This window comes from Sphingobacterium alimentarium (assembly GCF_004342685.1).
Classification (GTDB): domain Bacteria; phylum Bacteroidota; class Bacteroidia; order Sphingobacteriales; family Sphingobacteriaceae; genus Sphingobacterium; species Sphingobacterium alimentarium.
In genome coordinates this window covers 1-51402 of record NZ_SMBZ01000024.1, presented here as the reverse complement: position 1 = coordinate 51402, position 51402 = coordinate 1, and the positions used below count along the sequence as shown (strand labels likewise).

The following is a 51402-nucleotide window of genomic DNA, read 5'->3' as shown; positions in this document are numbered from 1 at the left end:
ATTTTTTGTATTTATTCAAAACCTGTTTATCCCACTCTATCGTTGCAGATTAAATTGGATAATCAGATCAAAAATAGCTTTTTAAGGCTTAACTAATTAATCGATGATGAAATAAAATAGCAAGAGTCGGAAATCAAAAAAGCTAATCTCCAGATTAGCTTTTTTTGATAGTTAAAAGGCGCGTTCTTCTAAATGTTTTGGAAGATCCACATAGTCTATTCCTTTAGCCCACCAGTCTGGAGCTGGTTTGCCTTTTAGATAGTGGTCGAAGTATTCCATCATACGCACGGCGTAATCTTTTCTGTTTACTTCCTTCATTAATCCGTGATTTTCACCATTGTAGGTCAACATCACCACAGGTTTGTTCAGACGACGTAAACTATTGTAATACTCTACACCTTGTGTATAATCCACAGCTCCGTCTTTATCATTGTGCATAATGATCAACGGTGTGTTGACTTTCTTGATGTGGTAAATCGGTGAATTGCGCACGTAGGCATCCCAATTGTCCCAATATCCTGTTGTCAGACGGCCTTGGCTGGATTCAAAAATACTTTGGTTGGAGGAGCCTGTATTCCAATAAATCAATGAATACATCGAAATCATATTGGTAAGCGGAGCTCCTGCTACAGCAGCTTTGAAAATATTCGTTTGCGTAATTAGGAAGGATGTCTGATAACCACCCCACGAATGTCCGTGGATAGCAACATTCTTCTCATCTACAATTCCAGTATTGATAGCGGCTTGTACAGCTGGTACCACACAGGCTACTGCCGACATACCCGGATCATTCAATTTATACTTGATATCGGGCATCAATACGGCATAGCCATTATTGGTGTACATAGCTCTATTGAAACCTCCGCCTGGGAAGGAAGGTTGCGCATAATTATTCTTCTCTTGGGTCAATCTTTCGTAGATATACGTAATCGTGGGATAAGATTGGCCCTCTACATAATTGGCTGGAAGGTAAAGCGTGGCTTCCAACGTGTCTCCATGTGCCGAAACATAGGAAATCAGTTTGGATCCAGACGACAAGACGCTTGCCTTCTCATTGGCAATATTGTTTGTCAACTGCTTTTCGGACTTCAACAATTTATCGGATGCCACAAAAAAATCAGGAGCCACATTGGATCGTTCTAGCGTGTAGAAGAAATTGTTGCTGTTTTTAGGTTTGCGGAGTCCACTCATATTGATGTCATCAAGTTTGAGTACTTGCAATTTGTTGGCATTCTCAGGCAAGATTGCTACACCTTTTTGTTTTGTTCCATGGTTATAAATTGATAAATATTGATCTTTTTTTAAGTCCACAAATTCATCTTCTTGATAGATGTTGTTGAATGCTGTGGTAATCAATTTTTTCGATTTCCAATTATCTGTTAATGTAGTTGCTGACTTACCATCCACCGATACTTTCCATAAGTCAAAATTATCTCGTAACAACACAAATTTGTTGTCCGCCGTAAAGCCGAAATTGCCAATTCCTTGCTTTTCAACATTATGATCTGCCATCATATCCACAAAAGAACTTTGAATGTTCTGAGTGACATTGGTAGTGGCTAATGTTTTCGTGTTAAGAATGAAATAATGTCCATCATTATATAACAGCAACATGTCCGAATTGGGTGAGAAGCGGATTCCACGTCCGGCATTCAAGTACAATTTTTTGAATGCAAGTTGCTTTTTACCCGTCTTGATATCAATGATGTACAAATCACCGTAGCTTTGCCCATTGAGATTGGATTCATATTCATAAGGCTTAAAGTCATATCCATAGCCTATCAGTTGATTCGGTGAAAGCGAAATAGACTTAACGGCACTGTCCGCTAGCGACACAAATTTATTTTCATCCACATGCCATGCACTCATGGTCGTGTAGTTTTTGTCAAATTGCAAGCGCGATTTTTGTGCGGATTGCAGGCGTACATCCTGCCAGTTCCAGATGATCATATCCGGTTTTTCGAGGTCCTTCTTATTCACATCTGGCTTTTTATGACCTGCAGTCGGTTTGGCTGTTGCAGCAATTTGCGTGCTGTCGGTCTTAGAGGCAATAGAATCTTTTTCAGAAGCTTTTTTAGCATCTGCCTTAGCTATATCGTCTATTTTCTTTTCTGTGGTTTTCGGCTCTTCCGCTTTTTCTAATTTGGCGACACCGAAAAATATCGTTTTTAAGTCTTTGCTCCAGTAGGCATTAGAGTTTTCGCTGATGCCATACCCAGCAGTGATCTGATTTTCATCCAATCCGCTATAGGTAAATACGTCGGCAAGATGTGCTTTTATATTTTTTACCCCTAACAGCGTATAAACCGGGCTTTTGTACTTTTTATCTTTTTTGGATTTCAACAATGCAAATGCTGTCCCTTCTTTGTTCCACGCAATTTTTGAAAAATTAGCCTCATCATTATGCAAGGCATTCGATATGCCGGTATTCAAATCCATCAAGAAAATGCCGTTACCATTTTTACCATTGGCATCAATAGTATAAGCTAAATATTGCCCTGATTTATTGAAGCTGTAATCACTTACATTTCCCAGGTTGTATTTTTTCTTGGTAATGAGGTTGTATAGCAATAAATCTGAACCTTTGGGACTATCATCCGAACTAGGTGCTCCCGGCATGCTAGGTCCAGTTGGTCTTGGATTTTCAAAGCGTATTGCCACCCATTTGCTGTCCTCATTGGAGAAACTATAGCTTTGTACTTTATCAAAAGTCACCGATGCTGTATCCTTCAGTGCTACTATTCTCAATTTTTTGCTGGAAGGCTTACGTGATTTTTCGTTCGCCTTGATTTCAGTATATTTTTGATTTTCAAAAAAACTGAAGTATTGCGCATTGTGGTTAAAGAAAATAGGAGTAGAAGCGCCGCCAATCTGGTAATCAAACTTGGTCGTGTCTTGCACTTTTTTCAATGTGAGCGTCAAATCACCCGATGTAGGTCCAGAAACATAAGCAAGCCAATTTCCATCCGGTGAAGGCGTTGCCTCATTCAAGCGCATATATTTCCAGTTGGGAACATCCTGCCACGAAAGTGGTTTTGAAACCTCTTGGGCAAAAGGTGTTAACCATGCCAGTTGACACGCGAAAAAAAGAATCGATTTTTTAGTCATTCATTCAATAGGTTAAATATTAGTATAAATATATTTATAATCTTCTAATAGTTGATTACTGTATTAAAGATGTTATGATGAATCTTAAAATAAAAATCCTCCATTCGGTGTAGGAATGGAGGATTTTATAGCATTTTGAATCTAACTATTCATTTCTTGCCTATTATCTGGAGATTCAGGTTCTTCAGTTGTAGCAACTGTATCAGTCTCTTCTTTATTTCTTTTAAATTTTTTGAACAAAAATCCGAAAAATCCGATTACCGCGACGGCTATAACTTTCCATAGTTTGACAAGGATGGCTATAAGTCCAGTTTTTGCTAATACCTTTCCTGCGACTAGACCACCTACTGTCAAAGACGCTATTCTGTCCCCATCTACGTAATCATTGTACGCGTAACCTTCGTCAAAAGAAATACTGGACAAAACATTGTTCACATTCTCATTTACTTCTGGGAGATCATGCATCGAAGCAATAGCATTTACTAAATAAATACCATTTCTGCCCAAAATGCGTAGGTTGTAATTTAAAGTGTTGAGCGAATCTCCTTCGAAATGGAATTCTTTAGCCCAATGTAATACTTTCTTGGTGGGGTCATAGAAAGGCTTTGATGCCCAGCCTACCAATTCGATGCTGGAATACCCTTCAGCCTTGCGAGATTGGTTCTCTTCGACCAGATCTTGTTTGCTGGACTGCAAGAGTTCTTCGTAATTGATACTGCCCGCATCACCGTCTTCGACATAGCCCATGTCGTCATAGCTAATCGTGAAAGCCCATGAATTATCATCCAACACTCTTTTTTTTTATTGGAAAAAGCATTCCCAATATGGTATTGTCTTCTGGATTACCCCATAGTGTTGCTAATACATAATTCGATTGCTCTTTGTTGAGGTAATGAAAGCCTTTAGGAACCACCAATGTGCCGTTTCCTTCGGGAAGTTTGATAATTCCTGTTTCAAATTTTAAAGATTCCTCGACCTGCTGAACCATATACTCGGTAGAGTCTATTTCTTGGGCCTTGAGAGTGGTATGGAGACAAAAAATAAAGGATAAAACTAATACTATTTGTTCATAATTTGGTTAATTGAGTTAATATAATTTCAAATGTATTATTATTTTAAATAGGGTGAAAAATATTTTTGTGTTAGTTTGGTATCTCACACGATGAGATATGTATATTAAAGCTTAGTGATGACGCCACACGGCAGCTTGTTGTAAAAAGGAATATTAAGTTTATAAAAAGTTATATCTAAAATAATGGTATTTTTGTGAATCAAAACGACTTTTGAATGAAAATTTGGCAGAAAAATATTGATGTTGATTCTTTTGTTGAATCTTTTACTGTAGGCAAAGACCGTGAAATGGATATGCATTTGGCAGGAGCGGATGTGTTGGGCTCACTTGCACACACGCGGATGTTGAATAGCATTGGTCTGATGACGGATGAAGATTTGACGGCAGTTCAACAAGAACTTAAAAATATATATAAAGAAATACAGGAAGGGCAATTCGAGATTGAGGATAGTGTAGAAGATGTGCACTCTCAAGTCGAAATGATGTTGACCAAACGCATTGGCGAAGCCGGCAAAAAGATTCACTCTGGACGCTCCCGCAATGACCAGGTTTTGGTGGATTTAAAATTGTATTTCCGTTCAGAAATACATAGCATTTTCAACAATACGGAGGTGTTATTCAATCAGCTTATCAAACTTAGTGAACAGTACAAACAGGTTTTGATGCCAGGCTACACGCACTTGCAGATTGCTATGCCATCGTCTTTTGGACTGTGGTTTGGTGCTTATGCAGAGAGTTTGGTGGATGATTTACACTTATTGAAGGCGGCTTGGGCCGTGTGCAATAAAAATCCATTAGGGTCCGCAGCGGGCTACGGCTCTTCTTTTCCGTTGAATCGTACAATGACCACGGATTTGTTGGGCTTCGAAGACTTAAATTACAATGTGGTCTATGCGCAAATGGGGCGCGGCAAGACAGAACGTGTACTGGCACAAGCCATGAGTTCGATATCGGCAACATTAGCCAAATTTGCGATGGACGTTACTTTGTTTATCAATCAGAATTTTGGATTTATCTCTTTTCCGGCGCACCTGACTACGGGCTCGAGTATCATGCCGCACAAAAAGAATCCTGATGTATTTGAGTTGATTCGTTCGCGCTGCAATAAGATTCAGGCGTTGCCAACCGAAATCGCCATGATGACGACAAATTTACCTGTTGGCTATCACCGCGATTTGCAGCTGTTGAAAGAGAATTTATTCCCAGCATTCCAATCGTTGAATGATTGTTTGGAAATCGCGACATTCATGTTAGAGAATATTGAGATTAAGAACAATATTTTGGATGATCCGAAATACGATTATCTATTCTCCGTAGAAGTCGTAAATAATGAAGTGTTAGCAGGTATTCCATTCCGTGAGGCCTATAAAAACATAGGCTTAGCAATCGAAGAGGGTACATTTCAACCGTCTAAAGAGGTAAATCATACGCACGAAGGAAGTATAGGGAATCTTTGCAATGACCAAATTCAACGTATGTTTTCTGATGTAAAAGCCGATTTTGGCTTTGAAAAAGTTGAAAAAGCGTTAGCTGACTTGTTGAAGTAATAGTATAATATTTCATTTTTTTACAACAAAAGGTTTATTCTTGTGTCTGAATAAACCTTTTGTTTTTATTTTTTATGAGAAATATTATTTATCTAGTCAATTTACTATTGGTTGTCGTTACGCATTCTTTAATAGCTCAAGAAGCTAAAATGGAAGTTAAAGCTGAACGAAATAGTGATAATTCAGTTACATTAAATTTCACTAAAAATGATCCTGGCACGATGACCGTTCAGACCAATTTTAAATCTTTGGAAAATTCATCATTAAATGGGGCGTCGTTTCAAGCTAAAGGATATGCAGGCCAATTAATGACACTTCGTCCAACTAATAAAGATCAGAGAATTTCATATTCGTATTCATATCGTTATATCAGAGGTAAATTAAAGCCGAAAGTTGCATTTGAGTTTATATATGGATTTCCCCATCATGAAGGCACAGAGGCTAGAGTTAGCGAAGCTAGTTATTTGAAAGCCAAATATTTCGGCAATACAGAACCTGAGGATTGGAAAAGTTATTATATACATACAAAAGATGAAGCAGCAGTTCTTTCTATTAGAAAAGGCCTTGTAGTCGAAGTAATAGATGGAAATGAAGATTTTACAGAAGGTATTACATTTAAATCAAACAACAATAAAATTATAATTGAACATGAGGATGGAACCTTATCTACCTATGGTGCGTTGAAAAATGGAAGTATAAAAGTGAAGGTAGGTGATGTCGTATTTCCCAAAGTTGAATTGGCTCTGAACAGCAATAGAGGAAATAATCAATATTCTTTTGCTTTGAGTATTATGTATCTAAAGGCAGCAGATTTATTTATGAATGAAGGTAAAAATATCTCAAATGACAAAAGTTTATATGGATTTGTGACACCTATATTTAGCGTCAGTTTAGGACAACAAGTTTTAGATAATAGCAAAATTTATCAAGCGGCTTGGAGTGAGGATTTGATAGTAAAAGAAATGAACAAAAAAGAGTTGAAACAGTATAAGAATGACTAAGAGTTTGTTAGTATGAATATTATTGCCTAATATTGAGTTAAACTTAAGCTAATAAGTAAAATATAGCACGGGGTGCCCTCTTTGGAGAGCTGAGATTATACCCGAAACCTGATTTGGATAATGCCAACGTAGGGATGCAGGATACGATATATTTATTGTACTCCATTCAGTTGGTCTTATCCATACGAAAGGAGTATTTTTTTTATTCAATATATCGTATGGAGTTAATAAGACAAAATGTACAAGAGCTGATTCCTCAGCGTAAAGCCAATTGGCAAGGTCGACCCGAGTGGTTTTTTAACCGTGAACATACCGATACCTATGAGCAATGGTATGAGGGTCGATACAAAAGAGCCGAGATCTGGCAAAAGAAAATCATAGCCGAATTAGTAGCCAAAGAACCTCGGATTAAGGAGTTGTTGGAGTTTGGATGTGGCACCGGACGCTTTACGCGTTGGTGGAAGGATATTGGTATAGAAGCCTCGGGAGGAGATATATCGCCACTGATGTTATCGCAGGCGAAAGAACTCTTTTCTGGAGATCTAGCCATGGCAGACTCCCATTTCATGCCCTTCAAAGACAAAACTTTCGATGCGGTGGCGTTTATTACCACTTTTGAATATTATCGGGATCCGGTCCGCGTTATTCAAGAAGCATCGCGGGTATCACGCCACGGAATAGTGATGGGTATGATGAATCGCAACTCGCCTAAATTCTTCAGAAGAAGGATTCAACAAGCTTTTGGCAAAAATCCTTTTTATGTCACCGCCCATTTCTATACCCCACAAAATCTAATTCAAGTCATTGACAAAGCACTGGTTGGTCGCAATTATACTATCCATTGGTCCTGTACAGGCTTGCCCAAATGGTTTCCTGTGCAGCAATGGTCTATTCCGGTCGGCGATTTCTTTGGGTTATTTGTACAATTTGAGGATTAGCTATGAGCAAAGTCAATCAGAATCTGGTGGACAGTGTATTAGCACAGTCCGTCGGATATGCCAGCGATAAGGTTCTGCAAGGTCCAGCCTATGGTGTGGACTGCGCGGTGATTTCTATTACTGAAAAAATTGGAATGGTCGTGTCTAGCGATCCTCTTTCCATTATTCCGTGGATAGGAATGAAAGCCTCGGCATATATTTCCTTGCACCTTGCAGCGAATGATATAGCCACATCTGGATTAGCGCCTCAGTACGGACAATTCACCTTAAACTTGCCGCAGTACATGGATGAAGAGGGGCTACAGCAATACTGGGAGCATATTCATCAGTTCGCTGCGCAGGCGAAAATCAACATCACTGGGGGACATACGAGCTTTGATGCGCACAATAATTCGACGTTGGCAGGTGGGGTAACTTTATTTGCTGTAGGGGACATAGAGCATATCATGACTTCTACGCAGGCCGAAGAAGGGGATGTGTTGCTCATGACAAAAACAGCGGGATTGACAGCGATATCCATTCTGGCCATGGTTTTTCCCAACTACTTATGCACTCATCTAGGTGATGAAGTCGTACAGGAGGCAGCTTCCAGTTTTTGGAATATTTCGGTTCTTCCCGAATCTCAAGTAGTTCGCGAACTCCATATGGATTCCAAAACAGTTAACGCCATGCATGATGTGACAGAGGGAGGTGTAATGGGGGCTGTGTATGAATTTGCTACGGCTTCTCGCAAAGGCATTCGTTTGGATACAGACAAGATTCCCGTTTCTCCTGTGCATGCTGATGTGGCTCATATTTTTGGATTGGACCCGCAGCGTATCATTGGCGCCGGAAGCATGCTTATTGCTTGCAAGAAGGAAGGCAAAGAAATGTTAATAAACGAACTACAGCGCCGAGGTATTTCATGTACGGAAATTGGAATGTTTTTATCCGAAAGCGAAGGGAGATTTTTCACAAAAGGAGATGAAATGTATCCGCTAAATGCGCCTGCGCAGGATGCCTATTGGTCTGTATTTGCTAAATCTATGGAAAATGGCTTATCGTAAAATAAACTTCGACACAGAAAGAAAAGGAGTATACATCATTCTGGACATGCGCACCTTTACTGCCCCAGATCTTCGTAAATTGGAGCATCTACTGTCCAATCAAGTGATCGCTATACAGCTATGGGATTCGAATAAACTGCCGAATCACAATATTTTGGAATCTATTATTGAGATTGTGCATCAGCACCATATTCCCATTCTCATAAACAACAAGTATGAATTGATGCGGGACTACGACATTGATGGCGTACATTTTGATCATATCCCTTCCAATTGGGAGGTTTTGAAGTCACAATTAAAGCACAAAATCATAGGAGTGACATGCACCAATGATATGGATGTCGTACAATGGGCAACCGATCAACAGATTGATTATCTATCTTTTTGTTCGATGTTTCCATCCGAAAATAATACACGCTGTGTATTGGTAGATAGAGCTTTGATTAAAAATGTTCAACAGCATTATACTATTCCTTTTTTTCTAGCAGGAGGCATTAAGCCACAGCATATTAATCTTTTGGAAGAAATTAACTATGCAGGAATTGCCATCGTTTCGGGGTTAATGAGCGCAGAGAATCCAAAAGAGGTCATTAACGCATATTACCAAGCATTAAATAAGAATCCATGAAAATAAGTACCATACAAAATAAATTATGTTGTCCATTTGATAAAGCGGACTTAAAACTTGAGATCATCGAACAAACGGTCGAGCAAGACATAAGCATAGGGAGCCTAACTTGCACAGCATGCAAACGTTTTTATCCTATTATATCGGGTATTCCCATTATGAATCCGGACGAATTCCGGGATTCTGAAATAGAGAAAATATATTATGAAAGTTTGAGTCGCTTGGGTCATCCGAAGCAGATTGAAAATTTTAGATTAATAGAGTAGTAGAGAGCTTCCACATCGGAAGCTCTTTAATTTTAAAATATTCGTCGGATTATCCTTGTTATTTTTATCTTACGCTAGTATTACCCTTATAAATCTAACCGTATGGATAATAGAAGGTCATTTATCAAGAAAGCAGGAATATTGGCGGGCTCTTTTGGACTCTTTACGCATTTGCCAAAATCCATTGAAGCCGCTTTAAACATTAATCCCCTTGAAGGCTCAACATTCTTGGATGCCGAACATGTGGTCCTTTTGATGCAAGAAAACCGCTCTTTTGATCATTCTTTCGGGACATTACGTGGTGTGCGCGGATTTAATGATAGATGTGCTATTCAATTGTCAAATGGTAATCCTGTATGGTTGCAGTCTTATGCAAACGGTCATACCTACGCACCATTTCGGTTAGATATCAAAAATTCTAAAGCCGCTTGGACACAAGATTTACCGCATTCTTGGGAAAATCAAATTGGTGCCTGGAACGCTGGAAAATTTGATAAGTGGTTGGATTGGAAGCGATCTGGACGGAAAGAATATCGTGATTTGCCGCTCACTTTGGGCTATTATACGCGTGAAGATATTCCGTTTTATTATGCTTTTGCAGATGCTTTCACGATTTGCGATCAACATTTTTGCTCTTCCATAACGGGTACGACAACCAACAGACATTATTTTTGGACGGGTAAATGTACGGAAGATCTACATAGCAAACCTTTGACGCGCAATTCGGATACCTATTACAATAATATGGCGAAGTGGAAAACCTTCCCCGAGCGTTTACAAGAAAATGGGATAAGTTGGAAGGTATACCAGAATGAAATCAGTTTGCAGAATGAAGGATCTGGAAATGGGGAGTCGTTGTTAGGGAATTTTACGGATAATAATCTGGAATGGTTTTCTCAATACAATGTCCGCTTTAAGAAAAGCCATATTGATTTTTATACCCGTAGAATTGAAGAATTGCCTGGAGAAATCGACGAGTTGCATAAGCAATTGGCTACTTACCCGAATGCACAAAAGGTGCAGAATACGCTGACGCAAAAGAAAAATCAATTGGAGAGCTTCAAGCGTGAAGTCGAACAGTATTCTCTAGGGAATTTTGAAAAGCTGTCGGACTTCGAGAAGGAACTGCATAGCCGAGCTTTTCAAACCAACGAAGGTGATACACATTACCACGAAACAGAAAAAGTAGATTTCGAAGGAGCCACCATTGAAGTACCTAAAGGTGATATTTTGCATCAATTTCGTCAGGATGTAACAAATGGTCAATTGCCGACAGTCAGCTGGTTAGTTGCGCCACAGTATTTTTCGGATCATCCGAGTGCACCGATGTATGGCGCTTGGTATGTGTCGGAAATATTGAATATTCTGACCCAGAATCCTGAAGTGTGGAAGAAAACGATTTTTATCTTGAATTATGATGAAAATGATGGTTATTTCGATCATGTTCCGCCATTCGTGGCTCCTAAGCCGGGAGACAAAGATTCGGGTTTAGTTTCGTCAAAATTGGAAGAAAGTTTGCAAACAGAATTTTTAACGAAAGAGCAGGAACTTGCTTCGGGTGTAAGAGAAGAAAACGCAACCGAAGGTCCTGTAGGATTAGGTTATCGCGTGCCATTGATTATTGCATCGCCTTGGACTAAAGGGGGATGGGTGAATTCGGAAGTCTGCGATATTACCTCTACGATCCAGTTTTTGGAAGTTTTCTTGAACAAAAAATATAAGAAACAGATTGTAGAAACGAATATTTCACTTTGGAGAAGAGCAATAACTGGAGATTTGACTTCGGTGTTCCGAACATATAATCCAAATGAAAAGGGTGGATTGCCCGACTTTTTGGATATGAAGCAGCAAATAGCAAGTTTAGATCAAGCGAAGGATAAGCCACTTCCAGATGGCTATTTGGCATTCAACGAAGATGAAATAAGTCGAATCCGAAGTGGAGCATCCCATCCCGCTTTACCCAAGCAGGAGAAAGGCACAAAGCCATCTAGCGCCTTATGCTATGAGCTGTATGTACATGAGCATCATGCCAAAAATCACTTGCAAATGACCTTCGAAGCATCTAACAAGAAGTTTGGACAAAGGGCTCTTGCTGGTGCTTTCAATGTGTATGATTTGCTCGAAACAAATAGATTTAGCAAGTCATTTGCGGTAGCGGCAGGAGACAAATTGAATTATACTTGGCGCAAAACAGATAATGGAGCTTATGATGTTGCGGTACATGGACCAAATGGATTTTACCGTAAATTACAATCAAAGGCTTTGTCTGAAGCTTTGCAAGTACAGGTTTCGTATTCCGATAAAGGCGATTTAGTGTTGCATATCGAGAATATTTCGAAAAATTCGCAAGCTGTCAAAGTATCAAATGCCTACACAAAATCCACAGAAAATCTCACAATCAAACCGAAGAAATCCGTACGATTGGAGATGGATACACAGAAATTTGGTCGGTGGTACGATATTAGTTTACATGCTGATAATTGGCACAGACAATACGCAGGACGTATTGAAAATGGACAACACAGTATTTCAGATCCTTTGATGGGATAGTGTAATTAAAGGCTTCGAGTTATTCGAAGCCTTTGTTGTATTCTTTTAATGCCTTTACTAATTTGTTTTTCTTCACTAATTCTAAAGCTTTCGGGCTATCAACTACCATATTTTCTAAGTTTTCTTTTGTTAAACGGACTATATCTCCGTCAATTCCTTTGTTAATATGGGTTATAGGAGTAGATTTTATATAATCAGAGGTGATAGTATATGTGTTTATTTTTGCTGAATCTACTATAAAAACCCATACATGCTCCAAGGGTATACCCTTGAATATTTTTTGTGTGTAATTTGAGTGATAAATAGATTTGGTTTCATTTGGATTAAGAATTTTCTTTTTACCATCCGATTTCCATTCAAGGAATGAAATAGAATCTCTATAATGTATTTTGGCATTTGCTTCCAACACATCACCATTTTAAGTTCAATGATAAAATCATGTTTAAAAGCACTTATATCTTTTTCCTTATAGACCATCCAGGGATTTATGTGTGGTCTGTGATATGGGATTGTTTGGGGGCCATTGGGTGTATTAATACGCGTTTGCGAATAACATAAAGTAATACTCAAATTTAAAATTAGGACAAATAATAGCCTTTTCATGAAATTAACTTGTGTTTAGTATCTTTTGTGTAAATATATTAAACTTAGGTTAAATTAATGTGAGTTCGGTTTAAGAAACATTGGCTATGCCCTCTTTCTGGGCAAGTAGATACTTTTTATCTCAAAAAGTATCCAAAAAATCGTCGCTTAAAAATTTTGCACAATGTCAATCCATTCCTACAAATGCAAAATTTTGATAGGCGACATAATTAGCAAATCATGGGTTTTGATTTTATTGTGATAAAATGTGATTTAGTAATCTTCCAGAAGTTATTTCGATTCACGAGAATTCAGTTCATTGACTACTTCTTTTTCTAGCGCGTCTCTATTTTTTGCATTCTTGATAAAGAAATAAGCGAGAATTAAAGCTATGATGGAACCTAATCCAAAGCCAGTGACAATTCCGCTATAAGCAAATATCCCAACGGCAAAACCAATAAGAACTGCGTTTATAATTTTCTCTGATTTTAGGCTTTTTAATTTTTTGTAAAGATCAGCTGTGTGTAATTCAGTAATGTTAGTTAGTTTCATGTTTATTTTTGGTTATGAAAGCAATTTAAAAATTTTTTACACACTTTCAAACTCTTTTGGATATTGCACGGTACCGCTAATATGCTGTAATGCATTTGGAACAAGTTCTATTGCCATAAAAACTTCCGAAGCAACTTCAAAAGGCGCTTTAATATTCCATTTTACTGCAGGTTGGAAACCAAATTTTGGGTAGTAATTTTCGTGACCTAAGACAATAACAGAAGTGAAACCCAATTCCTTTGCTCGTTGTAATCCTTCTCTGATTAATGCGCCACCAATACCTTGCTTTTGATAATCTTCAAGCACTGCCATTGGCGCTAAAGCCAAGGATTCGTATGATGTAGCATTATTAACAATCTTGATTTTGGTAAATAAAATATGCCCAACGATTTGATTGTCGAGCTCGGCTACTAAAGATAACTCCGGAACAAACGCGTCCGAATTTCGTAAAGAATCCACCAATTTGGCTTCAGCTTCTTGGGCAAAAGCTTGTTTATTAATGTTGTAAACAGCTTCGGAATCTTGGTGTTGTTCTTGACGGATGGATGGGAGGCATGATTAGATTTTAATATGAATAAAGCATTTTTAACTTTTTAAGAATAATTTTAAGGGATCCATGTTTTCTTCAAAAAATGTAATTTATTAAATTATCATAAAGAAATTCACCAGCGAAATTTGGTATTCCCACTTCTAGTTTCTCTTGCGAACTTAAAGGAGGAGCGTTAACAGATTTTCTAACATAAATTACTTCTCCATTAATAACCTTTATAAGAGCAATTCCATGCTTTTCTGCATATTCTTGAGCTCCAGTCTGAAAATCAGATGTTGAGAATATAATTCCTTTTTGACAACCTGTGGATTTTAGCTTTGCATCTAATAGTTGCACAACTTCTCTTTTAATAGGGTGAGCGTGCTTTTTGCATTCAATAAGAATTTTGATAGAAATGTTTAAAATTTCTAGCTCACAATAAACATCAATTTGGTAATCACCATCATATGCATTAAGAATAATATTATGATGAATATTAATATCATTTATATTTCCACATTTTTCTAAATATTCTTTGACCCACAATTCAAATTCTAAGGGGGGGTGATATTAAGGCTTTTGTACATTTGGTAAGTTTTTGGTTAATAAAATCCCTTCTTCCAAAAGTATCGGGGAAATGCCTTTGGAAGAAGCGTATGTGTATTTTTATTTTGCTCTTTCGTATACTTCGAAAGTATAATCAAAAGCGTGCTTTTCGTCTTTTTCGTGCTTTTCAGCGCTTACTAAGTTCCATTCGTGATCCAGTAATTCTGGAAAATACGCATCGCCATTGATTGTCGTATGTACACGCGTCAATAACACTTTATCCGCAAGTGGTAAGGTTTGTTTGTAGATTTCCGCACCACCGATAATAAAGATTTCACGTTCATCACGGCAATAGTTTTGCACTTCTTGCACGCTATTCGCTACATCGACTTCTTCGTGCGTGTAATTCATATCACGCGTCAAGATGATGTTACGACGCTCTGGAAGTGGTTTGCCGATAGATTCAAAAGTCTTGCGACCCATCACCACCGAATGTTCTAGCGTATTTTTCTTAAAGTATTTAAAATCATTAGGCAAATGCCAAGGCATTTTGTTGTCTTTGCCAATGGCATTATTTTCTGCCGCAGCTACGATTAACGTTATTTTAGTATCACTCATTTTATCTAATTTTCAAATCTCCAAATTACCTCATTCCCAATTTTCTACACCGCTACAGGAGCTTTGATATGTGGCTCATACTCGTAACCTACTAATTCGAAATCTTCGAATTTGAAGTCGAAAATATCTTTTACTTCCGGATTGATTTTCATTGTTGGAAGTGGTTTAGGCGTACGTGACAATTGCAATTCTGTTTGTTCGAAGTGATTGCTATAGATATGCGCATCACCAAAAGTATGTACAAATTCTCCTGCTTCCATATCACATACTTGCGCCACCATCATCGTCAATAGGGCATATGAAGCAATATTGAAAGGCACACCTAAGAAAATATCGGCGCTGCGTTGGTACAGTTGACAAGACAATTGAGGCTTAAGAATACCTTTTTCGGGATGTGCTGGCGACACATAGAATTGGAAGAAAGCGTGACAAGGAGGCAAAGCCATGTTTTCAATTTCTGCCACATTCCAAGCCGATACGATAATGCGACGCGAATCAGGTGATTTTTTCAACTGATTGATCACTTGCGTGATTTGGTCGATATGACGACCATCTGGCGTTGGCCATGAGCGCCATTGTGAACCATAAACTGGTCCCAAGTTGCCATTCTCGTCTGCCCATTCATCCCAAATGCTGACACCATTATCTTTCAGGTATTTAATGTTTGTTTCACCTTTCAAAAACCAGATTAATTCGTGTATAATCGAACGTAAATGCAGTTTTTTGGTCGTAATAATCGGAAAACCTTCTTGCAGATTGAAACGCATTTGATATCCAAAAACACTACGTGTACCAGTACCTGTTCTATCCGTTTTGTCCACACCTGTGGTGTATACGTGTTTTAGTAAATCTAAATATTGTTTCATTTTTGAATCTGTTTAAAGGTATTTATGTTACGAAGTTAAGATATTTTTTGAACTAACTGAATGATGATTTACCATCGAATTTTTCCACATCTAAATCAAGATTGTCTACAAAGTGTTGAATAATAATACGCTCAATTTCCTTCTCATTATAGGATGCTGAATTTCGAACAAGATGATAGTTGTGTTGAACCAATTGCTTTATGATGTCAGAGACTGTTTTTAGGTCTAGATTTGATGCAAATTTAAAAGCGAATATAAAACCTGTTATAGAAAGAATTAGACCATATGAGCCAATTAATGGTTTATAAAAAAGACAAACTATTGAAGAGATAAGAAGCACCAAAAGCATAATAGTTAACCAGTTCGGAGGTTGTAATAAATTTGTTTTGAAGCCCAACTCTTGTTCTAATCTTTTAATATCATTTCTGCGATTTTGTTTTGGAAAGATTTCCGCTAAAAGTGAATTTTTGTGTAAAGGAATGGTACTATCCTGTGTTGCGTAATATGCTTTTCTGAATTTATAAAAGGCTTGTTGTGATGTGCAATAATCAATATTTTCAAGTTCAATCTTACTACAGACTAGTTTTGTTAAGTCATCAAAAGTGTTGCATTTATTTATTTCGACATCATCTAATTTTATATTAAAAGAGGATTCTATGTCATGAAATATCTCATCAATATCATCATGCTCTGTACTTTTGAATTTTTGAGAAAGATAGCTCATACAAAATCAATTAATCTGCTGTCATAAAGTTATCAAATGTCATTCGCATCTCAAATCTTTTATCTATAAAGGGAAGTCTAAAAAAAAGCGTATTTTTGCAACTTATTATGAATAAAAAAGTAGCTTTCTATACACTAGGTTGTAAGTTGAATTTTTCGGAAACTTCATCAATTGGACGTCAGTTCAAGGATGCAGGCTATGATACCACGCCGTTCAATTCAGCTGCGGACGTTTATGTAATCAATACCTGTTCGGTGACGGACAATGCGGATAAGAAATGTCGAAAGGTGGTGAAGGAAGCGCTTAAATATTCTCCAAATGCGTATATCACGATTGTTGGTTGTTATGCCCAATTGAAACCGCAGGAAATCGCTGAGATTCCAGGGGTAGATATGGTGCTAGGTGCTGCAGAGAAGTTCAACATCATTGAGCATATCAATGATTTAACGAAGCAAGAGAAAGCAGTTGTCCATAATGGACCAATCGACGAAACCAATCAATTCGTAACTGCATATTCTATCGGCGACCGTACTCGTACTTTCCTAAAAGTGCAAGACGGTTGTGATTATTCGTGTACATTCTGTACAATTCCTCTAGCACGTGGTGCAAGCCGTTCGGGAAAGATTGAAGATATTGTACGTCAAGCAGAAGAAATTGCTGCTTCGGGTGTGAAAGAAATTGTGTTGACAGGGGTTAATATTGGTGATTTCGGTATCCGTGATGGTAAGCGCCAAGACAAATTTTTGGATTTGGTCAAAGCCTTGGACGAAGTGGAAGGAATTGACCGCATTCGTATATCATCGATAGAACCAAATTTGCTTGCAAATGAAATAATTGAATTTGTTGCGCAATCCAAACGATTTGTTCCGCATTTTCATATGCCTTTGCAATCTGGAAATAACAAAGTATTGGCACAAATGCGTCGTCGTTACAAACGTGAACTGTATTGGGAACGTGTGGCAAAAATCAAATCGCTAATGCCAAATGCTTGTATCGGAGTAGATGTAATTGTTGGATTTACGGGTGAAACACGTGAAGATTTTATCGATACGTACAATTTCTTAAACGAAATGCCTATTTCATATTTGCACGTCTTTACTTATTCGGAACGTGAAAATACAATTGCTGCTCAAATGGAAGGTGCCGTACCGGGTGCACAACGTTCGGACCGTAGCAAGATGTTGCACATTCTTTCGGAGAAAAAACGTCGTGCTTTCTACGAAGAAAATTTAGGTGCAATAGGAGAGGTATTATTCGAATCGGATGAAAAAGATGGATATATGCACGGGTTTTCTAAAAATTATGTGAAAGTATGTACCCCATATGATCCACTATTGGTCAATGAAATTGTGCCGGTGAAATTCACTTCGATTTCTGAATCAGGTGATGTAGATATAGAAGAATTACCAGAGCTGTTAGCTCATTAAGATATACTTTGAAGGGGATTTAAAAGTATTCTTATTCGTCATTTCGACGAGGTACGAGGAGAAATCTATATTGGATGATGCTTCTACCTCGTGGATTTTGAATCCTTTTACATCCGTTTTTTAGATTTCTCCCTTTGGTCGAAATGACGGGCTTGGTTTAAGACCGTTTTCAATACCTTCTATTTATTTAATATTCTTCAAAAAAATATTCCTAAATTATTCCCAAATCTTATTTTATCCTTGTCGCTACTATGAAAGTATTAATTGTCGAAGATGAGCTCGCTCTACAAGCCGGAATACGTGAATTTTTGATTAGTGAGAAGTTTGTGGTGGAAGTCGCGTCAACTTATGATGAGGCTTTGGATAAAGCGCTTAACTATGCGTATGATTGTGTACTGCTGGATATCATGTTGCCCGGCGGCTCCGGATTGGACGTACTGCGTGCGATGCGCGATAATCTTATTAAAAGTCCTGTGCTTATTCTTTCCGCCAAAGACTCCGTAGATGACAAAGTCGCTGGATTGGAAATAGGAGCTGATGATTATTTGGCAAAACCGTTTCATTTTGCAGAACTGTTGGCCCGTTTGAAATCCATTATCCGTCGGAATGCGCAAGATGGTCAACATTTGTTGCACTATAAAAATGTCTCTCTGGATCCGGAACTCCGTGAGGTCAAGATTGAAGGGATGCCTATCATACTCAATCGCAAAGAATACGACGTGCTGTACTATTTTATGCTTCGCCCTAATAAGCTGCTGGAAAAGTCAACATTAGCCGAAACCGTGTGGGGAAATCATGCAGATCAAGCGGATAATTTGGATTTTATTTATTCGCAGATTAAGAATTTACGTAAGAAGTTAAAGACGGCCGACGCGACATGTGACATACAAGCTGTATATGGGATAGGATATAAATTAGTGTAATGGCTATATCGATAAAGAATTATACGAACCGTTTTATTGTAGTTACAATCTTGATTGTGATGGCCTTGTGGGCTGCGATGTTTTATGCAGTCATCATGGAGGAAGTATATGACAATATCGATGATGGTTTGAAAAATCAAAAGATACTCATCATCCGCGAAGTGTACCGTAAGCCGGAACTTATTGCCGAATCCACAGAATTCGGTGTCAATCAATTTGTCATTCGTCCTGTGGAAAATGCTACGGAGGTGCTGGATGAAAATGTATTTTCAAAGGAGCTAATTTACATGCCTTATGATAAGGAAGAGGAGCCTTATCGGATATTACGGACGGGATTCTATGATGCTACAGGGAAGCCTTATTACCTTGAAATACGCACTTCTACGGTGGAAGAAGACGATTTCTTGATGGATCTTGCCATTTCCTTGTTGGCCCTGTACAGCGTTATTGTATTGAGTATATTATTTATCAATTACTTTATGATGGGGCACGCCTGGAAACCATTCAATCAGATACTTAAGAATCTTTCCCAATATCGTTTTGGTAAGGCAGATAGTTTTGTAGCGGTAGATTCGCAGGTTCGTGAATTTAAGGATCTCAACAATCATATCTCTGATATGATTCAGCAAAATGAAAAAGTATTTGATAGTCAGAAGAGGTTCTTAGAAAATGCGGCACACGAGCTTCAAACGCCTTTGGCTGTGAGTATCAATAAATTGGAATTTGTGTTGGAAAATGCATCGCTATCTGAGGAAGATATGATCCGTGTGGTAGAAGCGAAGCGTTCATTGCAACGAATGGTCAGCCTGAATAAAAGTTTACTCACCTTATCGCGTATTAACAACCAGCAATATGCCAGCCAAGAGGAAGTGCATATGCAGGCCATCGTGGATCATGCGCTTACAGACTATGAGGATTTAATTGCTTACAAAGATATACAGGTCGATCAAGAAATCGTATCGGATTTTGTGCTGATGGCCAACCGTGATCTGATGCAAATCCTGGTTTCCAACTTGTTGAGTAATGCTGTAAAATATAATACACAGCCTGGTAAAATTCGAATTACAATGCGCGCTGACTCCTTTACGATTGCCAATACAAGTGCAGATGGGGCGCTCAACCCCAATTATATCTTCGAACGATTCTACAAAGGAAGCCAAGATCACAATTCCAACGGATTGGGCTTATCCATTGTCCAGACAATTTTGGATAAATATTCTTTTTTAGTTATCGAATATCGCTATGAAAATAACATGCAAGTATTTGAAGTAAAGAAGCTTATGTAATTTATTTCGAATAAAGTTTCTTTTCCCAAATCTTTCCCAAATTGGTTTAGAATTTTGTAGAGTAATCAAAGATTAAAATGATGAAAACACTATTCAAAACTTTTGCAATAATAGGCTTAATGTCGGCTGCTACAGCGGTTAATGCCCAAGATAAACTTATTAAACTTGCGGAATTACCAAAAACAGCGCAAGAATTTATCAAGAAGCATAATGCTACCGGGGACATCTCTTACATCAAGATGGAAGACGATTTCTTTTCCAAAAAATCTTTCGAAGTTAAATTAAAAGATGGCTCGGAATTTGAATTTGACAAAAATGGCGCATGGAAAGAAGTAGACATGAAGCATAATAAAGCAGTGCCTTCTACTTTGGTTCCTTCAGCGATTTCGGCCTATATAACAAAGAGTTTTCCACAGAATAATATTGTGAAAATCTCCAAAAATTCCAACAAGTATGAGGTAGAGTTAACAAATGGCCTAGATCTGGAATTTGATGGCAAAGGAAAATTTATACGTATTGACGATTAATTAATTTATTCATTTACAGTTTTTTAAAAATTTATAGTTATGAAAAGTTTACTAGTTAAAATGGTTTTGATGTTGGGTGTAGTATTCACAATGGCATCGTGTGATAAAGACGAAGAGCGAATTGCTATTGACGAACTACCAGCAGTTTCTCAATCTTTTATAAGTCAGTATTTTGCGAATGCAAAGATCACTTCGACTATCAAAGACAAAGAAAGTGCAGCACGTGTGGAGTATGAAGTGAAATTGGATAATGGTGTGGACATCACATTTGACGAAGCAGGTAATTGGCTGGACGTAGAAGCAAGAAATGATCGTGAAGCCTTGCCTTCTACTGGTTTTATCTTGCCAGCAATCGTATCCTATGTAACGAATAATTATCCTTCAGTGGGCATCAATGGAATCGAGCGCGAGATGAATGGTTTCGATATCGAGTTAACGAATGATATTGATTTAGTTTTCAATAGCGAAGGTGGATTCGTTCGTGAAGATAGATAAAATCAAAATAGAAAAGGGATAATGTGAATTATCCCTTTTCTATTTTTTAGCCTTTACGCGCTAGTTCTATTTTTGTTTCCATTTCGGTTACTATTTTTTCTACATCCGCTGTTCCTCCCGCAGACTCAAAACGAATAAATCCTTCTTTATCAATTACCACCTTGTGCGGGATACCTCTCACACCATAAGCCGTGACAGTAGATTTGCTTCTATCCTTCATTTCATCGAATAATACATGGAATGAATATTTATTTTCAGCGATAAAGTTTCTTACCAGCTCTTCATAATTTTTCTCATTTTGCCAAGTATTGATAAATAAGAATTCTACATCTTTATCATCTTTATACTTGTTGACAGCAGCTTGCATGCCCGGGAAAGAAATCTTACAAGGACCGCACCATGTAGCCCAAAAGTCCAGTACGAGCACTTTGCCTTTTAAATCGGCTAAAGAAACTGTTTTTCCTTCTAAATTGACCAATGAGAAGTTAGGCGCTTCTTTTTTAATCATTTCGGCCTTGTATTTTGCCAAGGTAGCCTCTTTGATTTCGGATTCTAAGCTTGCGCTATATTTGTTGTAATCTCCTTTATTGTTGTTAAGCTTTTGGTACAAGGATTTAAGGACCGTTTCCACTTCCTCTTTTTTTCCGTTCTTAACCGTAAATTTTTCCAACGTTAAGAATGCATCCAAATCATTGCCTACTTTGGAATAGGCATTCCCTAATAGGAGATTCATTGTCTTATTATTGGTCGCATTGATGTTGGTGCTTATTTGCTCCTGCAGTAGACCAATCGCTTTTTCGTAGTTACCTGTTTCGTACAATGCTGTGCCGTATGAAGATGAAAGTACCGCCATATAATTCGCACCTACGACTTTATCTTCTTTGGCCTTTTGAATCAAATCTTCGAGTATAGGTAATGCAGTCGTATAGTCTTTATTCTTTAGTAACTTATTGGTCAAGGAATAACCCGTTTGAATGTATGTCGCACTATTTTTTAATCTTATTCAGGTACTCATTGGCCTTATCCGTATTTTTCTCTTTGAAAAATAAAGCTGCCAATTCAGATTCCGCGTTGGCATAAAGCGTTTGGTCTTTCGCTTCAAAGTTCTTCGCTGGGAACTTGCTGAGGAACTGATTGTATTTCTTTTCGGCATCTGCAGCTGAGGTATTCTCATCCGCAAATACATTTTTGTAAGCTTCAGAGCGTGCTTTCAATCCTTTTGGGAATCTTTTGACCAAACTGTTGTTTATTTTTTCAGCTTCCTCGGTTTGCTCCAAAAAGTTGTAAATGCGCGTCGAAAAGGTTACAAAATTTTCATTCTTACTATCTGCCAAAGCTTTAGCTTCTACCAAAAGCTGTTTTTTAGATGCCTCGTCGTCTTTTTCGGCAAGTGCGCCTATCTCTTTGGAAATCTCCTCCAGGGTAATATCCTTTTTCTTTGCTAATTGCGCATGGACCGATTGGAAGGATAGACAAGCACCTAGAAAAGCAAGTGTTACTATTGTTTTTTTCATAATCTAGTGTTTTACAATCAAATGTATCATTAATCGACGAGATCTAAATCTGCTGATTAAAACTATAATATTTCTTCTTACGAAAGCGTGGTAAATAATAGGGTTACCCGCTGATTTTCTTGTTTGTTAAACTTAATTCTGAAAATTATTAAGATATATGACATGTATGATGTTTATTTTCTCATACAGAATTTATATTTTATGTTGAAATTATATTCTTTTCCGGGTTCAATAACAAATAATGGAAACTCGGATTGATTGGGGCCATCCAAATAATGTTGGGCTTCAAAGCAAAAGCCGCCGTTGCGCAAATATTTTTTACCGGATTTGCCTTCGTCGTCGCTCAAGAAATTGCCTGAATAAAAATGCAAAGTAGGGTAGTCGGTGTATATTCTTAATTCAATACCCGTCTGCTGACTGTAAGCCGACGCGGCAGGCTGACTCAATGCATTGCTGTTTACATAGCTATGGTCAAAACCACTTGCATATTTGATCTGACTGTGGTCTTTACTTATTTGATCGGCTATTCGTGTTTCTTCTCTAAAATCCAGTGGCGTATCCAATACACTTTGCAGCTTGCCCGTAGGAACTTGTTGATCATTAATCTCAATAAATTTGGAGCAGTTTATTTTTACGCAGTGGTTCAAGATGTCGCCATTTCCTTCACCATTGAGATTGAAATAAGCGTGATTGGTCATATTTATCACCGTCCGTTTGCTTGCTGTTGCTCTGTAATTTATCAGTATTTCGTTATCGTCCGTTAATTCATAATTGACCGAGACTTTTATCTCTCCCGGAAATCCAGCTTCATTATCTGGCGAGACATAATAAAAGGAGATTTGTTTTCTGAAACTTACTTGTCTATCCCACACCTTGGTATGGAAGCCATCAGGACCACCGTGCAGGCAGTTGTTGCCGTTATTTTGTGGTAATGTATACTCTTGGCCATCCAGCACAAATTTGCCATTCTGCACTCTATTTGCAAATCGTCCAATCGTAGCGCCGTGATAGCATTCTTGCGCGTTCAGGTAATTTGCGATCGTATCAAATCCAAGAACCACATCCACCAAATTTCCGTTTTTGTCAGGGACCAGGGCACTCACCAAGCGCGCTCCATAATCCGTCAATGCAATTTGCATTCCTGCTCGGTTGCGAAGTGTAAGAAGATGGGTGTTTTTTCCGTTTAGTGTGTGTTCAAAATTTTCTGCGTTCGGTAAATTAAAGTTGGTGCTCATGGGCTTGAGAATTATTGTTTGTCTAAATTAATAAAAAACGTTGGTAAGCTAAAGAAAAGGAATATTTCATTATATTTATAGTGTATGGAGAAAAAACACATTTACGCTTTATTTGCTGCTATTGCAATAATATTATTTCTATATACCTTCATATTTGTGGATGAGACACATACTTTTGTTTTGAATGCAGGATGGGAAACTAACCTCATTGAAGCAAAATGGCTTTTTTATCTGATTGCTGCTATAGGGGTATGTCTATGGCTGTTCTATTATATATTTGCGTCATCCCTATATACCGATAGTTTGATTTACTTACATCTCGTCTCGTATATCCTATTGGCCATTGTGCTTATTCTTTGGGATAATAATTCCTTCTCACTCAAAGAAGCTGTCGATTCGAATGCCTATTCTTCGGTGCAGGAAATCCGTGGTGAATATCAGGATGTTATGGACCGTTATACGATTTACCGTTCCTTATTCTGGTTTTTTCTTTTGATCCAACCCATCGGCCTGATCAATCTCATGTTGGGATTTATTAAGCCCAATAAGGATTAGTATCCGCTTCATCTGAGACAGAAATCTTATATTTGTCTGGATAAATCCAATATTTTAATGAACTGGAAACAACTTATATCTGCTAAGCGGTGGGGCTACGAAGAGCGTCTTTCTAATGAGCAATTTGATGCTCGATCTGAGTTTCAACGCGATTATGATCGTTTAATTTTTTCATCTCCCTTTCGTCGATTGCAGAATAAGACACAAGTATTTCCCTTGCCAGGGGCTGTGTTTGTGCACAATCGGTTAACCCATAGTTTGGAAGTAGCATCCGTAGGGCGATCATTGGGTAGGATTTTTTATAATTCCTACAAGAAACAAAATCCGCTTGTTGATCAAGATATACCGCTGCTACAGGAGATCGATACAATTATTGCCACAGCATGTTTAGCACATGATCTAGGTAATCCTGCTTTTGGTCATTCCGGAGAATCTGCTATTTCGGCTTATTTTACTGGAAAGGGATTAGAATATAAATCAAGATTGACAGAAGAGCAGTGGGCTGACTTGGTTTCTTTTGAAGGAAATGCCAATGCTTTGCGTATTCTGACGAATAATTTTAATGGAAAAGATAAAAGTGGTTTTGCGCTAACATATAGCTCATTAGCTGCTATCATTAAATATCCTTGCAGTGCCATAAAAGGTGGTGATAAAAATCGATTACACCGCAAGAAATATGGTTATTTTCAATCCGATAAGGAATCTTTTTTAAAGATAGTAAACGAGTTAGCTATTTTAAAAGAGGAAGAAGATGTGTACAAGCGTCATCCTTTGGTATTTTTGGTAGAGGCTGCAGATGATATTTGTTATAATATTATTGATTTGGAAGATGCACATCGCCTAGCTATATTGAGTTACGAGGAGGTGGAAGAATTACTATTACCACTTTGTAAAGATGATAAACTGAAAGCTAGGTTAACGCAGTTGAAGGATGAAGAAAGCCGTATAGGCTTAATGCGTGCTAAGGCAATAAATACGTTGATTGGTGCTACTTCAAAAGTCTTTTTTGATGAACAAGAAGAGATATTAGCCGGTAATTTTTCGAAAAGTCTTATTGACGCTTTGGATGCTGATTTACATGAGGCAATGCTGAAAATTCAGGAAATCTCATACAAAAAGATATATAATGCATCCGCAGTAGTGGAAATTGAAGTTGCGGGTTATAAGGTGATGGAAGGGATTCTGGAAGAATTTGTGCCCGCTTATCTTGCCGAAAAGCCTAACAACCTACATAAGAAATTAAAAGCTCTAATGCCGATACAGTTTCATAGTGGAAGTGATGATGTGTATGAGAGAATACGTGATGTATTGGATTTTGTGTCCAGCATGACGGATTTGTATGCATTACAATTGTACCGTAAGATAAAAGGAATTGAAATAGCTACGCTATAGCGTTAATGAAAGGACTGTCTCCAAGAATATGAAAGTAGTAATAGCAGAAAAACCTTCGGTAGCTCGGGATTTGGCGCGTGTAATGGGAGCGAAGGACGTGAAAGATGGATATATTGAAGGCAATGGGTATGCCTTTACTTATGCTTTTGGACATTTGGTGCAACTGTGTACGCCGCAAGCCTACGGCTATGCGACTTGGTCTGTCGCCAACTTGCCAATCATTCCAAATCAATTCAATTTGGAAGTCAAGAAAGTGCGCAAAGACGGCAAGCAAATCGACGATTACGGTGCTCTGAAGCAAGTAAATATCATTAAAGGTCTTTTGGAAAAGGCTGAAGAAATCATTGTGGCAACGGATGCTGGACGTGAGGGTGAACTGATTTTCCGTAATATTTATTACTATTTAGGATTAAAAGTTCCGTTCAAGCGTTTGTGGATATCCTCGCAGACGGATAAAGCTATAAAAGAAGGTTTTGCCAACTTAAAAGAGGGTACGGAGTACGATAGTTTGTACCAATCAGCTCGTTCGCGTTCGGAATCGGATTGGTTGATAGGAATCAATGCGACACAGGCTATTACCCTAGCGGCGGGCAATAAGGGCTTGCTTTCCTTGGGTCGTGTGCAAACGCCGACCTTGGCGATGATTTGCTCCCGTTATTTAGAGAATAAAGATTTCAAACCACAGGCTTTTTATAAAATTCAAGCAGGTTTTGAAAAAGATAATATTTCTTTCAAAGCGACATCCGATAAAATTGATAAGAAAGACGTCGCTGAAGAAACCATAGCCAAGATTACCATTGGCTCTGAAGCCAAAGTTGTTAAAGTCGAAGCAAAGGAAACTAAAGAACAACCGCCATTGCTGTTTGATTTGACATCATTGCAGCAAGATGCCAACAAGAAATATGGTTATTCTGCCGATCAGACATTGAGTATTGCGCAGACATTATATGAGAAAAAGGTTATTACCTATCCACGTACGGGCTCGCGCTATATTGGCGAAGACGTTTTTGAGCAAATTGACTCGCTATTTCAACATTTGTCCAATACTGCGGATGAAAGCATAGCAGCGATTTCGCGCAATTTGATTGGTGCCAAGCTCAATAAACGTTCTGTAGATGATAAGAAGGTGACGGATCACCACGCTCTATTGGTAACGGATGAAAAACCGGGCCCCATGCTCAAAGAGCAGCAGAATATATACAATATGATTGCTAAGCGTATGGTGGAAAGTTTTTCGGAAGTCTGTCTGAAAGATATCACAACCGTGACCATTGATGCAGCAGGAGTAGAGTTGATTGCCAAAGGAACGGTAATCAGACAATACGGTTGGCGATTGTCAGCAGATCAGGTAGAAGCACCCGATGATGATAAAAATACGGACGATCAAGACAACGAAAACGCACAATTACCAAAATTGACGGCTGAGGAATTGCTTGAAATTCTGACTTTAGAATTGTCCGAGCGCTTTACTAAAGCAAGACCTATTCATACAGAGGCATCCTTGTTGAAGGCTATGGAAACTTCCGGTAAGGAAATCGAAGATGAGGAGATGCGCCAGGCAATGAAGGACTGTGGTTTAGGAACTCCTGCTACACGTGCGGCTACGATTGAGACTTTATTCTCACGTGATTATATCAAACGCGATAAAAAGAAGCTAATTCCTACCGAAAAAGGTTTAGCGCTATATAATCTGGTCAAAGACCGATCGATTGCTAAAGTGACTTTGACAGGTAAGTGGGAACAGAAATTGGAAGAAATGCGTGCAAATAAGGTGTCCTACGATGTCTTTATGAAGCATATAAAAGATTACACGGTCAAAATTACCAAGGAGCTTCTGCAACTTCGGATGTCTATTCCGCAAGAGGAGATAAAACCTCAACAAAAAGGAAAGATTAAATGTCCGAAATGTAAACCAGGCAATATTCATCTGTACGATAAAGTCGCGCAATGTGATCACTATGCACGAGGATGTGATTTCAAAATATGGCGTACGCTGAATGGTGTTTTCCTCGAAGAGAAAGAAATGAAAAATCTCTTAGAAAAAGGCAAAACTTCCGAGCTCAAAGGTGTAAAAACCAAAGAAGGACAAATAGTAAATGCACCTTTAGTTTTTGAGAATTTTAAAGTGAATGTGGGGTAATTAGAAATAATCTTTGAACTTATCCCAATAGAAATCGAAATGTCGAATTATCATATAAAGATTTTTAAAAAGTCCGCTAAATATTTCTAAAAAAGGAATAATTAAGAGTAGATATAGGTAATGCCATTTATTAGATATTTTTGGACGAAAATCTCTCTCTTCAGTCAATATTTTCCAAGCTGGAAAGAGTGATTTTCTGAAATGATAAAAGATTAATGATATATAAAGGAGGTAGAAAGTAAGCCTAAAGAAAAAAGTGACCTTAAATCCGTAAGGCATAATAGTTAAATCAATAATTAAAATATTGATGATAATAGGTGTCAAAATCAATAATCCAATTAAATAGGTTCTATTAAAAAGTAAAAGGCACGCGGCTATAATTTGACTAATTCCTATAAATGCTTTAAAAGGTTGGTGATCAAATAGGTGCCATCCAATTTTAAAAAGACTCAAGTCTTTTATTGGTGTATTTAATTCTTGTGTTGTTAGATTTCCAAACTGCCCACCACTAAGTTTTCCGATTCCATAATTCATGAAAATTATAAATAATAAAATTCGCAATCCAAGTATAAATAATTCTTTCGTTGGAGCAGTTGGTTTATAATTCATGGTCGTCAAGTTTTAATGATGATGAACTAGTGGCTTGATTTCCATAAAAATTATTCATTTTCTATTCGGAGATGCTAGCACTTGCTTCTTTTTACTCTATAATCCCATTTGCAAACATGAATAGCTTCAAAAACATAAGTAATCATAACACTAAACAATCCAATCATTGAGTGTTTATAAAATAGATTTATTGCAAGAATAGAATCCTAAATGACAAACCGTGAACGCACCTTTAGTTTTTGAGAATTTTAAAGTGAATGTAGGTTAAATTTTTTAACATTATTTTCATATATTTAGTTGTATGAAAAGAATGTTTACTATAGTTTGTTTTGTATTTTCGTTTACGGTTGTGAATGCGCAAGCTTCCCTAGTAAAAGAAAATATTAAAGAGTTTTTTAAGTTAATATATACTTCAGATATTGAGGAAACTGAGTTAGTTGAAAGATTTTTCTATGATAGCTCGGATTCAAGTAAGAATTTTTGGTCTTCCTTTATTGCTGGTTATAGAGTCGATTCTAAAGAAAATGAGGTTGTGAATTTCAAGCGGTTCAAAGAAGATGTATTATCAGATAATATCGAAATAATCGTTTTTGATGAGTTTAATGAAAGGGATAAATCAAAATTTAAGAATTGGGATGGGATACCTCGAAAAGGTATATGTAAAGTGATGGGCAAAAAGGGGTTTCATCAACTTATTTTAATGAGAGAAAATAAAATATCATCGTTGATTATCCTCGATAAAACCGGGGATTTGACTTTTTAAATTAAATATTCTTCACTTGATATTTATCATGCCTCGTACCAGCATATACTGAGCCATTACATAGGTGAACATCACACCCAACGATCCAATTATTGAGTGTTTATAAAATAGATTTATCGCTAGAATAGAATCCGAAAGGACACATAGCGTAGCTCCCAATATCAGTAGCTTATTAGTTGTTCCGAGTGCAATATACAACATCGTTCCGATGGTAATGGCGTAGGCTAATACTGGGATTTTCATCGGGCCTAGGTGAGGAAACAAGAAACCGAATAGACCCATTACAAAAATTCCTATCAATGGTAGTATATAGAAGTTCTTCTTTTGGAAATAAGCTCTGAACGAAAGAATGTATAAAATATGTGCAAGCAAAAAACTGGATAATCCTGATATAAATCCACCTTTAAACATTAAAAACAGATCACCAAAAAACTTAGTATTAAGCCCACTATGAATAAGTAGTTAGATTTGTCGGCATTCCATCGGTAATAAACTATCAAAATAGGAATTAAGAATAGTTTGGTATAGAATCGCCAACCGCTATCCAGCGAAAAACCGATAATACATAAGTCTAAAATAAAAACTATAGCCAATAGTATCAGCGGAATTTGTTTCATTTTAAGCTGCATAGCGTAGGATTAGTTTGTTTATTCCGTTACGACTTCATTCTTTTCCAATACCCGATTTAATTGCTCCATATCCAATTCTTTTTCCCATTTTGCGATTACTAGACCAGCTGTAGCATTCCCTATAATATTAGTCAAGGCACGTGCTTCACTCATAAAACGGTCTATACCAAATACGATAGCGATAGATTCGACAGGAATATGCCCTACAACAGGTAGGGTAGCGGCTAATATGATAAATCCTGATCCTGTCACTCCTGCAGCACCATTGGAAGTGAATGTCAATACGAATAATAGAAACAATTGCTCACTCAAGCTCATTGGTTGATTGATGGCTTGCGCCAAAAATACCGATGCCATCGTGAGATAAATTGCGGTTCCATCCAAATTAAAAGAATAGCCTGTGGGAATGACTAAGCGTACAACAGACTTATTACAGCCTGCTTTCTCCAGTTTTTCCATGATAGCAGGAAGTACAGACTCAGAAGAAGAGGTGCCCAATACAATCAATAGTTCTTCTTTGATGTACTTTAAAAATTTCCAAAGACTAATCTTATTGCGGTAGAGTATTAAACCAATAAATACGAAAATATAGATAAGACAGGCTACATAAAACCAAATCATCATCATGCCTAAGGATTTTAAAATGTCTAGACCATATCGGCCTACCGTAAATCCAATAGCGCCCATAGCACCCAATGGGGCTACTTTCATAATCATTTTGATAACTATAAAAATACCGTCTAGGAAGGACTGTAATACGGTTTTCACGGGCTCAGCTTTTTCGCCCATTTTAGCAAAAGCAAAACCCAAGAGGATGGCGAAAAATAAAACTTGGAGAATATTACCTTCTGCCAAGGATCCGATAATATTGTGGGGGATAATATCCAATAAGAATTGTACGATGCCTCGTTGCTCTTTTTCACCTTCGATAAATGTACCTACTTGACTGGTATCCAAATGTTCGACATTGATATTCATACCATCGCCAGGTTTAGCGAGATTGATTACGGCCAACGCAATGAACATGGCCGTGAAGGTCGTGATTTGAAAATATACCATCGAGCGTACCCCGATTTTACCCACTTTCTTCACATCTTGCATACCCGATATCCCCAGTACGATACTGCAGAAAATCAATGGTGCAATAATCATCTTAATAAGCTTGATAAAACCGTCACCAAAGGGTTTCAGCGCGACACCTATCTCTGGATAAAAATGACCTAAGGCGATACCGATTAATATGGCAATGATTACTTGGAAATATAAGGTCTTAAAAAGCTTCTTCATCTAATTTAGTAAGGTTTACAGGTTTATGTAGTCATAAATTTTAGCCTAAAATAAGGTAAATTTTAAAATTGCAAGGGTATAAAAATATTATTCCTAATAAAAATAGCGTAGACAATTATGTTTACGCTATTAATTAGATGTGTTTAAAGCAAGCCTTATTTTTTCAATATATCTGTCAATGCTTCTGTAATAGTAGGATATCTGAATTCAAAACCATGTTGGATAAGTCTTTCTGGTAATACCCATCTGCTCTTTAACAAGAGTTCTGTTTCGGTTCCAATAATTGCTGCTCCGATTCTTAACAGAAGGGCTAGGGCAGGTAATCCAAAAGATATTTTCTTTACTTGTCTAAACGTCCTCATAAAAGTGTTATTAGTAATTGGATGCGGTGCGGAACAATTGTATACACCATTCCTGTTTTTATTCAATTCAATAAATCGAATTATTCGATATAAATCTTCAATATGAATCCAACTAAACATCTGCTTTCCATCACCTTGCTGACCTCCTAATCCGAATCTGACTAAATTGTCAAAGGGTTCGATAACACCACCATCTTTGCCTAATACTATCGCCATGCGCAGTGCAACTTGACGCGTTTTAAACATTTCGAAATTAAAAAAGGCGTGTTCCCATTTTTTGGCTACTTCTACCGAAAATCCCGTTCCAATTTCACCATCCTTCTCTGTCATCGGTCTATCGCGCGCATCTCTATAAATGGTAGCTGTGCTAGCATTAATCCAAAGTTCTGGAGGATTTTTACAATTCTTAATGGCTTCACCCAGAATATTTGTTGTTTCAGTACGAGAAGAAAAGATTTCCGCTTTATTCTTCTCATTATAACGACAATTGACGGATTTACCTGCCAGATTAACTAATAATGTTGAATTTTCTAAAGCCGCTGCTATTTTTGCACTATCAAGCCAATTCAAATCACCATTATTCCGAGCAATGACTATTACTTTATAACCAAGCTTTAGATATTCTTTCTTTAAATACTTGCCTACAAAACCTGTTCCGCCTGCTAATATGATTTTTTTCATGACTTTGTATTTAATTAGTCAGCTAAAGGATTATTTCTACGTTGCTTTGCAATCCTTTTACCTCTGAAAAACAAAAACATATTTAAGAATAGCATGATGCCGAGGTATATGCTAAATCCTCCGATTTTGTAACTCAATTGTTCTATTAAGGTTTGAACTTTTGCTTGGTCGAGATACATCTCCAAAATGTATAGTGCAAATCCAATATTCATTAAATAAAATCCTATTCTAAATAAATTGTTGGTAGCCAAAGCCACATCAGGTCGTCCCTGAAAAATATCGTTCATATAAACTAGACTATTTTTGAATAAAACATAGGCTACATAGTAAGTCAGACCAATGGCTATTGGTAAATAAATGCTATACGCGATTACGGTTAAATTTTCCATGATATTTAGTTTTTAGTTGTGTGTTTATTTTTTTTATAATTCGATATTACGTAGATAATCAACATATTATTATAATGAAGAAATGCAAGTATGAGAATTAGAATCCCGGTCTTTTCTAATGTACTGGACAACATATCGGCTATCGTTTCAATTTTTTTCCAATAGCTAAATTGGATGATGGCATAACCGATATTGAATAAATAATAGCCAGTCAACAATAGATTGTTGGTCGTATCTGTTAACTCTTCTTTATTTTGGAAAAATGAAAGGATAAATATTCTTCCGTTACGATGAAAAAGTCTTCCCACCCAAATAATAATGTAAATGGTAATGAGCGAGAAAATTGTGTACGAAAGGATATTGTAATTCATAGCCTAAATAATAAATTTGAATAATTTGATCAGCAAATCTGCTCTGTTCGACGCAAAGACTTTATTCGCAATTTTCTCCAATTGGTCAGTCAATTCTTGAATTTCTTTAACCGTATTGTGAAATTCTTTCCCGTCATCTGATTTCTCATTTGCTGTCGCAACCGAAAGCTCTTTAAGTATATCCATCACGGGATCTAATTCTTTCTTTTTGCGCATAATGGCTATTTTCATTGCCCATTTCAGGACATCTTTTTCTGCGACAAAATATTCTTTGCGATCTCCTGCGATATGTTTCTTGTATACAATTCCATAATCAATCAATTGACGAATGCTCATATTGGCATTTCCTCGCGAAATGACTAACGATTCCATTATTTCATCGGTTGATATAGGATTACTACTAGATAGGAGTAAGGCATGCACTTGTGCCACGGATTTATTAATCCCCCATTCCGAACCTAATGCGCCCCAAGTGTCTATAAATTGTTGTTTTGCTTCTTCGAGTTTCATCGTGTTTTTATTTAAGTTTTTTTTCAATCCAAAAATCTACGAATAGAAATAGTAGAATATTTAAGAATAGGCTATATGTAATTGGTGTTAGAATAAAATATGCTAAGATTATTCGAGGTGCTGCAAAAAAGTATAACAATAAGAATGAAAATGGAATATAAAGTGGTAAAGCTAGATAAACTACTTTTTGGAAAAATGTTAGTATTATACCTTTCTCATATTTGTTCTCTTTGTATATAGCAAAAGAAAATAATACTAATGCCGATATACATATAGATATAATTGCCATATATGTAAATCTTGGATATGCTAATTCTAAAATTTCCTTAAGATTATCTACTGGATATTCTGGATAGTAATATTCATCTCCATTCCTGTAAAACCCCGTTCTAAAAGCTTTTATGATTCTTGGTAGTTCAAATAGAGCTGGATACAGAGATGAAACTAGTATCACGAATAAATGCCCAATTATTTTTATTGCAGTTTTCATGATTATCTGTATAGAAAAATACTAATAATAGAAATTGTTAATGCGGTGAAATAAAGTGTTAGAATTGGCGTGGTGAGTTTATCACTGTATTTACTACCGAATCCCCAAAACAGCATACCAATAATGGCGATGGGGTATGAGATAAATGCAGCGAGGAGGAATGACCAGATCCAACCTGTCAATAAAAACCATACTCCACAAATAATTGATATAATATGAAAGATTAATCCTGTTTTTTCTTTTCTCATAATAACATTGATTAATATTCAAATATAAATGTAATTATTGAACTTTCAAAAATTATTGAAAATAAAATAAATTAAAAATTCGTCAACGCATCGTAATAAGGAAAACTAAAAATTTATTAACAATTGAATTGTATTACCTTTGCAGTCAATATGACGACAAAACTTTACAATCCATTCTTAGATTTCAAATTCGATAACAATACATGTTTTTTGACAGGGGATAAGTTAGCTTCAGCAGATGAGAAGCTTCAGGTATTCCCGGTTTGGATGATGCGTGCCTTTGATTTGGAAGAAAAGCCTTTCAAAATGTTGGATGAAAGTTTTGTCACGTACAAGCAATTGCAATTACCATGTTCGGCAGCGGCAGCACTTGCCTTTGAACAAGTGGAAGAGAAGGTCGAACGCGCGATGGGTGAAGGGTACGCTGCGGTGCGCGAATTACCGCAAGAAATGCTTTTTCAATGGGTGAGTAAGATTTTGTACGGCGTAGTCTTCAATGAGATTCAAGTGGGTATGCGTCAGGCCGTACTTACTGGAGAGGACATGAATTTCTCTCAAGCGTTGGTACACAAATTCCGTAATCTACATGCCATGTTGCAATCCATCGTGGTACCGATGGAGTTTGAGCACAAGAATCCTTTTAGCATTCAAGTATTTGAGGTAGACAATGCAGAAGATACCTTCATGTACCGAGATGAAATCAATACCTTGATATTCTCTTTGCGGATGAAAGATTTTGCCATAATCGCGACACTACAGGATAATGGCACTCATGCTATCTATCACGACGAAATATTGGCCAAAGTAGGAGGTAAGAAGCTGCATCCTATCCAATTCGAAGAGATCTGTGCGCGTTATTTCTATTCCGCCTATCTATTCAATCGCTTGCCAGAATATACTTATATGGAAACGCCTGAAAGGGTGTACGTAGAGCCTATGCCGTTGAATGATTGGACACTCAAACCGATATTTGATAATTGGGCGGTGAAAACATATGGTCAGGTTTTAGAAAGCTTTTGGAAGCCTTGGGGTTTTCTACTATTTGAAATAATCCAAAATCCTGAAAAACCTATGTCTTTCATCGAAGATGAAAATGGCAATTTTAGAGATAATATTGATTTGGCAAAAGGTTAGCAGATTACGCAAAATCCTTTTGTAACGATATACAAAAATATTATTGGTACTATTAGTAAAAATGCATTGATAAAGATAAGTATAGTCGCTAATGTTGTCTTGTAAAGTCTTATGCTAATAATTTAAGCAATCAACCCGATAGGTATGCTTGCGCAGCTAAATATTACCAAATAATAGATAGAACTTGTAAACCAGACTTGAAATAGTGTGTCAATAAATAGTATTCCTATCAGAATACCATTTATAAGTGTGACTAGTAGCGCAATGGAACCCCACTTTTTAGCTTTTTCAAAATGCATGTGATCCTTATTAGCCCTTAAAACGACTTTTTGGGTGAAGGCCTATTCTGCTCCTGATCTTTCTTTTTAACTTGATGAGTAAAGTATAGAATTAATGCAGATGGTCCTAATACAGGTATCATTAAGCCAATAAAAGTCATGATGAGTTGTCCTACCGTCGCATTTTTCAACTTGAAAAGACGAATTAACATAATGCCTGTTAAGGCCATATGAATTAGTAAGACGATATTTACGAGAAGGCTTTTATCTATATCCATATCCTATCATTATATACCAAAGATACGATATAGCAGTTAAATTTTTGAATGTATAGGATTTTTAATGGGTTTGGATGCTTGTACCTGAGGTTGTGTACCTGCTGAAGAGCTAGCAGAAGCTGGGTTTTTGGGAATGGAAATATGGAAAATAGTACCTGCGGCTAATTTGGATTCGACATGAAGCTTCCAATATAAACTTTCTACGAAATCATTACAAAGTAGCAATCCAATACCCGCTCCTTGCTCATCCAATGTACCTTTTGTGCCTCCTTTTGAGAAATTGCTTTCGAATAGTTTTTCTAATCGGTCTTCCGAAATACCAATACCATTATCTTTGATATAAAAATCCCAACTTGATGTATTTTCAAATACACCGATCTCGATTTCTTTGTAGAATTCACTGTACTTAATCGCATTGTGCAGTATATTTCTAACGATGAATTCGCACCTTTTCTCATCCCCCCAAATAATCAAGTTCTGGTTCAAAAGGTTTTTTATCTTCAATTGCTTTAATTTGATATTGGGACTTAGCGTGTAGATGCATTTATTGACGACGGCGCTCAGGTCAAAGTTGGACCATGCGATGGAATTGGTCTGCATCTGTGCTTTGGACCAATACAATAGATCATCCAATAAACTGGATGTAATATCCAGTTCTTGCTTCAGATTTTCCATCAAGTAATCAAAGTCTTCGGATGAAAGATTTTTTTGAGAAGAGAGATCGACAAATATTTTTAAAGAATTAATAGGTGATTTTAGATCATGTGATACAATAGAAAACAATTTAGCCTTGAAAGCTTCCGATTGTTTGAGTAGTGTGTTTTGATGTGCGAGTTGCGAGGCTTGCTTTTCAATAGACTTTTGGGACTTAATAATAGCTTTGTTTTTCTTTTTCAACGAAAATATAAAGATCACGAGTGCCAGAGCAAAGACGATAAGAATTAACGTAATGGCCTTGCCTAGCTGAGCCTTGCTCTCTTGGATTTTATTTTTTAAAGCCAAGTTAGCATTTTCGAGCTCTTTTTTCTCTGTTTCGTATTTGATATTCAATTCTTCGCGTACTTTTTGTCGAGCGAGAAGCAAATTTTCGTAACTATCACCACGGAGTGAATCCAGCTCAATGAAATTATTGGATCGCACATTACGCACTTGGCTCCGAAGCTGAAGGATTTCTTCATCGAATAGATTGAGAATATGAAACGCTTTATTTTCGGTGATGTAGATGTGTAAGTCATCCAGTAAGGATTGCGCTAAATCCGGATTTTTACGTTTCAAGGCGATGGACGCGAGTAGGAGGTGGCTACTCCCCACACTTTCATGATCTTTGTCTTGTTTGGCTATTCGCTGCGCAACAGAGGCGTAGTTATAAGCTTGGTCTATTTCATCGGCATGGAAATAAACTCTTGCAAGTGCATTATAACTTCGGTCGAGCGTAGGGTCAGTCTTTAACTTTTTCTTATATACGATGGATTCTTTGAGGTATTGAATAGCTTGATTTTTATATTAAACCTTATTAGTTTGTAGATAGATATCCATATAATAATTACCAATATTATTGCTGAGGCTACCCAACATTTTGGTGTTATTTTTCAAAGCAGCAAATTTTTTGCTACGCTTATAAAATTTGACAGCCTGTTCTTTGTCTTGACCTCTGTAGTAAACATTACCAATATTTAGCAATGTCTCAGAGATTGCCAAGGTATCTTTCAGCTCTTCTCTTATTTTAAGAATCTGGTAATGGAGTTTTATGCTTTCGTCGGGTTTGTCCAGTATCAATAAGCACACTGCTTCTATATTCATGCAGCGTGTCATTCGTTCTAGATTGTCGGCTTTCTTATAATATTTTGCTGCTTCGCGAGCCCAGTTGAGTGCATTTCTGGTGTCACTGGAGTAATGTGTGCGTGCTAATTCGTAGTATATTTTGGCGTTTGCTGTGTCGGGTTTGTTGGGATTGACTAACCGCAATAGACTATCCGCTTGGCTATTTTGTCCAAGTAGGGGATTCATGTATACAAAAAAAGTTATAAAAACTATGATTAGTTTTAATAGCTGGTTTGATCGCATGTGGTTAGATAGATGTAGACTCAAATATAAAAATTAATATTTAAATTATTTTAATGAATGAAGGATTATACCCATATTTTGGAAGCAAATTGCTGAATTTATTGAGATATGGAAAAAGAAAAAGACCGTGTAAAACACTTTTACACGGTCTTCTTATTAAGGATGGAGTGATATATCTTAAGCGTGTATATCTCTTTCTGAAAAGATTTTAGCACTTAAATATTCTCTATTTAATCTTGCGATATTTGTCATTTTAATGCCTACTGGACATTCTGCCTCACAAGCTCCAGTATTCGTACAGTTACCAAAACCTTCAGCATCCATTTGGTCTACCATAGCTTGAGCACGCTCATAACGCTCTGTCTGACCTTGTGGCAATAAAGCAAATTGAGATACTTTAGCAGATACGAATAACATCGCGGAAGCATTTTTACAAGCTGCAACACATGCACCACAACCGATACAAGTAGCTGACTCGAATGCTTCGTCCGCAATCACTTTAGGAATAGGAATAGCATTTGCGTCAGGAACACCACCTGTATTTACATTTACATACCCGCCCGCTTGCTGAATACGTTCGAATGAAGTACGATCTACAGCCAAATCCTTCAACACAGGGAAAGCTGCTGCTCTCCAAGGCTCGATAACGATAGTCTGCCCATCGTGAAATGAACGCATGTGTAATTGACAAGTCGTCGTACCTTGGTTAGGACCGTGAGGACGACCGTTGATTACCAACGAACACATACCACAGATACCTTCACGACAATCGTGATCGAAATATATAGGGTCTTCACCCTTACGAGTCAAATCGTCGTTTATAATATCAAGCATCTCTAAGAAAGACATATCATCAGCGATATTGTTAGCCTGAATCGTTACGAATTGACCAGTTGATTTATCATTTTTTTGACGCCAAACTTTAAGCGTTAAATTCATGTGATTACTCATATCTATATATGATTACAGTCGATATACTGTGTAGTTAAGAAATCCTAACTACACAGTAATCAAACTATTTATAACTTCTTTGTGTTAACTTAACATTCTCGAATACTAACTCTTCTTTGTGAAGAACTTCTGGTTGACCTTCACCTTTGTATTCCCAAGCAGCTACATATGCGAATTCTTCGTCATTACGTTTTGCTTCGCCTTCTTCAGTTTGAGATTCTAAACGGAAGTGACCACCACATGATTCTGAACGATTCAAGGCATCATCAACCATTAATTCACCTAATTCTAAGAAGTCAGCAACACGGCCAGCTTTCTCCAACGACATGTTCATTTCTTCGTTCTCACCTAATACGTTTGCATTAGACCAGAATTCTTTTTTCAAGTCTTGGATCAATCCTTTAGCTTTAGTCAATCCTTCAGCTGTACGTGCCATACCGCAGTATTCCCACATGATGTGACCTAACTCTTTGTGAATATCATCAACTGTTTTAGTACCACGAAGTGATAATAATTTGTTCACGTGATCTTCAACTTCTTTGCGTGTTTGCTCGAAAGCAGGGTGATTTTTATCAACAGGAGCAAATGATCCTAAGTTTGCTAAGTAGTCACCTACAGTGTAAGGAATTACGAAGTAACCATCTGATAAACCTTGCATTAATGCCGAAGCACCTAAACGGTTAGCACCGTGATCGGAGAAGTTAGCTTCACCTAAACAGTATAATCCTGGTACAGTAGTCATCAAGTTGTAATCAACCCATACACCACCCATTGTGTAGTGAACAGCAGGGTAGATACGCATTGGTTGTTTGTATGGATTTTCGTCTGTGATTTTGTGGTACATGTCAAATAAGTTACCATATTTAGCACGTACAGTATCTTCACCCATACGGTTGATCGCATCAGCGAAATCCAAGAATACAGCGAAACCAGTTTTACCAACACCACGACCATCATCTACCATTTCTTTCGCGTTACGAGATGCCACGTCACGTGGTACCAAGTTGCCGAATGAAGGGTATTTACGCTCCAAGAAGTAATCTCTGTCGTCTTCTTTGATGTCAGCAGGTTTCAATTCACCTTTACGCAATTTTGCTGCTAATTCTTTTGTTTTTGGTACCCATACACGACCGTCATTACGTAATGATTCAGACATTAACGTTAATTTGGATTGGTGATCACCTGTTACAGGGATACATGTAGGGTGGATTTGTGTATAACAAGGGTTCGCGAAGAATGCACCACGTTTGTGTGCTCTCCAAGAGGCCGTTACGTTACAACCCATTGCATTAGTCGATAAGAAGAATACGTTTCCGTAACCACCTGTACATAATAATACAGCGTGTCCTTCATGCGTTTCGATTTTACCAGTTACTAAGTCGCGGGTTACGATACCTCTTGCATGACCATCAATTTTCACTAAGTCCAACATCTCGTGACGAGTGTAAGATTGAACTTTTCCTTTGTGGATCTGACGGTTTAATGCTGAGTAAGCACCTAATAATAATTGTTGTCCAGTCTGACCACGTGCGTAGAACGTACGGGATACTTGTGAACCACCGAATGAACGGTTATCTAATAAACCACCGTATTCACGTGCAAAAGGAACACCTTGAGCCACACATTGATCGATGATGTTTACTGAGTTTTCTGCTAGACGGTGTACGTTTGCTTCACGCGCACGGTAGTCACCACCTTTAATTGTATCGTAGAATAAACGGAAAACAGAGTCACCGTCATTTTGATAATTTTTAGCAGCATTGATACCACCTTGGGCAGCGATCGAGTGCGCACGACGAGGTGAATCTTGGTAACAGAAAGTTTTAACATTGTAACCAAGCTCTGCTAAAGAAGCAGCTGCAGAAGCACCTGCTAATCCTGTACCTACTACGATAATTGTAAATTTACGTTTGTTGGCAGGATTCACCAACTTCATGTTGAATTTATGTTTTGACCATTTCTCGGCTAATGGGCCTGCTGGTACTTTAGAATCTAACATATCTTTATTTTTAAATAGAGATTACTAACCTTTGAAAAAGAAATACAATGGCATCGCTGCGAATGCAATAGGGATAATCACACCAAATACCCAAATACCAACTGATCTAATGAATCCAATATATCTTTTGTGGTTGAAACCTATTGTTTGGAATGCTGATTGGAAACCGTGAATTAAGTGGAATGCTAATGCTGCCATTGCAACCAAGTATAATAATACGATTAATGGGTTTTGAAAAGTATAAGCTACTTGCTTGTACAAGTCTTTCGTTTGGATAGTTTCAACACCATCGTTTACGAAGATTTTATAACCATCGTAGTTTGACGGTAATACGTCAGACGAAATCGTTTGACGATTTCCGGTTACAATCTCAGTGTTGTATTCGATATAAGGTGTTGTACCGAATTTGTACTGAAACCAGAAGTGCTGCATGTGTGTAGCTAAGAATACTAAGATGATAGTACCTAAGATACCCATGTTGCGTGAATTCCATTTGCTGTTTTCATTTCCTGCTTTTTGGTTGTACCCAACTGGTCTAGCAGCTTTATTCTTAATCGTTAAGACCAAGGAGTAGACAGCGTGGATGACAATAGAAGCATAAAGTAAGTATGAAACTACTTTAATAGGAGCGAATTGCGACATGAAGTGCGCGTAATTGTTGAATGCATAGCCTTCGTCATTCTTAAATAACTGTAAGTTACCAATCAAGTGAATTACCAGGAATGTACATAAAAATAGTCCTGTTAAGCTCATGATTAATTTCTTGCCTATAGAAGAACTAAATAGCGGCTTTGATTTACTACTCATTATCCTTAAATGTTTAAATTTTTCTTGCAAAAGTACCTAATCATTATTAAAAATGACTTTAAACGCATAAAAAAGATGTAATTTAGAATTGTTCTAAACCACCTAAAGTTAAATAAAAATAGTCGCATTCGGAGCGAAATGCGACTATTCATATTTGATGTTTTTTTATTTTTCTTTTACTTCGAGCGTGGCATTATTATTTCCAGCGCTGACATCTACCGTTAGGATATATGATTTATCTTTTGCGATAGTTTTGCCAGTTAGTAATCCTAAGTTACCCGAGTCTCTACCGTTGCTTCCATTTCCGATGAAAATCAGGTCACTAGTGGTGCTGATGCTGGATCCTCCAAATTCACCGCCCCAGTTTTTTTGATGGAAAAACTTGAAGTTGATGAAGTCCATCCAGACCGTCTGATCACCAGTGACGGTAATTTGATATTTTTTATTTCCGATAGGGGCGAGACACAGTGCATTGTCTGGATTCCAACCTACTTGATTGGTCGCTACTGCCGGTTTTCCTATACCTTCACCAATAATCCATATGGCCCCCGTTCCATCAGCTTGTAATGATGCAAGGTCATTACCAGACATCGCTTCGATGATAAAGTATTTCTTGGCGAAATCGGCTGTAATACGGTATTTGCCATTAATTACATTAGAAGTGAGGTTGCCGTCGGTATCTTGACTGAAATAATCAGTATCTATCCACCACTCGCTTAAATCCTCAATACCATCGATAGTAATTGGCTCCCCTTTATTGATCATCAATTCGACTTTATATCGATTATCATCAATACGAGTGAATACCTGTCCATTCAGTGCATAGGCTATGATAAATGGCGATGCTTCGTAAGTCAGCGTATTGAACTGAATCGTGTAAGTCCCGGAAGTGGAGTTGGAAAAAGGAATTTCATTAGTATTTCCCAAAGCTATTTCATTATTAAGCCAACCAAACTGCATCACATTTCCATGGCTTCCCACTTTTGGTGTTTGCAGATAGCCCTTTACCGAGAACGGTAAATTTTCTGTCAAAGCGTATGTGTTGTCTGCTTGTTTAAGCAATTTGTACGTTTTGCTCGCGGTAATAAGCTCGATATACGGGAAATCTGGACGAGTGATCGGCAGATCCACTATTTTTTCTGCCTTTTTTTGTGAAATATTTTCCACAATGAATTTCAATGTGGCTGTTCCGTTCGGAATATTCTTGTAATAAGGAACATAGATCTTGCCACGGTATGTGCCAGGTTGCTTGGTCCGTATCACCATTTCGCTGACTAAGTCATCCGTAAAGTACAGCTGTGCTTTTAGCGTGGACAGGTCAATCTGTGAATCATTCACCTCGACTTCAAAAGACAGGCTATCGCCAAATAAAGCTTTGCTTACATCGGATTTGATCGCTAAAGTAGGATCGCCGACTTGGTACTCGTACGATTTCTCTTTTTGACAAGAGAGCAGTGTAGCCATGTACAGCAGCGATGTGAAAATGTAATAATTAAATCTTTTCATAACACAATAAATTAATTACTCCACTTGAAAGAAACAACAGACTTGGAGGGCACATCGTAGCTAAAGTGTTTTGTACCATCACTTAATGTTATTTTACGGTTTTCATTCGCATCATTCATGAGCACCATAGCGTAGGAGTTATCTGGATTTTTGAATGCAGCATATTCTAATCCGGTAGCTGTATAACCTTCAGTACCGATGCGTACTGCGCCAGGTTTTACCACGGACGAAAGGTGACTAGTAACATAATAATGCGAATTGCGAGATATTGATTTATAATTTTTGCTATTGATATCCACCGCGCCGTAGCAGGTCTGACAGCCTCCATCGCGGTTCGGACCTTTTTCAGTGTCCAGCATCAGATTCCATACAATGACAGCTTTACTCCAATTGTTGACCGTGCCAAGACCTACCTCACGCATGTCATCCGTCAGGCGTTTTTCTAAATTATGACCTTCATTCCATTCACCAATAGATGTTTCTGTGAAAACAAGCTCTTTGTCAGGGCGTTGGTTGTGAATATTCAACAATTCAGCTTTGTCGCCTCCATAATTGTGGTATGCAGCACCACTGATATAGGCTGCAGCTGCCGGATCGTTATAGATGTTGATGGGGTAATTTTTCTGATCCTCAATGTTGTCGTAATTATAATTATGGTCAAAAGCATAAATCTTTGTCTGTAGATTAGCAGCTTTCAATTGTGGACCTAATGCCACTTTAATGAATTTTTGCTGCTCTTGCCATGTCATATACATAGAAGCAGAATTACCGCGGTTTAAAGGCTCATTTTGTATCGTGATAGAATGAATATTGATACCTTCTTTTTTCATTTCCTCAATCCAGCGTACAAAGTACCATCCATAATCTTGATAATATTGCGGATTTAGTTGTCCGCTTGTCCATGAGCTGAAAGGTTGCAGATCCGTCAGGTTGTTTACTTTCATCCATCGCGGCGCAGTCCAAGGTGAGCCCATGATTTTGAGATTGGGGTTTATTGCCAATATCTCTTTCAAAATAGGAATTACATAATTTTTCTCTTCCTCCTGAAGGGCGAAATTCTCTTTACCCGGTGTATCCCATAATGTGTATTCACTTAACGAAAAATCCGAACAGCCAATGGAAATACGAATATAACTCATGCCCAGCCCCTGGCTTTCGGAGAAAGTTTGGGTAAGAAACTGGGTGCGATCTTCTTTGTTCATTTTCATTAGGTTATAGCATGTCGAACCCGTGATTGCAGCTCCAAATCCATCCATAGTCTGGTATTGTGTCGCTGGCAAAAGTTTGATGGTATTGGGTGACATATTGAATTTATCACTGAAGTCCACATATAATTTGGTCAGATCGTATGCCCGATTATTGGTGGTCATAAGAACTGATATATCACCGGAAGTTGTTGTTTTTTCTTTTTCCGAAGGAGTAAAACTATCTCTTTGACATGAAGCCGAAGCCGTGAGTAAGCAAGACAATAAGAGTGCTTGTAGCATATTTTTATTATTTAAAAATTTCATAACATCAATTATTAATAACCTGGATTCTGTACTAGATTAGGATTTTGATCTATTTTGCTCTGAGGAATAGGTAATCTGTACGAATTCTCATTGAACGGATATACTAACGGCCTTCTGCCACTATCTTTTTTGAAAACTTCATTCATAACCGTTTCTACTTTGTCCAAACGGACCAAATCAAACCAGCGCTGTCCTTCGAAGGCGAGTTCTAATCGGCGTTCTTTTAGTAAGGTATTTAACAAATTTTCCTTACTTGATTTGTCAGCTGATGACAATTTCGGAAGACTAACGCGTGTGCGTACTTTGTCAATGATTTCCGCTGCAGCAGTAAGATTGGGTGCGTTTTGTTGGATGAGTGCTTCTGCCTTCAGTAATAAAATATCGGCATACCTAAGTTTGATGATACTGCTCATTCCCGAGCGCAGTTTAAACATAAATGGGTAATGCGACGAAGGGTAATAATTGCTCCAAGTCGTAGTGTAGTATACGATCGACTGATTCATACGAATCACGTCGCCTTCGTTTTGGTACGTTTGAATGAGATCACGAGATGGAGTTACCCATTTTGCCCAAGTAAAGTTGACTTCGTAATTGGACAAATCTCTACCAAACATCCATGATACCCAGTTGCCCGATCCGGGCATAAAGTGTGCTTCTAAAATAGACTCCCGGGTATTGCGCTGCGCCAAATCTTTATTATCGGCAGTAAGCGCGTATAAATCGGCATAGTTGGGATTCAGATCAAATCCATCAGCTGCTAATGCATCCGCATATTGAATTACTTTGGCATAATCGCGAATAGGCTTCTCTGCATATACTTTTGCCAGCAAGGCTTTAGCTACGGACTTTGAGAACTTTGTTTTATCGACATTGTTGTTGTCTGGCGCATCCACCAAAGCCTCTAGCAAGTCTTTCTCGATTTGTCGATAAGCCTCTTCTTCGGTGCTTTGCTTAGGGAAATACTGTGGATAAACCTCCGATACGTTTTCGCCCGTAATATCCGGAGCTACTGTCGTCACAACTGGTATGGATCCGAAGATGCGTACCATATCAAATAGGACCAAAGCACGAAATACTTTGGCTTGAGCCTTGTACGATTTAATAAGAGCAGGAGAGAGGCTATTGTCCGCGACACTATCGACAAAGATGACCAATCGATTTGCGCGCGCAATATCTTCCAAATAGCGCGACCAGTCTCGGTCTACGACAGAATTAGAGCCTTCGATAGAGTTGTTTTCAAAAGGAACGACTTCTGCTCCTGTCGTACCCGCATAAGCATTGTCAGCATGTGATTCGGCGATCAGTAAGAGGTCAAGATACCAATGCTCTTGGCGGTCGCGCAATTGCTGATACAAGGAATTTAAATAATTATCAACCGATGCCCTGTCTTTAAATACAATTGGCTGCCCCGATTGACTTTCACCTTCACTCACATCCGAATAACTCTCCAAAGGATCTCTGACGAGTGAGCAAGAATTAAAAATACTTACGCAAAGCGCTAATAATAAAGGGTATATTATAAATCTTTTCATGATCCTTCAATTTTAAAATACAAGATTTAATCCGAATACAAATGATCTACTGTGCGGATATGTGCCCCAATCGATACCTTGTACGGCTCCGTTGCCTCCCCACTGATTAACCTCTGGATCCATACCTGTGAATCGGGTCAGGGTTAGTAAATTGCTCGCAGAAAAATAAGGTTGTAGTTTGTTAATACCTAGTCTTTTTAATCTATCGGAGTGGAAGTTATAACCCAGGGATATGTTTTTCAATCTTAAATAACTTCCATCTTCGATAAAATAACTTGAATTTTTCATGTCATAACCGGCCTTAGGCACATCCGTAATCTGTCCAGGTATTTTCCAGCGATCCAGTACTTTGGTGATTTGATTTTTGCCATCATACATGCCTTCCATTTCCATACGGCTGGCATTGAAAATATCGTTGCCATACGTGCCTTGTATGAAAATACTGAGGTCAATATTATTCCATGAAAAATTATTGGTCATACCGTAGGTAAACTTAGGATTTGGGTCACCAATGTAAGTTCTGTCTGACGAAGAAATTTTGCTGTCACCATTCAGATCTCTATACATCAATTCGCCTGTTTCTGGATTCACACCATCCGAGATGTATCCAAAAAATCCACTTAATGGCCTACCAGGTTCATTTCTTACGACAAAATCATTTACTACATCAACGGTTTTAGCGTTATAATAGATTTTTTGCAGTTCCAGTTTGTCTAATCTATTGCGATTGAATGAAATATTGAAATCTGTATCCCAAGTCAATGCATTCTGAATGTTTTTGGTATTTACCGCGACCTCGAAACCTCTATTTGTCATTTCGCCTTCATTCCTACGGATAGTCTGCGCGATCTGTCCTTCAGGTAGAGATACATACATCAGCATGTCGGTCGTCTTCTTATGGTAATAATCCAACGTCACGGAAAGACGATTACCAAGACCTGCAAAGTCTAAACCAATATTAGATTGGGTTGTTGTCTCCCAACTCAAATCCCGGGTACGAAGGTTGGCAGGGCTAATATTAGGCACCGCATTTTCAAATCCTACTTGAAACCATTGAAAACGTTCGATATTGTAAAGTTGTAGGTACGAATAATCACCTAAGCCGGATTGGTTACCTGTTTGTCCCCATCCACCACGGATTTTCAGGTCATTGATCCAGTTCACGTCTTGTAGAAATGCTTCGGATGACAATCTCCATGCCGCAGAAAATGACGGGAAATAACCCCATCTGTCATTTGGATTGAGTTTGGAAGACCCGTCAGCACGCATATTGGCTGTAAATAAATACTTTCCATCATAATTGTACATGGCACGCGCAAAATGGGAGAATAAAGCCCAATTGGATCCTCCACTACCTGTGCCGTTCCATGCTATTTTATTGGCAGCATTCAAAGTCTGGATGATCTCATTTCTGAAGTGTGATCCATTGATATAGCTATTCGAATATTTTGAATCTGTCCATGATGATCCAGCCATAGCCTCGATACTGTGCTTGTCAAAGGATTTGCTATAGGTGAGGACGTTATCCCATACAATAAGGCTGTTCGTATTTCGAAAATCGGAAGCTGTACCAAATTGACTTCTTCCCCATACAGACGAGATTGGATCTAGAAACGTAGTATTTAAGCCGTGTCTCCGGTCTAGGGTTAATGTCGATTTGAATTTTAATTCCGGGAGGAAAGTCACCGTCGCGCTGCCCGACGCTAACAGTCTATTTTCCCTATTTTTATTATACTTGCCGCGAGCCAAATTCTCCAACGGGCTAGTGATGTTACCGATACCATAAAAATTGTTATAATAGCGCTCGGGATAGATTGGATCCCAAATAGGAGCGTATACCGGCGTATTAATTACCGAAAGCACCACACCGCCCCGGTTAGAGCCTGTGCCCGATATGATTCCATTGTCATTATAGTCGGAGTAGTTAATATTGGCAATTACTTTAAGCCAATCGCGCACATTATTGTCGATGTTGGCTCTGAAGTTATAACGTTTGAAAAAAGAACTTTCTAAAATCCCTTTGTCCGACACATAGCCTCCTGAAAGATAGTACTTAAGTTTCTCCGTACCGTCGGAAATAGAAAGTTGATAATTTTGTAATGAACCCACCTTGTATGCCTCTTTGAACCAGTCGGTCTGGTCGGTCAATCCTAACGGGAGATTCACCAATCCGATTTCTTCCTGCAATTCTCTATACTGTTGGGTATTTAATACTTCGAATGAATTGTTTACCACGTTGGCTGTGTACTGCGCATTCAGTGATATTTTTGCTTCACCAACAGTACCGGATTTCGTCGTAATCAGGACAACTCCGTTAGCTGCTCTGGAGCCATAAATGGCAGCAGAAGAAGCATCTTTCAGGATTTGGATATCCGTGATATCATTCGGTGATAGAAATTTAATATTTTCTACGGGAACACCATCTACGACATACAATGGATCGTTGCTCGCATTGAAAGATGTTGTACCCCGTACGCGAATAGACATCTCAGCACCTGGCGCCCCATTGGGCTGAATCACCGATACACCTGCGGCTCTGCCTTGTATGGCTTGTCCTACATTTACGATAGGTCTTCTGTCCAGGTCCTTAGTTGATACCGATGAGATAGCTGTAGTTACATCCTTTCTTTTTACACTTCCATAGCCAATTACTACTACATCCTCTAGCACATTGTCAATGGGATCTAGCGAAACGACCATCTCAGCACTGCTGCTTGGTAGCTCTTTTGTTTCGTAGCCTACGTAGGAAAAGACCAAAATGGAATTTGGGGATACGGAAATTTGAAAATGGCCATTGTTATCAGAAGTAGTACCTGATGTGGAGCCTTTTTGTAAAACACTTACACCCTGCAAAGCGAGGGAGTTTGTCGCATCCATTATTCTTCCGCGCACCACTCTTGTGTCTTGTGCCTGCGCATTAGAAAATACACACAGCAGAGCAATGAATAGATAGAACAATGGTATTTTTCTTTTAATAAAAAATAACATAAGAAAATAGAATTGGTTATCTTAAAATAGGCAATTATCCTTGCGATAGAGTTTCCTGTTCCATCGTTATATAAAGCTATACATAGTATTTAAAACTATAAATACGGGAAGTTTGAAAAGTACTTGTTTTTAAATTTAACTATCAGTTATTCAGGATTTTAGGAGTTTATTAAGCGCCAAAAAAGTACTTGATTTGATGGTTTATCTGTCGATTTTTCCTATATTTTTGACCAAATCTTCAAACTGTGTGCGGTCAACTGCGGCCTTATTTCGCACTTTGGTTCGGTAATTATACACCGTGCGTAATGAATAGCGCAAGAAACTGGCAATTTTCACACTATCATCAATACCTAATCGTATCAAAGCAAATAAACGCAGTTCAGTGTTGAGGAGTTCCTTATCCTTAAGTAGGATGCGTTCATCTTCCCGCAGCAGGCTGTTGAAATCGTCGACAAAAGTAGGATAGAGGTTTAGGAAAATAGAGTCAAAATTTTGGTACAGTTCCGCGGTTTCTTTTTCGATAAGCGATGTAGACTTCAGACTGTTGATAAGCTCTTGCGTTTGATTGCTGGTCGCTTTCTTTAGCACGGTTTTGCGAAGTGTGTCGATTTTTTCGATGTACGATGAGCACATGTCAAAAAACTGCGCTATATACTCTTCTTTAATATGGTTGGATTCCGAAAGGGCCAAATTTTGATTGTGAATATGTGTATTCAACTCGCGCAGCTTAGCATTGGTCGCCGAAAGCTGCGTTTTAATGTTTTTAAGTGTTTTATTTTGGTTGATGATAAATACAAATCCGCCAATCAGAATGAGTGAAAGTATACTTATGAGCACCAAGTTGACGATTAATTTTTTGCGTTGGTCATCAATTTCTTTCTGGTAGGCTGCATTTATTATCGGATAGAAGAGCGTTCCTTCGATAATGCGGTAGCGCATATTGCAAAAAGTGGCATCTTTGATTGATTTATCAATGGTCTTGAATGCATGATCGATATTTCCGGTTTCGTAATAGGTTAATGCCAAGTCCTGTAAAGATGCATTGTCCTTGTTGGCTAATTGTATATCTGCGATGGCTGATTTGGTGAAATAATATTGCTGCAGATCGGTTTCGCCATTGTATTTGTACACCAATCCCAGAAGATAATTTATTAGTGCAGTGTTTTCTAAGGAGCGCTTGGTGTCATTGATTAATGTCAAAAAGGACTTTTGTGCTTCCTCTCTATCTCCAGCATATAGTTTTTTTATCCCTAATTCTAATTTATAGTCCAGGGAATTTTTGTCTAATATGTGCAACAATGAATCACGATAGCGTTCACTTTTCTGGTAAAATTCCGTTCCATCATTGCTCTGCCCATATTGACTATAAAAAGATACATGTGTAGCATAATATTTCGCCAGTAATTCGTTCGGGATATTATTTCGATCTAAGGTTTCCAATAAATCCAATGCCGCAATATACTTGCCCGAAGAAGAATACAGCGCAGCGAGATCGAGATCTACTTGGTAAAGGGTGAAAATGTCCTGCGCGGGCACCAAACTTTTGCTGATGTTGAGATAAATTAAGGCTGAATCTGTTTGGAATTTTTTATAGGCCTGAAAAAGTTGATAGGACAAATCGAAAGTTTCTTTCGAGCCTTTTTTTTTCGCCATTTGAGCTTTGAGATTGTTAATTTCTTTGATTCTTTTCTGGTGAAAAAAATCTTCTTTTTTCAATACAGCTTCAAATTCTCTTTCTACATTTTTTAATTGTGCTTCATCTTGCCCCAAGGTAACTAGACAAGTATACATCAGAAAAAATAATAGGAGATAGCGAATCATCAGAATTTATATTAAATCAGTTTAGTTAGTGATTCACTAGTGTCCCATTAAAATCGGGACGTTTTAAAAATTAAACAAATTTGGCCCATTAAGGCTAGCTCGTTCTTTGTCATTTTGAAATTTAGTT

49 protein-coding genes, 1 pseudogene and 1 riboswitch are annotated in these 51402 nt (G+C 37.8%); of the genes and pseudogenes, 17 read left to right on the top strand and 33 right to left on the bottom strand.

Going from position 1 to position 51402, the window contains the following annotated elements:
• Nucleotides 1-171: 171 nt before the first annotated feature.
• From EDC17_RS09900 to EDC17_RS17415, 3 genes are all read right to left on the bottom strand, one after another.
• The gene (locus EDC17_RS09900) at nt 172-3108 is read right to left on the bottom strand and encodes an alpha/beta hydrolase family protein (RefSeq protein WP_132777924.1); all 2937 of its coding nucleotides are present in this window, start codon (nt 3106-3108) and stop codon (nt 172-174) included.
• Between the two features lie 141 nt (nt 3109-3249).
• Nucleotides 3250-3897: a DUF2167 domain-containing protein gene (locus EDC17_RS09895; RefSeq protein WP_132777923.1), complete on the bottom strand. Its 648-nt coding sequence runs from the start codon at nt 3895-3897 to the stop codon at nt 3250-3252.
• Nucleotides 3890-4096: a DUF2167 domain-containing protein gene (locus EDC17_RS17415; protein ID WP_132777922.1), complete on the bottom strand. Its 207-nt coding sequence runs from the start codon at nt 4094-4096 to the stop codon at nt 3890-3892. The genes EDC17_RS09895 and EDC17_RS17415 overlap by 8 nt, the downstream gene beginning before the upstream one ends.
• Nucleotides 4097-4395: 299 nt before the next feature.
• Here EDC17_RS17415 and argH point away from each other — a divergent pair, with 299 nt between their 5' ends.
• The 7 genes from argH to EDC17_RS09855 all read left to right on the top strand — a co-directional run bounded on the left by argH (nt 4396) and on the right by EDC17_RS09855 (nt 12156).
• Complete coding sequence (gene argH, locus EDC17_RS09885; RefSeq protein WP_132777921.1) at nt 4396-5727, top strand: argininosuccinate lyase; 1332 nt, start codon at nt 4396-4398, stop codon at nt 5725-5727.
• A gap of 74 nt (nt 5728-5801) precedes the next feature.
• Nucleotides 5802-6728, top strand: coding sequence for a hypothetical protein (locus tag EDC17_RS09880; protein ID WP_132777920.1), 927 nt, complete (start codon nt 5802-5804; stop codon nt 6726-6728).
• A 58-nt stretch (nt 6729-6786) separates the two neighbouring features.
• Nucleotides 6787-6880, top strand: a riboswitch (TPP riboswitch).
• 66 nt (nt 6881-6946) lie between these two features.
• Nucleotides 6947-7666, top strand: a complete 720-nt coding sequence (locus EDC17_RS09875; protein ID WP_132777919.1) for a class I SAM-dependent methyltransferase — start codon at nt 6947-6949, stop codon at nt 7664-7666.
• A gap of 2 nt (nt 7667-7668) precedes the next feature.
• Nucleotides 7669-8712, top strand: coding sequence for an AIR synthase-related protein (locus EDC17_RS09870; RefSeq protein ID WP_132777918.1), 1044 nt, complete (start codon nt 7669-7671; stop codon nt 8710-8712).
• Nucleotides 8699-9340, top strand: a complete 642-nt coding sequence (locus EDC17_RS09865; protein WP_165894399.1) for a thiamine phosphate synthase — start codon at nt 8699-8701, stop codon at nt 9338-9340. Before EDC17_RS09870 ends, EDC17_RS09865 begins: the two co-directional genes overlap by 14 nt.
• Nucleotides 9337-9606, top strand: coding sequence for a Trm112 family protein (locus EDC17_RS09860; protein WP_132777916.1), 270 nt, complete (start codon nt 9337-9339; stop codon nt 9604-9606). The genes EDC17_RS09865 and EDC17_RS09860 overlap by 4 nt, the downstream gene beginning before the upstream one ends.
• 102 nt (nt 9607-9708) lie before the next feature.
• The gene (locus EDC17_RS09855) at nt 9709-12156 is read left to right on the top strand and encodes a phosphocholine-specific phospholipase C (RefSeq protein WP_132777915.1); all 2448 of its coding nucleotides are present in this window, start codon (nt 9709-9711) and stop codon (nt 12154-12156) included.
• Between the two features lie 19 nt (nt 12157-12175).
• Here EDC17_RS09855 and EDC17_RS09850 read toward each other — a convergent pair whose 3' ends face one another.
• The 7 genes and pseudogenes from EDC17_RS09850 to EDC17_RS09820 form a co-directional block, all read right to left on the bottom strand.
• On the bottom strand, nt 12176-12562 hold the full coding sequence (locus EDC17_RS09850) for a hypothetical protein (protein ID WP_132777914.1): 387 nt from the start codon (nt 12560-12562) through the stop codon (nt 12176-12178).
• Between the two features lie 467 nt (nt 12563-13029).
• Nucleotides 13030-13290, bottom strand: coding sequence for a hypothetical protein (locus tag EDC17_RS09845; protein ID WP_132777913.1), 261 nt, complete (start codon nt 13288-13290; stop codon nt 13030-13032).
• A 36-nt stretch (nt 13291-13326) separates the two neighbouring features.
• Nucleotides 13327-13833 carry a GNAT family N-acetyltransferase gene (locus EDC17_RS09840; protein WP_132777912.1) on the bottom strand — a complete coding sequence of 169 codons (507 nt, stop codon included), beginning with the start codon at nt 13831-13833 and terminating at the stop codon, nt 13327-13329.
• An 82-nt stretch (nt 13834-13915) separates the two neighbouring features.
• Nucleotides 13916-14368, bottom strand: a pseudogene (locus EDC17_RS09835) (restriction endonuclease); the annotation flags it as partial.
• Between the two features lie 117 nt (nt 14369-14485).
• The gene (locus EDC17_RS09830; protein ID WP_132777910.1) at nt 14486-14983 is read right to left on the bottom strand and encodes a dihydrofolate reductase; all 498 of its coding nucleotides are present in this window, start codon (nt 14981-14983) and stop codon (nt 14486-14488) included.
• A 44-nt stretch (nt 14984-15027) separates the two neighbouring features.
• Complete coding sequence (locus EDC17_RS09825; RefSeq protein ID WP_132777909.1) at nt 15028-15849, bottom strand: thymidylate synthase; 822 nt, start codon at nt 15847-15849, stop codon at nt 15028-15030.
• Nucleotides 15850-15901: 52 nt separating this feature from the next.
• Nucleotides 15902-16573, bottom strand: coding sequence for a hypothetical protein (locus tag EDC17_RS09820; RefSeq protein WP_132777908.1), 672 nt, complete (start codon nt 16571-16573; stop codon nt 15902-15904).
• A 107-nt stretch (nt 16574-16680) separates the two neighbouring features.
• On the opposite strand from EDC17_RS09820, the gene mtaB reads away from it, so the two are divergent.
• From mtaB to EDC17_RS09795, 5 genes are all read left to right on the top strand, one after another.
• Nucleotides 16681-18000 (top strand): tRNA (N(6)-L-threonylcarbamoyladenosine(37)-C(2))-methylthiotransferase MtaB, encoded by a 1320-nt coding sequence (gene mtaB, locus EDC17_RS09815; RefSeq protein WP_132777907.1) that lies wholly within the window; start codon nt 16681-16683, stop codon nt 17998-18000.
• 251 nt (nt 18001-18251) lie between these two features.
• Nucleotides 18252-18923, top strand: a complete 672-nt coding sequence (locus EDC17_RS09810; RefSeq protein ID WP_132777906.1) for a response regulator transcription factor — start codon at nt 18252-18254, stop codon at nt 18921-18923.
• Nucleotides 18923-20209: a sensor histidine kinase gene (locus EDC17_RS09805; protein ID WP_132777905.1), complete on the top strand. Its 1287-nt coding sequence runs from the start codon at nt 18923-18925 to the stop codon at nt 20207-20209. The genes EDC17_RS09810 and EDC17_RS09805 overlap by 1 nt, the downstream gene beginning before the upstream one ends.
• Nucleotides 20210-20286: 77 nt before the next feature.
• Complete coding sequence (locus EDC17_RS09800) at nt 20287-20736, top strand: PepSY-like domain-containing protein (RefSeq protein WP_132777904.1); 450 nt, start codon at nt 20287-20289, stop codon at nt 20734-20736.
• 39 nt (nt 20737-20775) lie between these two features.
• Entirely contained in the window at nt 20776-21231 is a 456-nt protein-coding gene (locus EDC17_RS09795) for a PepSY-like domain-containing protein (protein ID WP_132777903.1), read from the top strand.
• Between the two features lie 46 nt (nt 21232-21277).
• Here the strand turns inward: EDC17_RS09795 and EDC17_RS09790 are convergent, their stop codons facing one another.
• The 3 genes from EDC17_RS09790 to EDC17_RS09780 form a co-directional block, all read right to left on the bottom strand.
• A complete protein-coding gene (locus EDC17_RS09790; protein WP_132777902.1) occupies nt 21278-22189 on the bottom strand; it encodes a TlpA disulfide reductase family protein in 912 nt (303 codons plus the stop codon).
• 28 nt (nt 22190-22217) lie between these two features.
• A complete protein-coding gene (locus EDC17_RS09785) occupies nt 22218-22745 on the bottom strand; it encodes a hypothetical protein (RefSeq protein WP_132777901.1) in 528 nt (175 codons plus the stop codon).
• Between the two features lie 173 nt (nt 22746-22918).
• Complete coding sequence (locus tag EDC17_RS09780; protein ID WP_132777900.1) at nt 22919-23980, bottom strand: aldose epimerase family protein; 1062 nt, start codon at nt 23978-23980, stop codon at nt 22919-22921.
• A gap of 84 nt (nt 23981-24064) precedes the next feature.
• Between EDC17_RS09780 and EDC17_RS09775 the strand changes: the two genes are divergently transcribed.
• Genes EDC17_RS09775 through EDC17_RS09765 form a run of 3 tightly spaced genes read left to right on the top strand, consistent with a single transcriptional unit; the run spans nt 24065 to nt 28067 of the window.
• The gene (locus tag EDC17_RS09775; RefSeq protein WP_132777899.1) at nt 24065-24535 is read left to right on the top strand and encodes a hypothetical protein; all 471 of its coding nucleotides are present in this window, start codon (nt 24065-24067) and stop codon (nt 24533-24535) included.
• A gap of 57 nt (nt 24536-24592) precedes the next feature.
• Nucleotides 24593-25927, top strand: a complete 1335-nt coding sequence (locus tag EDC17_RS09770) for a deoxyguanosinetriphosphate triphosphohydrolase (protein ID WP_132777898.1) — start codon at nt 24593-24595, stop codon at nt 25925-25927.
• A gap of 28 nt (nt 25928-25955) precedes the next feature.
• The gene (locus EDC17_RS09765) at nt 25956-28067 is read left to right on the top strand and encodes a type IA DNA topoisomerase (RefSeq protein WP_132777897.1); all 2112 of its coding nucleotides are present in this window, start codon (nt 25956-25958) and stop codon (nt 28065-28067) included.
• Here the strand turns inward: EDC17_RS09765 and EDC17_RS09760 are convergent, their stop codons facing one another.
• Nucleotides 28068-28676 carry a DoxX family protein gene (locus tag EDC17_RS09760; RefSeq protein WP_132777896.1) on the bottom strand — a complete coding sequence of 203 codons (609 nt, stop codon included), beginning with the start codon at nt 28674-28676 and terminating at the stop codon, nt 28068-28070. It lies immediately after the preceding gene.
• A gap of 301 nt (nt 28677-28977) precedes the next feature.
• On the opposite strand from EDC17_RS09760, the gene EDC17_RS09755 reads away from it, so the two are divergent.
• The gene (locus tag EDC17_RS09755; protein ID WP_132777895.1) at nt 28978-29439 is read left to right on the top strand and encodes a hypothetical protein; all 462 of its coding nucleotides are present in this window, start codon (nt 28978-28980) and stop codon (nt 29437-29439) included.
• Nucleotides 29440-29451: 12 nt separating this feature from the next.
• Here EDC17_RS09755 and EDC17_RS09750 read toward each other — a convergent pair whose 3' ends face one another.
• The 8 genes from EDC17_RS09750 to EDC17_RS17065 all read right to left on the bottom strand — a co-directional run bounded on the left by EDC17_RS09750 (nt 29452) and on the right by EDC17_RS17065 (nt 34406).
• A complete protein-coding gene (locus tag EDC17_RS09750; RefSeq protein WP_262708186.1) occupies nt 29452-29895 on the bottom strand; it encodes a lysoplasmalogenase in 444 nt (147 codons plus the stop codon).
• Between the two features lie 191 nt (nt 29896-30086).
• Nucleotides 30087-31355 (bottom strand): C4-dicarboxylate transporter DctA, encoded by a 1269-nt coding sequence (dctA, locus tag EDC17_RS09745; protein ID WP_132777893.1) that lies wholly within the window; start codon nt 31353-31355, stop codon nt 30087-30089.
• Nucleotides 31356-31510: 155 nt separating this feature from the next.
• The gene (locus tag EDC17_RS09740; RefSeq protein ID WP_132777892.1) at nt 31511-32398 is read right to left on the bottom strand and encodes a TIGR01777 family oxidoreductase; all 888 of its coding nucleotides are present in this window, start codon (nt 32396-32398) and stop codon (nt 31511-31513) included.
• 14 nt (nt 32399-32412) lie between these two features.
• Nucleotides 32413-32787, bottom strand: a complete 375-nt coding sequence (locus tag EDC17_RS09735; protein WP_132777891.1) for a hypothetical protein — start codon at nt 32785-32787, stop codon at nt 32413-32415.
• Nucleotides 32788-32792: 5 nt separating this feature from the next.
• Nucleotides 32793-33158, bottom strand: a complete 366-nt coding sequence (locus EDC17_RS09730) for a hypothetical protein (RefSeq protein WP_132777890.1) — start codon at nt 33156-33158, stop codon at nt 32793-32795.
• Between the two features lie 3 nt (nt 33159-33161).
• Nucleotides 33162-33668 (bottom strand): GbsR/MarR family transcriptional regulator, encoded by a 507-nt coding sequence (locus tag EDC17_RS09725; protein WP_132777889.1) that lies wholly within the window; start codon nt 33666-33668, stop codon nt 33162-33164.
• A 7-nt stretch (nt 33669-33675) separates the two neighbouring features.
• Complete coding sequence (locus tag EDC17_RS09720; protein WP_132777888.1) at nt 33676-34158, bottom strand: hypothetical protein; 483 nt, start codon at nt 34156-34158, stop codon at nt 33676-33678.
• 2 nt (nt 34159-34160) lie between these two features.
• Nucleotides 34161-34406 carry a hypothetical protein gene (locus EDC17_RS17065; RefSeq protein WP_207895739.1) on the bottom strand — a complete coding sequence of 82 codons (246 nt, stop codon included), beginning with the start codon at nt 34404-34406 and terminating at the stop codon, nt 34161-34163.
• A gap of 150 nt (nt 34407-34556) precedes the next feature.
• On the opposite strand from EDC17_RS17065, the gene EDC17_RS09715 reads away from it, so the two are divergent.
• A complete protein-coding gene (locus EDC17_RS09715; RefSeq protein ID WP_132777887.1) occupies nt 34557-35540 on the top strand; it encodes a hypothetical protein in 984 nt (327 codons plus the stop codon).
• Nucleotides 35541-35856: 316 nt separating this feature from the next.
• On the opposite strand, the gene EDC17_RS09710 is transcribed toward EDC17_RS09715, so the two are convergent.
• The 11 genes from EDC17_RS09710 to EDC17_RS09660 form a co-directional block, all read right to left on the bottom strand.
• On the bottom strand, nt 35857-36048 hold the full coding sequence (locus tag EDC17_RS09710; protein ID WP_132777886.1) for a hypothetical protein: 192 nt from the start codon (nt 36046-36048) through the stop codon (nt 35857-35859).
• 84 nt (nt 36049-36132) lie between these two features.
• A complete protein-coding gene (locus EDC17_RS09705) occupies nt 36133-37407 on the bottom strand; it encodes a sensor histidine kinase (protein WP_132777885.1) in 1275 nt (424 codons plus the stop codon).
• Nucleotides 37408-37599: 192 nt separating this feature from the next.
• Nucleotides 37600-38103: a tetratricopeptide repeat protein gene (locus EDC17_RS09700; protein ID WP_165894398.1), complete on the bottom strand. Its 504-nt coding sequence runs from the start codon at nt 38101-38103 to the stop codon at nt 37600-37602.
• A 234-nt stretch (nt 38104-38337) separates the two neighbouring features.
• Nucleotides 38338-39111: a succinate dehydrogenase/fumarate reductase iron-sulfur subunit gene (locus EDC17_RS09695; RefSeq protein WP_132777883.1), complete on the bottom strand. Its 774-nt coding sequence runs from the start codon at nt 39109-39111 to the stop codon at nt 38338-38340.
• Between the two features lie 64 nt (nt 39112-39175).
• A complete protein-coding gene (locus tag EDC17_RS09690; protein ID WP_132777882.1) occupies nt 39176-41110 on the bottom strand; it encodes a fumarate reductase/succinate dehydrogenase flavoprotein subunit in 1935 nt (644 codons plus the stop codon).
• Between the two features lie 24 nt (nt 41111-41134).
• On the bottom strand, nt 41135-41917 hold the full coding sequence (locus EDC17_RS09685; RefSeq protein ID WP_132777881.1) for a succinate dehydrogenase cytochrome b subunit: 783 nt from the start codon (nt 41915-41917) through the stop codon (nt 41135-41137).
• 165 nt (nt 41918-42082) lie between these two features.
• Nucleotides 42083-43423, bottom strand: coding sequence for a DUF5125 domain-containing protein (locus tag EDC17_RS09680; protein ID WP_132777880.1), 1341 nt, complete (start codon nt 43421-43423; stop codon nt 42083-42085).
• Nucleotides 43424-43434: 11 nt separating this feature from the next.
• Nucleotides 43435-44910, bottom strand: a complete 1476-nt coding sequence (locus EDC17_RS09675) for a glycoside hydrolase family 30 protein (RefSeq protein ID WP_243646111.1) — start codon at nt 44908-44910, stop codon at nt 43435-43437.
• Between the two features lie 35 nt (nt 44911-44945).
• Nucleotides 44946-46466 carry a RagB/SusD family nutrient uptake outer membrane protein gene (locus tag EDC17_RS09670; protein WP_132777878.1) on the bottom strand — a complete coding sequence of 507 codons (1521 nt, stop codon included), beginning with the start codon at nt 46464-46466 and terminating at the stop codon, nt 44946-44948.
• 12 nt (nt 46467-46478) lie between these two features.
• On the bottom strand, nt 46479-49454 hold the full coding sequence (locus EDC17_RS09665) for a SusC/RagA family TonB-linked outer membrane protein (RefSeq protein WP_132777877.1): 2976 nt from the start codon (nt 49452-49454) through the stop codon (nt 46479-46481).
• A gap of 201 nt (nt 49455-49655) precedes the next feature.
• The gene (locus tag EDC17_RS09660; protein WP_165894397.1) at nt 49656-51275 is read right to left on the bottom strand and encodes a DUF6377 domain-containing protein; all 1620 of its coding nucleotides are present in this window, start codon (nt 51273-51275) and stop codon (nt 49656-49658) included.
• Nucleotides 51276-51402 lie beyond the last annotated feature (127 nt).

Excerpts from the sequence above, each read along its gene's own strand:
- EDC17_RS17415 (WP_132777922.1), bottom strand. The coding sequence starts at position 4,096 with ATGGTTCAGCAGGTCGAGGAATCTTTAAAATTTGAAACAGGAATTATC.
- EDC17_RS09860 (WP_132777916.1), top strand. The coding sequence starts at position 9,337 with ATGAAAATAAGTACCATACAAAATAAATTATGTTGTCCATTTGATAAA.
- EDC17_RS17065 (WP_207895739.1), bottom strand. The coding sequence starts at position 34,406 with ATGAGAAAAGAAAAAACAGGATTAATCTTTCATATTATATCAATTATT.
- argH (WP_132777921.1), top strand. The coding sequence starts at position 4,396 with ATGAAAATTTGGCAGAAAAATATTGATGTTGATTCTTTTGTTGAATCT.
- mtaB (WP_132777907.1), top strand. The coding sequence starts at position 16,681 with ATGAATAAAAAAGTAGCTTTCTATACACTAGGTTGTAAGTTGAATTTT.
- EDC17_RS09665 (WP_132777877.1), bottom strand. The coding sequence starts at position 49,454 with ATGTTATTTTTTATTAAAAGAAAAATACCATTGTTCTATCTATTCATT.
- EDC17_RS09880 (WP_132777920.1), top strand. The coding sequence starts at position 5,802 with ATGAGAAATATTATTTATCTAGTCAATTTACTATTGGTTGTCGTTACG.
- EDC17_RS09855 (WP_132777915.1), top strand. The coding sequence starts at position 9,709 with ATGGATAATAGAAGGTCATTTATCAAGAAAGCAGGAATATTGGCGGGC.
- EDC17_RS09780 (WP_132777900.1), bottom strand. The coding sequence starts at position 23,980 with ATGAGCACCAACTTTAATTTACCGAACGCAGAAAATTTTGAACACACA.
- EDC17_RS09785 (WP_132777901.1), bottom strand. The coding sequence starts at position 22,745 with ATGAAAAAAACAATAGTAACACTTGCTTTTCTAGGTGCTTGTCTATCC.
- EDC17_RS09865 (WP_165894399.1), top strand. The coding sequence starts at position 8,699 with ATGGCTTATCGTAAAATAAACTTCGACACAGAAAGAAAAGGAGTATAC.
- EDC17_RS09765 (WP_132777897.1), top strand. The coding sequence starts at position 25,956 with ATGAAAGTAGTAATAGCAGAAAAACCTTCGGTAGCTCGGGATTTGGCG.
- EDC17_RS09735 (WP_132777891.1), bottom strand. The coding sequence starts at position 32,787 with ATGGAAAATTTAACCGTAATCGCGTATAGCATTTATTTACCAATAGCC.
- EDC17_RS09770 (WP_132777898.1), top strand. The coding sequence starts at position 24,593 with ATGAACTGGAAACAACTTATATCTGCTAAGCGGTGGGGCTACGAAGAG.
- EDC17_RS09805 (WP_132777905.1), top strand. The coding sequence starts at position 18,923 with ATGGCTATATCGATAAAGAATTATACGAACCGTTTTATTGTAGTTACA.
- EDC17_RS09845 (WP_132777913.1), bottom strand. The coding sequence starts at position 13,290 with ATGAAACTAACTAACATTACTGAATTACACACAGCTGATCTTTACAAA.
- EDC17_RS09670 (WP_132777878.1), bottom strand. The coding sequence starts at position 46,466 with ATGAAAAGATTTATAATATACCCTTTATTATTAGCGCTTTGCGTAAGT.
- EDC17_RS09800 (WP_132777904.1), top strand. The coding sequence starts at position 20,287 with ATGATGAAAACACTATTCAAAACTTTTGCAATAATAGGCTTAATGTCG.
- EDC17_RS09825 (WP_132777909.1), bottom strand. The coding sequence starts at position 15,849 with ATGAAACAATATTTAGATTTACTAAAACACGTATACACCACAGGTGTG.
- EDC17_RS09820 (WP_132777908.1), bottom strand. The coding sequence starts at position 16,573 with ATGAGCTATCTTTCTCAAAAATTCAAAAGTACAGAGCATGATGATATT.
- EDC17_RS09725 (WP_132777889.1), bottom strand. The coding sequence starts at position 33,668 with ATGAAACTCGAAGAAGCAAAACAACAATTTATAGACACTTGGGGCGCA.
- EDC17_RS09830 (WP_132777910.1), bottom strand. The coding sequence starts at position 14,983 with ATGAGTGATACTAAAATAACGTTAATCGTAGCTGCGGCAGAAAATAAT.
- EDC17_RS09760 (WP_132777896.1), bottom strand. The coding sequence starts at position 28,676 with ATGAATTATAAACCAACTGCTCCAACGAAAGAATTATTTATACTTGGA.
- EDC17_RS09700 (WP_165894398.1), bottom strand. The coding sequence starts at position 38,103 with ATGAATCCCCTACTTGGACAAAATAGCCAAGCGGATAGTCTATTGCGG.
- EDC17_RS09775 (WP_132777899.1), top strand. The coding sequence starts at position 24,065 with ATGGAGAAAAAACACATTTACGCTTTATTTGCTGCTATTGCAATAATA.
- EDC17_RS09755 (WP_132777895.1), top strand. The coding sequence starts at position 28,978 with ATGAAAAGAATGTTTACTATAGTTTGTTTTGTATTTTCGTTTACGGTT.
- EDC17_RS09900 (WP_132777924.1), bottom strand. The coding sequence starts at position 3,108 with ATGACTAAAAAATCGATTCTTTTTTTCGCGTGTCAACTGGCATGGTTA.
- EDC17_RS09710 (WP_132777886.1), bottom strand. The coding sequence starts at position 36,048 with ATGGCCTTAACAGGCATTATGTTAATTCGTCTTTTCAAGTTGAAAAAT.
- EDC17_RS09740 (WP_132777892.1), bottom strand. The coding sequence starts at position 32,398 with ATGAAAAAAATCATATTAGCAGGCGGAACAGGTTTTGTAGGCAAGTAT.
- EDC17_RS09875 (WP_132777919.1), top strand. The coding sequence starts at position 6,947 with ATGGAGTTAATAAGACAAAATGTACAAGAGCTGATTCCTCAGCGTAAA.
- EDC17_RS09675 (WP_243646111.1), bottom strand. The coding sequence starts at position 44,910 with ATGCTACAAGCACTCTTATTGTCTTGCTTACTCACGGCTTCGGCTTCA.
- EDC17_RS09680 (WP_132777880.1), bottom strand. The coding sequence starts at position 43,423 with ATGAAAAGATTTAATTATTACATTTTCACATCGCTGCTGTACATGGCT.
- EDC17_RS09660 (WP_165894397.1), bottom strand. The coding sequence starts at position 51,275 with ATGATTCGCTATCTCCTATTATTTTTTCTGATGTATACTTGTCTAGTT.
- EDC17_RS09715 (WP_132777887.1), top strand. The coding sequence starts at position 34,557 with ATGACGACAAAACTTTACAATCCATTCTTAGATTTCAAATTCGATAAC.
- EDC17_RS09810 (WP_132777906.1), top strand. The coding sequence starts at position 18,252 with ATGAAAGTATTAATTGTCGAAGATGAGCTCGCTCTACAAGCCGGAATA.
- EDC17_RS09690 (WP_132777882.1), bottom strand. The coding sequence starts at position 41,110 with ATGTTAGATTCTAAAGTACCAGCAGGCCCATTAGCCGAGAAATGGTCA.
- EDC17_RS09685 (WP_132777881.1), bottom strand. The coding sequence starts at position 41,917 with ATGAGTAGTAAATCAAAGCCGCTATTTAGTTCTTCTATAGGCAAGAAA.
- EDC17_RS09695 (WP_132777883.1), bottom strand. The coding sequence starts at position 39,111 with ATGAGTAATCACATGAATTTAACGCTTAAAGTTTGGCGTCAAAAAAAT.
- EDC17_RS09795 (WP_132777903.1), top strand. The coding sequence starts at position 20,776 with ATGAAAAGTTTACTAGTTAAAATGGTTTTGATGTTGGGTGTAGTATTC.
- EDC17_RS09870 (WP_132777918.1), top strand. The coding sequence starts at position 7,669 with ATGAGCAAAGTCAATCAGAATCTGGTGGACAGTGTATTAGCACAGTCC.
- EDC17_RS09730 (WP_132777890.1), bottom strand. The coding sequence starts at position 33,158 with ATGAATTACAATATCCTTTCGTACACAATTTTCTCGCTCATTACCATT.
- EDC17_RS09720 (WP_132777888.1), bottom strand. The coding sequence starts at position 34,158 with ATGAAAACTGCAATAAAAATAATTGGGCATTTATTCGTGATACTAGTT.
- dctA (WP_132777893.1), bottom strand. The coding sequence starts at position 31,355 with ATGAAGAAGCTTTTTAAGACCTTATATTTCCAAGTAATCATTGCCATA.